48 protein-coding genes and 4 pseudogenes (1 of these 52 cut by a window edge) are annotated in these 57,526 nt (G+C 56.6%); 36 read left to right on the forward strand and 16 right to left on the reverse strand.

The features are described 5' to 3' along the window. Nucleotides 1-102 precede the first annotated feature (102 nt). A complete protein-coding gene (locus tag AC1D2P_RS07030) occupies nucleotides 103-417 on the reverse strand; it encodes an NIPSNAP family protein (protein ID WP_123408765.1) in 315 nt (104 codons plus the stop codon). Nucleotides 418-428: 11 nt separating this feature from the next. Then, on the reverse strand, nucleotides 429-1,595 hold the full coding sequence (locus AC1D2P_RS07035) for an iron-containing alcohol dehydrogenase (RefSeq protein WP_477757343.1): 1,167 nt from the start codon (nucleotides 1,593-1,595) through the stop codon (nucleotides 429-431). Nucleotides 1,596-1,750: 155 nt separating this feature from the next. Here AC1D2P_RS07035 and AC1D2P_RS07040 point away from each other — a divergent pair. From AC1D2P_RS07040 to AC1D2P_RS07050, 3 genes and pseudogenes are all read left to right on the forward strand, one after another. After that, nucleotides 1,751-2,532: pseudogene (locus AC1D2P_RS07040) on the forward strand (SDR family oxidoreductase). 185 nt (nucleotides 2,533-2,717) lie between these two features. Continuing rightward, the gene (locus AC1D2P_RS07045) at nucleotides 2,718-4,022 is read left to right on the forward strand and encodes an MFS transporter (RefSeq protein WP_477811360.1); all 1,305 of its coding nucleotides are present in this window, start codon (nucleotides 2,718-2,720) and stop codon (nucleotides 4,020-4,022) included. 9 nt (nucleotides 4,023-4,031) lie between these two features. Then, a pseudogene (locus AC1D2P_RS07050) lies at nucleotides 4,032-4,305 on the forward strand (FAD-dependent oxidoreductase); the annotation flags it as partial. On the opposite strand, the pseudogene AC1D2P_RS07055 reads toward AC1D2P_RS07050, so the two are convergent. Then, nucleotides 4,277-4,614: pseudogene (locus tag AC1D2P_RS07055) on the reverse strand (LysR family transcriptional regulator); the annotation flags it as partial. The pseudogenes AC1D2P_RS07050 and AC1D2P_RS07055 overlap by 29 nt on opposite strands. A gap of 225 nt (nucleotides 4,615-4,839) precedes the next feature. Here AC1D2P_RS07055 and AC1D2P_RS07060 point away from each other — a divergent pair. Next, nucleotides 4,840-6,255, forward strand: a complete 1,416-nt coding sequence (locus tag AC1D2P_RS07060; RefSeq protein ID WP_477757345.1) for a serine hydrolase domain-containing protein — start codon at nucleotides 4,840-4,842, stop codon at nucleotides 6,253-6,255. Nucleotides 6,256-6,401: 146 nt separating this feature from the next. On the opposite strand, the gene AC1D2P_RS07065 is transcribed toward AC1D2P_RS07060, so the two are convergent. Beyond that, nucleotides 6,402-7,223 (reverse strand): methyl-accepting chemotaxis protein, encoded by an 822-nt coding sequence (locus tag AC1D2P_RS07065; RefSeq protein WP_477757400.1) that lies wholly within the window; start codon nucleotides 7,221-7,223, stop codon nucleotides 6,402-6,404. A 36-nt stretch (nucleotides 7,224-7,259) separates the two neighbouring features. After that, nucleotides 7,260-8,015: pseudogene (locus tag AC1D2P_RS07070) on the reverse strand (cache domain-containing protein); the annotation flags it as partial. Nucleotides 8,016-8,561: 546 nt separating this feature from the next. On the opposite strand from AC1D2P_RS07070, the gene AC1D2P_RS07075 reads away from it, so the two are divergent. The 9 genes from AC1D2P_RS07075 to AC1D2P_RS07115 all read left to right on the forward strand — a co-directional run bounded on the left by AC1D2P_RS07075 (nucleotide 8,562) and on the right by AC1D2P_RS07115 (nucleotide 17,800). After that, on the forward strand, nucleotides 8,562-9,779 hold the full coding sequence (locus AC1D2P_RS07075; RefSeq protein WP_477757346.1) for an MFS transporter: 1,218 nt from the start codon (nucleotides 8,562-8,564) through the stop codon (nucleotides 9,777-9,779). A 28-nt stretch (nucleotides 9,780-9,807) separates the two neighbouring features. Beyond that, nucleotides 9,808-10,725, forward strand: a complete 918-nt coding sequence (locus tag AC1D2P_RS07080) for a LysR family transcriptional regulator (RefSeq protein WP_477757347.1) — start codon at nucleotides 9,808-9,810, stop codon at nucleotides 10,723-10,725. Between the two features lie 86 nt (nucleotides 10,726-10,811). After that, nucleotides 10,812-11,456 (forward strand): DsbA family protein, encoded by a 645-nt coding sequence (locus AC1D2P_RS07085; protein ID WP_477757348.1) that lies wholly within the window; start codon nucleotides 10,812-10,814, stop codon nucleotides 11,454-11,456. A 67-nt stretch (nucleotides 11,457-11,523) separates the two neighbouring features. Further along, complete coding sequence (locus AC1D2P_RS07090; RefSeq protein WP_477757349.1) at nucleotides 11,524-12,243, forward strand: TetR/AcrR family transcriptional regulator; 720 nt, start codon at nucleotides 11,524-11,526, stop codon at nucleotides 12,241-12,243. A gap of 291 nt (nucleotides 12,244-12,534) precedes the next feature. Continuing rightward, nucleotides 12,535-13,017 carry a VOC family protein gene (locus AC1D2P_RS07095; RefSeq protein ID WP_477757350.1) on the forward strand — a complete coding sequence of 161 codons (483 nt, stop codon included), beginning with the start codon at nucleotides 12,535-12,537 and terminating at the stop codon, nucleotides 13,015-13,017. Next, nucleotides 13,014-14,234 carry an FAD binding domain-containing protein gene (locus AC1D2P_RS07100; RefSeq protein ID WP_477811361.1) on the forward strand — a complete coding sequence of 407 codons (1,221 nt, stop codon included), beginning with the start codon at nucleotides 13,014-13,016 and terminating at the stop codon, nucleotides 14,232-14,234. The genes AC1D2P_RS07095 and AC1D2P_RS07100 overlap by 4 nt, the downstream gene beginning before the upstream one ends. A gap of 31 nt (nucleotides 14,235-14,265) precedes the next feature. Further along, nucleotides 14,266-14,628 carry a DUF485 domain-containing protein gene (locus AC1D2P_RS07105; RefSeq protein ID WP_477757352.1) on the forward strand — a complete coding sequence of 121 codons (363 nt, stop codon included), beginning with the start codon at nucleotides 14,266-14,268 and terminating at the stop codon, nucleotides 14,626-14,628. After that, on the forward strand, nucleotides 14,625-16,280 hold the full coding sequence (locus AC1D2P_RS07110) for a cation acetate symporter (protein ID WP_477757353.1): 1,656 nt from the start codon (nucleotides 14,625-14,627) through the stop codon (nucleotides 16,278-16,280). The genes AC1D2P_RS07105 and AC1D2P_RS07110 overlap by 4 nt, the downstream gene beginning before the upstream one ends. Nucleotides 16,281-16,459: 179 nt before the next feature. Continuing rightward, complete coding sequence (locus tag AC1D2P_RS07115; RefSeq protein WP_477811367.1) at nucleotides 16,460-17,800, forward strand: OprD family porin; 1,341 nt, start codon at nucleotides 16,460-16,462, stop codon at nucleotides 17,798-17,800. 221 nt (nucleotides 17,801-18,021) lie between these two features. On the opposite strand, the gene AC1D2P_RS07120 is transcribed toward AC1D2P_RS07115, so the two are convergent. After that, nucleotides 18,022-18,495, reverse strand: coding sequence for a MarR family winged helix-turn-helix transcriptional regulator (locus AC1D2P_RS07120; RefSeq protein ID WP_477811362.1), 474 nt, complete (start codon nucleotides 18,493-18,495; stop codon nucleotides 18,022-18,024). 123 nt (nucleotides 18,496-18,618) lie between these two features. Between AC1D2P_RS07120 and AC1D2P_RS07125 the strand changes: the two genes are divergently transcribed. Then, nucleotides 18,619-19,491 (forward strand): SDR family NAD(P)-dependent oxidoreductase, encoded by an 873-nt coding sequence (locus AC1D2P_RS07125; protein WP_477757355.1) that lies wholly within the window; start codon nucleotides 18,619-18,621, stop codon nucleotides 19,489-19,491. A 21-nt stretch (nucleotides 19,492-19,512) separates the two neighbouring features. On the opposite strand, the gene AC1D2P_RS07130 is transcribed toward AC1D2P_RS07125, so the two are convergent. From AC1D2P_RS07130 to AC1D2P_RS07140, 3 genes are read right to left on the reverse strand one after another with little or no spacing between them, the layout of a single operon-like run. After that, entirely contained in the window at nucleotides 19,513-21,768 is a 2,256-nt protein-coding gene (locus AC1D2P_RS07130) for a xanthine dehydrogenase family protein molybdopterin-binding subunit (protein WP_477811363.1), read from the reverse strand. Next, a complete protein-coding gene (locus AC1D2P_RS07135; RefSeq protein ID WP_477757357.1) occupies nucleotides 21,765-22,229 on the reverse strand; it encodes a (2Fe-2S)-binding protein in 465 nt (154 codons plus the stop codon). Before AC1D2P_RS07135 ends, AC1D2P_RS07130 begins: the two co-directional genes overlap by 4 nt. Beyond that, the gene (locus AC1D2P_RS07140) at nucleotides 22,226-23,500 is read right to left on the reverse strand and encodes a c-type cytochrome (protein ID WP_477757358.1); all 1,275 of its coding nucleotides are present in this window, start codon (nucleotides 23,498-23,500) and stop codon (nucleotides 22,226-22,228) included. The genes AC1D2P_RS07135 and AC1D2P_RS07140 overlap by 4 nt, the downstream gene beginning before the upstream one ends. Before the next feature lie 238 nt (nucleotides 23,501-23,738). On the opposite strand from AC1D2P_RS07140, the gene AC1D2P_RS07145 reads away from it, so the two are divergent. The 4 genes from AC1D2P_RS07145 to AC1D2P_RS07160 all read left to right on the forward strand — a co-directional run bounded on the left by AC1D2P_RS07145 (nucleotide 23,739) and on the right by AC1D2P_RS07160 (nucleotide 27,759). Next, nucleotides 23,739-24,635 (forward strand): LysR family transcriptional regulator, encoded by an 897-nt coding sequence (locus tag AC1D2P_RS07145; RefSeq protein ID WP_477757359.1) that lies wholly within the window; start codon nucleotides 23,739-23,741, stop codon nucleotides 24,633-24,635. A gap of 132 nt (nucleotides 24,636-24,767) precedes the next feature. Next, nucleotides 24,768-25,412 carry a DsbA family oxidoreductase gene (locus AC1D2P_RS07150; protein ID WP_477757360.1) on the forward strand — a complete coding sequence of 215 codons (645 nt, stop codon included), beginning with the start codon at nucleotides 24,768-24,770 and terminating at the stop codon, nucleotides 25,410-25,412. A gap of 38 nt (nucleotides 25,413-25,450) precedes the next feature. Beyond that, a complete protein-coding gene (locus AC1D2P_RS07155) occupies nucleotides 25,451-26,563 on the forward strand; it encodes an alkene reductase (RefSeq protein ID WP_477757361.1) in 1,113 nt (370 codons plus the stop codon). Nucleotides 26,564-26,616: 53 nt separating this feature from the next. Further along, the gene (locus tag AC1D2P_RS07160; RefSeq protein ID WP_477757362.1) at nucleotides 26,617-27,759 is read left to right on the forward strand and encodes an FAD binding domain-containing protein; all 1,143 of its coding nucleotides are present in this window, start codon (nucleotides 26,617-26,619) and stop codon (nucleotides 27,757-27,759) included. Between the two features lie 147 nt (nucleotides 27,760-27,906). Here the strand turns inward: AC1D2P_RS07160 and AC1D2P_RS07165 are convergent, their stop codons facing one another. Further along, nucleotides 27,907-28,164: a DUF2790 domain-containing protein gene (locus tag AC1D2P_RS07165; protein ID WP_429512851.1), complete on the reverse strand. Its 258-nt coding sequence runs from the start codon at nucleotides 28,162-28,164 to the stop codon at nucleotides 27,907-27,909. 232 nt (nucleotides 28,165-28,396) lie between these two features. Beyond that, on the reverse strand, nucleotides 28,397-29,317 hold the full coding sequence (locus AC1D2P_RS07170) for a LysR substrate-binding domain-containing protein (RefSeq protein ID WP_477757363.1): 921 nt from the start codon (nucleotides 29,315-29,317) through the stop codon (nucleotides 28,397-28,399). Nucleotides 29,318-29,431: 114 nt separating this feature from the next. On the opposite strand from AC1D2P_RS07170, the gene metC reads away from it, so the two are divergent. The 5 genes from metC to AC1D2P_RS07195 all read left to right on the forward strand — a co-directional run bounded on the left by metC (nucleotide 29,432) and on the right by AC1D2P_RS07195 (nucleotide 34,111). Beyond that, on the forward strand, nucleotides 29,432-30,586 hold the full coding sequence (gene metC, locus AC1D2P_RS07175; protein WP_477757364.1) for a cystathionine beta-lyase: 1,155 nt from the start codon (nucleotides 29,432-29,434) through the stop codon (nucleotides 30,584-30,586). A 221-nt stretch (nucleotides 30,587-30,807) separates the two neighbouring features. Then, nucleotides 30,808-31,458 (forward strand): amino acid ABC transporter permease, encoded by a 651-nt coding sequence (locus tag AC1D2P_RS07180; RefSeq protein WP_477811364.1) that lies wholly within the window; start codon nucleotides 30,808-30,810, stop codon nucleotides 31,456-31,458. Further along, the gene (locus AC1D2P_RS07185) at nucleotides 31,455-32,240 is read left to right on the forward strand and encodes an amino acid ABC transporter ATP-binding protein (RefSeq protein ID WP_477757366.1); all 786 of its coding nucleotides are present in this window, start codon (nucleotides 31,455-31,457) and stop codon (nucleotides 32,238-32,240) included. The genes AC1D2P_RS07180 and AC1D2P_RS07185 overlap by 4 nt, the downstream gene beginning before the upstream one ends. Beyond that, the gene (locus AC1D2P_RS07190; RefSeq protein WP_477757367.1) at nucleotides 32,212-33,051 is read left to right on the forward strand and encodes a transporter substrate-binding domain-containing protein; all 840 of its coding nucleotides are present in this window, start codon (nucleotides 32,212-32,214) and stop codon (nucleotides 33,049-33,051) included. Before AC1D2P_RS07185 ends, AC1D2P_RS07190 begins: the two co-directional genes overlap by 29 nt. Before the next feature lie 43 nt (nucleotides 33,052-33,094). Then, nucleotides 33,095-34,111, forward strand: a complete 1,017-nt coding sequence (locus AC1D2P_RS07195; protein ID WP_477757368.1) for a succinylglutamate desuccinylase/aspartoacylase family protein — start codon at nucleotides 33,095-33,097, stop codon at nucleotides 34,109-34,111. Nucleotides 34,112-34,295: 184 nt separating this feature from the next. On the opposite strand, the gene AC1D2P_RS07200 is transcribed toward AC1D2P_RS07195, so the two are convergent. Continuing rightward, complete coding sequence (locus tag AC1D2P_RS07200) at nucleotides 34,296-35,417, reverse strand: amidohydrolase family protein (RefSeq protein WP_477811365.1); 1,122 nt, start codon at nucleotides 35,415-35,417, stop codon at nucleotides 34,296-34,298. 275 nt (nucleotides 35,418-35,692) lie between these two features. Between AC1D2P_RS07200 and AC1D2P_RS07205 the strand changes: the two genes are divergently transcribed. The 5 genes from AC1D2P_RS07205 (at nucleotide 35,693) to AC1D2P_RS07225 (ending at nucleotide 43,197) form a co-directional block, all read left to right on the forward strand. Next, nucleotides 35,693-36,592 carry a LysR family transcriptional regulator gene (locus AC1D2P_RS07205; RefSeq protein ID WP_477757370.1) on the forward strand — a complete coding sequence of 300 codons (900 nt, stop codon included), beginning with the start codon at nucleotides 35,693-35,695 and terminating at the stop codon, nucleotides 36,590-36,592. Nucleotides 36,593-36,904: 312 nt separating this feature from the next. After that, the gene (locus AC1D2P_RS07210) at nucleotides 36,905-38,056 is read left to right on the forward strand and encodes an efflux RND transporter periplasmic adaptor subunit (RefSeq protein WP_477757371.1); all 1,152 of its coding nucleotides are present in this window, start codon (nucleotides 36,905-36,907) and stop codon (nucleotides 38,054-38,056) included. 2 nt (nucleotides 38,057-38,058) lie between these two features. Beyond that, nucleotides 38,059-41,217, forward strand: a complete 3,159-nt coding sequence (locus AC1D2P_RS07215) for an efflux RND transporter permease subunit (RefSeq protein ID WP_477757372.1) — start codon at nucleotides 38,059-38,061, stop codon at nucleotides 41,215-41,217. Next, complete coding sequence (locus AC1D2P_RS07220) at nucleotides 41,214-42,599, forward strand: efflux transporter outer membrane subunit (protein ID WP_477757373.1); 1,386 nt, start codon at nucleotides 41,214-41,216, stop codon at nucleotides 42,597-42,599. The genes AC1D2P_RS07215 and AC1D2P_RS07220 overlap by 4 nt, the downstream gene beginning before the upstream one ends. 187 nt (nucleotides 42,600-42,786) lie before the next feature. After that, the gene (locus AC1D2P_RS07225) at nucleotides 42,787-43,197 is read left to right on the forward strand and encodes an SRPBCC family protein (protein ID WP_477757374.1); all 411 of its coding nucleotides are present in this window, start codon (nucleotides 42,787-42,789) and stop codon (nucleotides 43,195-43,197) included. 429 nt (nucleotides 43,198-43,626) lie between these two features. On the opposite strand, the gene AC1D2P_RS07230 is transcribed toward AC1D2P_RS07225, so the two are convergent. Then, entirely contained in the window at nucleotides 43,627-43,851 is a 225-nt protein-coding gene (locus tag AC1D2P_RS07230; protein ID WP_477757375.1) for a hypothetical protein, read from the reverse strand. Nucleotides 43,852-44,325: 474 nt separating this feature from the next. Then, nucleotides 44,326-45,306 (reverse strand): site-specific integrase, encoded by a 981-nt coding sequence (locus AC1D2P_RS07235; RefSeq protein WP_477757376.1) that lies wholly within the window; start codon nucleotides 45,304-45,306, stop codon nucleotides 44,326-44,328. 179 nt (nucleotides 45,307-45,485) lie between these two features. Between AC1D2P_RS07235 and AC1D2P_RS07240 the strand changes: the two genes are divergently transcribed. From AC1D2P_RS07240 to AC1D2P_RS07250, 3 genes are all read left to right on the forward strand, one after another. After that, a complete protein-coding gene (locus AC1D2P_RS07240; protein ID WP_477757377.1) occupies nucleotides 45,486-46,493 on the forward strand; it encodes a DNA-binding protein in 1,008 nt (335 codons plus the stop codon). A gap of 1,202 nt (nucleotides 46,494-47,695) precedes the next feature. Then, complete coding sequence (locus AC1D2P_RS07245; protein WP_477757378.1) at nucleotides 47,696-48,955, forward strand: IS110 family RNA-guided transposase; 1,260 nt, start codon at nucleotides 47,696-47,698, stop codon at nucleotides 48,953-48,955. Between the two features lie 601 nt (nucleotides 48,956-49,556). Further along, a complete protein-coding gene (locus AC1D2P_RS07250) occupies nucleotides 49,557-49,961 on the forward strand; it encodes a nuclear transport factor 2 family protein (RefSeq protein WP_477757379.1) in 405 nt (134 codons plus the stop codon). Nucleotides 49,962-50,099: 138 nt separating this feature from the next. Here AC1D2P_RS07250 and AC1D2P_RS07255 read toward each other — a convergent pair whose 3' ends face one another. Further along, a complete protein-coding gene (locus tag AC1D2P_RS07255) occupies nucleotides 50,100-51,203 on the reverse strand; it encodes a Gfo/Idh/MocA family protein (RefSeq protein ID WP_477757380.1) in 1,104 nt (367 codons plus the stop codon). 223 nt (nucleotides 51,204-51,426) lie between these two features. Here AC1D2P_RS07255 and AC1D2P_RS07260 point away from each other — a divergent pair, with 223 nt between their 5' ends. Beyond that, nucleotides 51,427-52,647 carry an MFS transporter gene (locus tag AC1D2P_RS07260; RefSeq protein WP_477757381.1) on the forward strand — a complete coding sequence of 407 codons (1,221 nt, stop codon included), beginning with the start codon at nucleotides 51,427-51,429 and terminating at the stop codon, nucleotides 52,645-52,647. Here the strand turns inward: AC1D2P_RS07260 and AC1D2P_RS07265 are convergent. Further along, nucleotides 52,644-53,531 (reverse strand): LysR family transcriptional regulator, encoded by an 888-nt coding sequence (locus AC1D2P_RS07265; protein ID WP_477811368.1) that lies wholly within the window; start codon nucleotides 53,529-53,531, stop codon nucleotides 52,644-52,646. The two genes, AC1D2P_RS07260 and AC1D2P_RS07265, sit on opposite strands and share 4 nt — an antisense overlap. Before the next feature lie 228 nt (nucleotides 53,532-53,759). Between AC1D2P_RS07265 and AC1D2P_RS07270 the strand changes: the two genes are divergently transcribed. The 4 genes from AC1D2P_RS07270 to AC1D2P_RS07285 all read left to right on the forward strand — a co-directional run. Continuing rightward, nucleotides 53,760-54,740, forward strand: coding sequence for an MBL fold metallo-hydrolase (locus AC1D2P_RS07270; RefSeq protein WP_477757382.1), 981 nt, complete (start codon nucleotides 53,760-53,762; stop codon nucleotides 54,738-54,740). A 240-nt stretch (nucleotides 54,741-54,980) separates the two neighbouring features. After that, a complete protein-coding gene (locus tag AC1D2P_RS07275) occupies nucleotides 54,981-55,661 on the forward strand; it encodes an alpha/beta hydrolase (RefSeq protein ID WP_477757383.1) in 681 nt (226 codons plus the stop codon). Nucleotides 55,662-55,720: 59 nt separating this feature from the next. Continuing rightward, nucleotides 55,721-56,476 (forward strand): SDR family oxidoreductase, encoded by a 756-nt coding sequence (locus AC1D2P_RS07280; protein WP_477757384.1) that lies wholly within the window; start codon nucleotides 55,721-55,723, stop codon nucleotides 56,474-56,476. Nucleotides 56,477-56,713: 237 nt separating this feature from the next. Further along, on the forward strand, nucleotides 56,714-57,526 hold the 5' portion of the coding sequence (locus AC1D2P_RS07285) for an alkene reductase (RefSeq protein WP_477757385.1). The gene runs 294 nt beyond the window's last position; the window shows 813 of its 1,107 coding nt (coding positions 1-813); it begins with the start codon at nucleotides 56,714-56,716; its stop codon lies off the right edge, out of view.

Below are 57,526 nucleotides of genomic sequence, written 5' to 3' on the forward strand. Positions count from 1 at the left end.
TTGTTGCTGACACGCCGCCTTCGCGGGCAAGCCTCGCTTGTTGCTGACACGCCGCCTTCGCGGGCAAGCCTCGCTCCTGCAGGGGAACGGTGGCGTCTGGGGTTATTTGATCGGTGAGAAATCCGCGGCGATCAGCAGTTTCGATTCCATTTTTTCCAGCATCGGGAAGGCGATGGGCACAAAGCCTTCCAGCCAATCCGCATCCTGATACAGCGCCGCACGTTTCTTGATCCGCTCATCAAGGCTCGGGTAGGCCCAGATATGGATCACCTGGTTCAACTCGCCGATTTCCGTGTACCACCAGCCCACCAGCGTGGCGTAGCGGGAGATCACCGGCAGGCCGTTCTCTTCGAAGTGCTTGAGGTAGGTCTGCATTTTTCCGATCTGAATCGTGTAGGTGCGCATTTCGTAAAACATGGGTTTGTCTCTCAGCAATGAGTGCCGTGGAAGGCGTGGGTGATGATCCGTTCGATGTCGGCGGCGGTGGTCAGGCGTGGGTTGACCAGCACGTTGCCGCTGCGCATCGAGTCGCTGACCATTTGCGGCATGTAGTCCAGGTCCACGCCCAGGTCCTTGATGTTGGCCGGAATGCCGATGGCTTTGTTCAGCGCCATCACGTGCTCCACCACTTTGCGCCCGGCATTGGCGGGGCTCAGGCCATCGACGTCTTGGCCCATGGCGATGGCGATCTCGCGAAACAGCTCCGGGCAGGCCGCCAGGTTGTATTCGATGACGTAGGGCAGCAGCGTCGCGTTGGCGATGCCGTGGGGGATGTTGAACACGCCGCCGAAGGTGTGGGAGATCGCATGCACGTTGCCGAGTTTCGACTGGGCGAACGCCACGCCGGCCAGGAACGAGGCGAGCAGCATCTGTTCCCGCGCATGCAAATCCGAACCGGTGAAAAACGCCTTGGGCAGGTGCGTGCAAATCATCTTGATCGCTTGCAGAGCCAGGGCCTGGCTCACCGGGTTGGCCTGTTTCGACACGTAGGATTCGATGGCGTGGGTCAAGGCGTCCATGCCCGTGGCGGCGGTGATGGACGGCGGCAACTTGAGGGTCAGTTCGGCATCGAGAATCGCCAGTTTCGGAAACAGCGCCGGGCTGATGATCACCGTTTTGAACAGTGTCTTGGTGTTGGTGAACACCGTGGACGCCGTGCATTCGCTGCCAGTGCCGGAGGTAGTGGGGATGGCGAAAATCGGCAGCGGTGGGTGCAGCAGTTTGTCGTAGCCTTCGTAGTCGAGGATGTTGCCGGGGTTGGTGGCCATGGCCGCCACGCCTTTGGCGGTGTCGATGCTGCTGCCACCACCGACGCCGATCACCGAATCGCAGTCGTGGCTTTTCAGGAAGGTGACGGCGCGCTGCAGCACGTCGGTGGTGGGGTTGGGTTCGACGCCCGTGAACACTTCGTAGCTGATCTCACTCGCGGCCAGCGAGGCGAAGAAGCCTTCCATCACGCCCGACGCCATCAACCCTTCATCGGTGACCACCAGCAGTTTTTTTCGAACGTGCGGCTTGAGCAATGCACCGGCCTGACGCACCAGGCCGTTGCCGCTCTTCAAGGTCGTGGGGAAATAAAACTGGAACGGGTTCATGGGTGTCTCCGGTTTCTTATTGGTCGGGAGACAGTAATTAGCGAGGCGGGCGGCTGATAATGAAAAGGTCTGATCCGGGGATCACTCTTTGTCATCCCCTGACACTTCGGGTGGCAGTGGTAACGTAGGATTTTTCAACGGTCAGGAGCATCGTCATGGATTTAGGAATATCAGGCCGCTGGGCCATCGTCTGCGCCGCCAGCAAAGGCTTGGGTTTGGCCTGTGCGCGAGCCTTGGCGAAGGAGGGCGTGAACCTGGTGATCAACGCTCGCGGCGAAGAGGCCTTGGCGGTCGCCGCCACGGAACTGCGCACCTTGGGTGTCGAAGTGCGCACGGTGATTGGCGACATCAGTGAAGCGAGCCGCGTGAACTGGTGCTGGCGGCGTGTCCGCAGGTCGACATTCTGGTCAACAATGCCGGCGGCCCGCCACCGGGTGATTTCCGCGACTGGCAGCGCGAAGACTGGCTGAAAGCGCTGGACGCCAACATGCTCACGCCCATCGAGCTGATCAAGGCCTGTGTCGATGGCATGGCCGAGCGCGGCTTCGGGCGTGTCGTCAACATTACGTCCGGTGCGGTGAAGGCACCCATCGACGTGCTGGGCCTGTCCAACGGCGCGCGCAGTGGCCTCACCGGTTTTATCGCCGGGCTCGCGCGCCAGTCGCGGCTGGCGGGCAACAACGTGACGATCAACAACTTGCTGCCGGGGCCATTCGAAACCGAGCGCTTGAAGAAAACCCTGAGCGCTGCCGCCGACGCCAACGGCACCAGCGTTGAAGCCGTCAGCGAACAACGGCGCAAACACGTGCCGGCCCAGCGCTTCGGCCAGCCCGATGAATTCGGCGCCTATTGCGCCTTCATTTGCAGCGCCCAGGCCGGGTTCCTCACCGGGCAAAACCTGCTGCTGGACGGCGGCAGCTACCCCGGAACGTTCTGATCTGCCGGGGGATGACGTTCAGTGATCCCCCAATCAGATCCCCTCATTATTCAGCCGTCGGGTGCGTGATTAGAGTGGGACGGCTTGCCCAATGCCACACGTCGCTTCCGTAGGGAACTGCAGGATTCAGACCATGGCTACTGGCATTGGGCCGCGTGCATCCACAACAAGAAAGAGCGCCCCTCATGAATAATCCGAGTGCCGAAACACTTCCCCTGGCCGCCATCGAGCGTCCCACCAGCGTGCGCTGGCGAATCTTCCTGATCATGTTGCTGCTGACCGCGATCAACTACATCGACCGCGCTTCGCTGTCCGTGGCGTTGCCGCTGATTTCCAGCGAATTCCAGATCCCGCCGGCGCTGGAAGGCTTGATGCTCAGCGCGTTTTTCTGGTCCTACGCCTTGATGCAGATTCCCGGTGGCATGCTGCTGGATCGCTTCCAGACCCGCCGCGTGATCGTGATCGCCACCGTCGCCTGGGGCGCGTTCCAGGCCCTGGCCGCCGGCGCGCACAACTGGATTGTGCTGCTGATCACGCGCATGGGCCTGGGCATCGCCGAATCGCCGATCATGCCCGCCGGGGCCAAACTCAACGGCGCCTGGTTGACCCCCAACGAACGGGGACGCGGCGCGGTGCTGGTGGACGGCGGCGCGCCGCTGGGCAGTGCGTTTGGCGCAATCATCATTGCCGGCCTGATCGGCTGGTTCGACTCCTGGCGCATCGCCTTCGTTATCGCCGGCATCGGCACCATGCTCGCCGGCGTGCTGGCCTGGAAGTACATCCGCAACCACCCCAGCGAACACCCCGGCGTCAACGCGGCCGAACTGGCGCACATCACCGAGGGCAATCGCCCGACCAGCCAACCCGGCGCGGTGACCAGCATTGCCCTGAAAGAACTGCTCAAGGACCGCTCGGTGCTGGCGATGTTCGCCGGTTACTGTTGCATCCTCAGCGTGTTCTACGGCTTGCTGACCTGGATGCCGAGCTACCTGCACCAGACCCACGGTTTGAACATTTCGAGCATGGGCGGCGCGACGTTTCTGATCTTCATGTGCGGTTTCGTCGGCGAACTGGTGGGCGGTTATCTGGGCGATAAATGGAAATCCAGCGGCGCCTCGCCCAACCTGGTGATGCGCAGCATGTTCAGCGGCTCGGCGCTGGTCGCGGCCCTGTGCATGTTGGCGGTGGCCTACACGACCGAGGCGAGCCGAGCGATTGGCTTGCTCTGCGTGGCGATGTTTTTCATTCGCTGGTGCGGCATGTACTGGTGCATCCCGTCGATCCTCGGCGGCACGTCAAAAACCGGCATTCTGGCCGGCACCATGAATTTCTGCGGCAACATGGCCGGGGTGATCGTGCCGATCCTGATCGGCCTGATCGTGCAGTTCACCGRTTCGTACTTCCTGGTGCTGATCTTCTTCGTGGTCATGGCCGCGTTGCTGGCGATTTTTTCCAGCCTGATCGATTATCGGGRACGGGGTCTGGCGTGAATGAGCGGAGGGCAGGTGAGTGTCGTCACCGATGACACTCTGTGCGTGGCCTTGCGGGCATTGCTGGAACAGAATCGGCGCAATGGCGTCGATGACTTGCAATGGCTGGACGCCGGACAGGTGCGGCAACTTGAACCGGCAGTGTCCTGTGTCGCTGCGCTCTGGTCGCCGTCCACCGGAATTTTCGATGCCCATGCCCTGATGATGGCGCTTCAGCCGGATGCCGAGGCCAGCGGCACATCGCCGATTTTTCATACGCCGCTGGCGTCGGCCCGTTGCGCCCGCAGGGCATTAGACAGAACGCCTGCGTGCATGGCTTTTTGGATGTGCCTGATGCACAAGCCGACTTCTTCACCACGACCCAGGCGTTTGCCCAGGGATTCCAGGCGATTGGCGTGGGTCAGCAGGGCGCGGGTTTCGGCGAGGAAGGTCTGGCCGTCGCGGGTCAGGCAGATGCGTTGCTGGCTGCGTTCGAACAGGGTCAGGCCCAGGCGTTCTTCGAGCTGGGCGATCTGCCGGCTCAGGGCGACGGAGAAATGTGCACGCTTTCGGCGACGGCCACGAAGGAGCGCAATCGTCGGAGGTCGAGCATGTCAGACCCATTGGGACTCAAATACTGCCTCGGAAAATACGCCTCGAAGGCTTGATGGGTTGGACATTTTTGTCCATAATAGACTTATTGGTGCGTTTTGTGAAAAGTCATCCAGGACCCACGTAGTTTTCTTGCTTAAAGGAGAATCTCAAAACTCATACCGAACAATTAGCATCGACCGACCACAGAAATGATTAGCCGTTAGAAATTTTCTGGAGATTTACAATGGATAAGAATTCTAAAAATCGTACATCTGTACTCTCAAAAGGTTTGTTACTTACAAGTTTAGTATGGGTAACTGTATGCAATGCCGCGCCGTTCTCGAACGCCCATGATGTGGATGCAGTTATGAGCGCGCTTATGAAGGAGCAGGGCATTCCGGGGGCAGCCATAACAATTCTTAAAGACGGGAAACCGCTTTATACCTCTGCTTACGGGTTCAGTAATCTGGAGACCAAAACGCCTGCAACGACGGCGACTGTCTTCCAGTCCGGCTCAGTCGGGAAAATGTTTACCTCTTCCGTCATTATGCTCTTGGTACAAGACGGCAAGCTTCAGCTTGATGACCCTATTGCTCCCTATTTTCCTGAAGCCAAAGGCATATGGGATGGTATTACCATTCGCCAGGTTATGCAGCAACGTTCTGGCATACCCGACTATGAACAGTTCAACAGTATTGATATAAAGCAAGACTACACCGACGAACAACTTATCGGTCTTCTTGCGTCCAAGAAATTGGATTTCACACCGGGAACTCAGTACCGCTACAGCAACTCAGGCTATGTCGCGCTGGGAATGCTGATCAAGCGTGCGAGCGGAAGATTCTACGGAGATTTGCTTCGGGAAAGGCTGTTCAGCCAGTGCGATATGCAAACGGCGCAAGTCAATATGCTGAAAACTATCATCCCCAACCGGGCGTCAGGCTACGTTTCCAGTGATGGACAGCTGGAAAACCCGGGGCCGGTCTCGCAGAGCCTGGCTCAGACCGCCGACGGGAGCCTGTTGCTGACGATCAATGACTTGGCTGCGTGGGACGCTTGTCTTTCAAAAGGCAAACCATTGTCCAAAGAATCGATTGATACCGAGTGGGAAGTGCCGTTGATGGCCGACGGCAGTCAACCCATCACTGGTTATGGATTTGGATGGCGCAACAATATCGTGAATGGACGTCGGCTGATTGATCATGGGGGATCGTTCCAAGGGTTTCATGCGCACTATGCAAGGTTCGACAATGGTCTTTCCATAGGTTTTCTGGCGAATCTAGAGTCAGCTCGTAGCAATTACATAGTTAAACGCATTGCCGGGATTATTGATCCAAGTCTGTTGCCGCCTGAAAAAGAAATCGAAGGGTCTGTGGCTGCGACTCTAAAGACAAAAACGGCAATTATTGCCTTGATGAATGGTAAAGGCGATCCATTGTTAAGCCCGGAAATACGCAAGGCTTTTAACGATAAACACGTATCAGAGATAGAAGCGTCTTTCAACAAAGTTACCAATGATACTCAGCTGGTACAAGTTAGTGAGTCAAAGGAAAACGCTGTTATTCATCGGACCTATAAAGCCTCTGCCGGGAAGGTAAATTATCTGGACGTTACGTTCCTGGATAAAAGAATTGTGGACGTAAAGTTTTTGTCTGAATAATTGTTGTACCTGTCTTGGTCGTCTTCCATTGACAGTATTTAGCAAAATAAAAGACTCCGTAGCGAAACGTTACGGAGTCTTTTTTTGCCTGTTAGGCCTGCTTAGAGAGTCGCCTCCGATCCGCAGATATCTACAAAGGCTCACACCTAAATCCGAAACTGCCCAACCAAAAGGCCCAGTCGATTGCCCAGATCAGTAAGACTTCTAGAGGTTTGCGCGCCATTTTTTGCATCCCCGGCGACCACGTCGGCGGCCTGGGAGATGTGAGTCATGCTACGGTTTACTTCCTCGGCGACGGCAGTCTGTTCTTCGGAGGCGCTGGCGATCTGCGCGTTCATTTCGTTAATTGTATAAATGAGTTGGCTGATGGCATCCAGCGACAACCCTGCCTGGTTTGCCAGTTGCCCCGTTGTTTTTCCTGAATCGCTCGATCGGGCCATCGTGATCATGGCGTCTTGAGTGCCTTTTTGAAGCAGGCTGATCATCCCATGGATTTCCTGCGTGCTCTTTTGCGTTCGGCTGGCCAGGGCTCGAACTTCGTCAGCAACCACTGCAAATCCACGTCCTGCCTCTCCAGCACGCGCTGCTTCTATTGCAGCGTTCAAAGCCAATAGATTGGTTTGTTCTGCGATAGAACGAATGACGTCAACTACACCGGCAATCAACTGCACATCGTTGTTCAGATTGTCCAAAGACGAGCTACTTTTGCCGATTTCTTCAATCAACGAATGAATGCTTTCGATGCTCTTGTTGACGACATCTCTTGCCTGGCCACCTACATCGCTGGTTTCTCGCGCTGCGTGTGAAGCACATTGGGCACTGAGAGAAACCTGGTGCGCAGCCGTGGACATTTCATGAATGGCTGTCGCTACCTGATCTGTCTCCTGGCGTTGACGATCCATGGCCTGTTCTGACCTTTGTGCCTGGGCCGACATATCTTCGACCATTTCGGTCAATTGTTCGGTCATCTCAGCAATCTGTCGCACGAGGCTATGAATTTTTTCCACAAATACGTTGAAGGAGTGAGCCAAATCGCCCAGCTCATCATGGCTCGAAACGGGCAAACGGTGTGTGAGGTCGCCCTCTCCAGCGGCAATGTCGTCCAGGTTCTTTTTGATGGCGAGTACAGGTTTCACTAGGCTGTTGCCAAGCCAGACTCCTACTAAGGCGACCAGTACCAGCAAGAAACCGGCAAGGGCAAGTACGTACGCTGTGTACTGGCCGATTCGCTCGTAACGCTCACTGGCAATGGCCTGCACCTGAACTTCCAGATCGTCCAGGTTCACTTGGGTACCCACGGTCAGGTCCCACTTGTCCAGGTACACGGTGTAACCAAGTTTGGGCGTAGGTTTAGGGCTGGTGGGCGTCTGCCAGTCGTAGCGAAAAAAATGAGTGCCGGTCTTGGCTGCTTCAACCAGCCCGCGAATGACATACACGCCGTTGGCATCTTTGCTATCGACAAAACTCTTGCCGATATCGGTGTTCAAGTTTGCGGAGAACACTCGCACAAACGAGGAGTCATAGCCGTAAAAGTAGTTTTGTTTATCGAAAGTCAGCGTTCGCAGGATGGTGACGGCCTGATCGCGAGCCTCCAGATCTCCATGGTGGGAAGCCTCATATATCGACTGAATCGACGCTTGGGCAATTTCCATATAGTGCTTTAGTGAAGTTTTTCGCTCCTTGATCAGGAGCTCACGCGTCTGTGCGACTTCCTCGGATGCCAGTTTTTGCAAAACCCAAAAGGTCGTGCCGCTGATCATTGCCGCCAGTAAAAGGCTGGGGATGATCGCCAGGAGGATGACTTTGCTACGAAGATTTAGCGTCACGATGAGTTTCGCCTCACTCAAGAGATTTTATTGTGACCCACCCATTTTTACCTCGGGCTAATTGGCTCAGCGCCGCATAGAAGTAGGGGGTGTTTTTGGTTGAAACGGCTGAATTTGGAGAGGTTACGGTCTCCGTTTTATCAAAAAAGTCTTTAATGATCGTCTGATCAATAGTAGTCTACGCCCAGCGGAAACCGCTTGTCGATGCCCGGCCATAGATGGAGGTTTCACCCCACGCGGGCAGGTATCGATTTCAAAAGTAGGAGGGGCCAACAATGAGTGACTCGATCAACTCCTCTTCATTGAATCAAGTGGGGTCGTTCACTGAGCGCGGGTATCTTGCGCACGACGCAACGCGACGTTGCGTCCTGTCCATATTCTCTCGAGGTGCAGTGCCGCCTATGTTGTTGGCCTGGCAAACATGAATGCGAGTGATCTTCAACGGAGAGTCACCGCTGTCGAACCTCAGGAGTCTATGGCATGGGCGTTTCTACAAGTGATACAGCAGCGACGCTACAAAAAGCATCGATGACAAAGGGGCTGGTGCTTCTGTTTGCTTTTTGTTGTGGTGCCATCGTGGCCAACATCTATTACGCACAGCCGATTATTAGCTTGATCGCCCCGGATATTGGCATGTCGAATGGGAGCGCGAGCTTCATTGTTTCGCTGACCCAGATTGGTTATGCGCTCGGATTGTTTTTCCTGGTGCCCTTGGCGGACTTGGTAGAAAACCGCCGGCTGATGATCACGACGATCGTGATTACGATCTTCAGCCTGATCGCCGCCGGTTTATCCAAGCAGCCGAGTGTATTTCTAGTGCTATCGGCGCTCATCGGTTTCAGCTCAGTCTCCGTGCAAATGCTTATCCCATTGGCTGCACATCTGGCACCAGAGGAGTCTCGCGGCCGGGTGGTTGGCGGGATTATGGGGGGCTTGCTGCTGGGGATTCTGCTTGCGCGTCCGCTGTCGAGTCTGGTTGCCGATCATTTGGGCTGGCGGGCCGTATTTATTGGGGCCGCTGCCTTGATGCTCGTTATCTCCATCGTGATTGGCATGATCATGCCCAAATGGCAGCCGACCCATCGCGCGTCTTACGGTCAATTGCTGAAGTCCCTCGGCGAACTGTTTTGCCGCGAGCCCGTACTGCGTCAGCGCGCACTTTATCAAGGGCTGATGTTTGCGGCGTTCAGTTTGTTCTGGACCGCCGTGCCGCTGATATTGAGTCGTGAGTTCGGCCTCACGCAAAGTCAGATTGCGATTTTCTCTCTGGTTGGCGCCATCGGTGCCATTGCCGCGCCTATCAGTGGCCGACTTGCTGATGCAGGGCATACCCGACGAGCGTCCCAGCTGGCCATGGTGCTGGGAGTATTGAGTTTCCTTCCGGCCTTCATCAATCCCTTTTACGGTGTGATTGGGTTAGCGGTCACCGGTGTAGCGCTGGATTTTGCTGTGCAAATGAACATGGTGCTGGGCCAGCGAGCCGTCTGTGCCCTGGGCACTGCCAACAGAGGTCGCCTGAATGCGTTGTACATGATCAGTATCTTTATTGGCGGCGCAATGGGTTCTTCGGTGGCCAGTTCGTTATATGAACACGCCGGGTGGCTGGCGATTGCTGCGGCGGGAAGCGCATTGTCATTGATCGCTCTAGTCGTCTTCTCGGTGGTTTCTCGTCGGACCCGAATTGGCGCAATGCGCTAAATGAACAACGGCTGAGGCAAGGAGTGTCATGGACAAGCTGCTCGCATTGAAGATGTTCGTCCAGGCTGTGGATTCGAAGGGCTTTTCTGCTGCCGCTCGACAATTAGGCCTGGCGACGTCTTCTGTGACTCGGATGATCGATGGGCTTGAGGCGGAACTGGGCGCTGTCCTGCTTAATCGATCCACGCGTCAAATCTCATTATCAGATGCCGGGGCCGCCTACTACCTCAAAACGCAGGAGGTGCTGAATGCTGTCGCCGAAGCGGATGCCTCGGTCACTGACCGCGGGGAGCTCCCTGCGGGGCATCTTCGTATTTCCGTGCCCGTAGCGTTTGGGCGTCGTCTGATTGCGCCTCATATTGCCTCGCTGTTGAAGCGTTACCCTCAACTTGTGTTGGACATGACGCTCTCCGACGACATCGTTGAATTACTGGGGGAACGCGTCGATCTGGCGATCCGATTGGGATCGGCAGCCGCCATGGATGGTGTCGTCAGTCGTCCCGTCGGTCATTTCAAACGCCGGGTGGTGGCGAGCGCCGAGTACCTGAATGCACATGGTTTTCCTGAGCATCCCATGGACCTCATGCGGCACGAGTGCCTGCGTTTCAGTTATGGCCCAAAACAACAGGTGTGGACTTTCTTAAAGGAAGGTGAGGAGACTCGAGTTCCGATTGAGGGCCGCTTCAAAAGTAACAATGCGGAAGTTTTGCGTGAAGTTGCGCTGGCGGGCGGCGGGATGGCTCTGTTACCTGATTGGCTCGTCAACGACGATGTTGATTGCGGTGATTTGACTTCATTGTTTGAGCCCTTTGTTATCAATCCGAACGATGCCAGCTCGGCGATTTCTGCGCTGTATCTTCCCAATCATCGTGGCTCCAAGCGCGTCAATGCGTTTATCGATTTCATCAGCGAATTGCTTGGGCCTGAAGGCTTAGCCGAGAGCTGATCTCCTCATTGCTGTTTTCGAACGTTTGATCCACTACGTAACGAACACCTTTCGCCGTGTGAGCACGGCAGACCCTGGAGAACTGAATGAGCACTGCGACATTGCACTACGTCTACGATCCGTTCTGTGGCTGGTGCTATGGCGCGGCGCCGATGATCATGGCAGCCACCGCTATTCCAGGCCTGGAAATTCAGGCCCATGGGGTGGGCATGCTCTCGGGTGACAAAAGCAAGTTGATGTCGGGCGAGTGGCGCGATTTTGTTCGTCCTCACGAAGCTCGGATTAGCGCATTCAGCAACCAAATTTTCGCAGACGCCTATGTTCAAGGCGTGCTGGAACATGAAAACGTCCAGCTGGACTCTTCACCACCGATTGCAGCGATGTTGACTGCTCAACAGCTGTCAGGACGCGGCATCGAAATGCTCAAACGCCTGCAAATTGCTTACTACCAAGAAGGACAAGCTATAGCTGATCGAGGGGTAATCGCAAGCATTGCCGCTGAGCTTGGGTTTGAGTCCGATGCGTTTATGGCAACTTTTGAGGCGATCACTGCAGACTCATTGCGGGACCACATCGACCGCAGCAACGGGATGCTTGAAGCTCTGAATGCGCGCGGCTTTCCTGCATTTGCGCTGGAGATCGATGGCCAAATGGAAGTGTTGGCCATGGGGCATTATTTAAGCCGACCTGCGTTGTTCAAGAAGGATATTGAAAGCCGTCTGGCCAAATAGGTGTGGTTCATAGCCAGTGCATTCTTTTGTTTTGTATGATGCCTTAATGAAGCTCCAGCGAGGCGTTATGCAAGACTCAAAAGATAGAGACGAGAACGAGACGGGGAAATCAGCGAAATCAGCAGACCTCGTCAAAGCGACGACTCGACGCCTTTCGCCTGAGGTCAGGGAAAAGCTAATCGTGCAGAAAGCTATTGAGCATTTTGCGACGTGCGGGTTCTCGGGCAGTACCCGTGAACTGGCGCGACAACTGGACATTACCCAACCTTTACTCTATCGATATTTCCCTAGCAAAGAGGCACTGATAGACCGCGTGTACGACGAGGTGTATCAGTGGGATTCCTCGTGGGAGGCGATGATCAAGGATCGCTCCGAGCCCCTTCAGTCGCGCCTGGTGCATTTCTACACCTCATACGCTCGTGTGATTTTGCGCCGAGAGTGGATTCGTATCTTCGTATTCGCCGGGCTAACACGTGAAGGTATCAATGATCGGTATCTGGCTAAGTTGCGTGAACGGGTCTTCATTCCTGTTATTGCAGAAATTCGTCACACTCACGGATTGGCAGTGTCTTCAGGTGAAACGATCAATGAAAAAGAGCTCGAATTAATCTGGAGTCTGCACGCCAGCATTTTCTATATTGGCGTTCGTAAATGGATTTACGATCTTCCCGTGACTGAGGACATTGATGCGCTGATCGAGCAAATGGTCGATGCGTTCCTTAACGGCAGTCCCCACGTGCTTCAGCAAGTCGATAACGACCTCGGTGCAAAGCCTCGCTTGAGTTGATCGGTTTCGATTCCCTGTTTCTCGCCTCTTGATCTCCTGTTTGCCCTTCTTTTTTGTCGACCACTCATCACCTGTTTCAGCCTTCAACTGAGCAGGTAATGAGAGGGGACACGTACCATCCTGCTCTGAAAAGCCCTTTCCCAACGCCTGAAACCTCTTGTCTGTTGGCGGCGCCACGACGTGGCTCAAGCCTGTCCTCAAAAATTTGATCCGCCACCTATTTACTTCAATTTCGTGAGGTCGTATTGTTTATCAACTGATAAATAAATACAAAAAACTGTTGGAGGCACCATGCAAGTCGTGAAGCTCGCTCATTACTCGATCCGGTCGTTCGACCTGGAAAAGTCCAGTCGATTTTATGAAAGGGTGCTCGGTCTTACTCCTGGCTACCGGCCGCCATTCGATTTTCCTGGCGTTTGGTTGTACATGGGAGGGGATGAGAAGGACTTCGGTACGGTTCACATTATCGGGATTGATCCTTCCAACCCTGAAGGCTTGAAAAAATACCTGGGCGATAAGGAAATTCCGCTGACAGGCACTGGGACCGTCGATCACATTGCTTTTTTGGTCACCGGCCTGGTGGAGTTCTGGAACGTCTTCAAGGCCGAAGGCATTGTGTGGCGCGACCGCACCGTGCCGAGTCTGGGCCTGCATCAGGTCTTCATCGAAGATCCGTCAGGAGTCACCATCGAGCTCAATTTCCCGGCCTCCGAGATTCAAGCGGTGGTTTCTTACGCCTCCCATGTCGCTGCAACGGCGGGAGAGCAGCCATGATCAATACCTTGAACAAGCCCCGCGCCATTGTCGTGGGTGGCTCGCTGGGCGGCCTGTTTGCAGCAAATATGCTGTTGCGCAAAGGTTGGGACGTTGAGGTCTTCGAACGTGTTCCGGATGAACTCGCTGGACGAGGTGCTGGGATCGTTACTCACCCTGAATTGTTCGAAGCGATGGCGGCAGCTGGAATCCCTCTCGACGCCTCTGTAGGTATCGATGTGCTGTCGCGCGTCACTTTGGCTCAGGACGGCGATGTCGTGCTTGAGAACGCACTCCCACAAACGTTGACCGCGTGGGGGAAGATGTACCCAGTGCTTCGCTCTGCATTCCCGGATTCACTGTATCGCTGCGGTGGCAGTGTGGTGTCGGTCGAAAGTACCGAAACCCATGCAAGCGTCACATTGGCCGATGGTACGACTCATCAAGCAGACGTCATTATTGCAGCTGATGGATTTCGGTCGACGATTCGTCAGCATTTCTTGCCTGACGTGCACCTGCAATATGCCGGTTATATCGCCTGGCGCGGGTTAGTCGATGAAAGTGCTCTGTCTGACGTTGCCCACACCGCACTCTTCGATAAATTTGCGTTTTGTTTGCCCCCGCATGAACAGATCTTGGGGTATCCCGTTGCCGGGCATTCCAACAGTACCCTTGTCGGCGAGCGCCGTTACAACTTTGTGTGGTACCGCACCAGCGGTGACGAAGACTTGAAGGATTTGCTGAGGGATGAAAGCGGTAAACAATTTGAAGGCGGAATTCCTCCGGCGCTGATACGCCGTGATGTGCTCGACAATATGTACAAGTCCGCAGAGACATTACTGGCCCCGCAGTTTGCTGAAGTGGTCAAGAAAGCGACTCAGCCGTTATTCCAGCCGATTTACGATCTGGAAGTACCGAAGATGAATTTCGGGCGTGTTGCATTGCTCGGCGATGCGGCATTTGTGGCGCGTCCTCATTGCGGGATGGGCGTTACCAAGGCCGCCGGTGACGCTTTGGCAATCGTGGAGGCACTAGAGCGACATGCATCCGTTGAAGAGGCATTAGCGGACTATAGCGAGCAACGCTGTCGTTTCGGGGCATCGATTGTTCAGCATGCCAGGCATCTTGGCGCGTATATGCAGGCGCAACTGAAAAGCGAGGAAGAGCGCGAAATGGCGGAGTTTTACCGGACTCCGGAAGCAGTAATGCGAGAGACCGCCGTGCCCGTGAAGTTTTAATTCAGCCACAAGCCATTTGCAGGAGATCACCATGGAACATGCATATCCGCAGGACGGTGGCCCGACCATGCCCGCTGAGCAGGTTGATGTCGCTATTCAAAACCCGATTCTCGAAAATCCGGAGTTTCGTGCTTTGGTAAAACAACGACGGATATTTTCGTGGAGCATGACGGCGCTAATGCTCGTCGTCTATTTTGGTTTTATTCTTTCTCTGGCCTTTATACCTGCCCGTTTGGGTACGCCTATTACAGAAGGGCAGCCGATGACGTGGGGCGTGCCAATCGGTTTTGGAATGCTCGCCTTCACGATTCTCCTCGTCGCAGTCTATGTCTGGCGCACTAATACCTGCTACGACCCTAAAATAAAAACAATTATCAGGAGCTTCAACAAATGAAGCGTCTACTCATTGCAATTTCCGCCATGCTTGCTTCGGTAATGGTATACGCGGCCGACGTCCCTGGCGCCGTACAAAAATATAATCCCATTGCCATCGGTATGTTTCTGGCGTTCGTTATTTTTACTCTGTTTGTCACACGGTGGGCGGCACGCAAAAACAATAGTGTCGCGGATCACTATGCCGCAGGGGGAAAAATTACCGGCTTTCAGAATGGGTGGGCCATCGCGGGCGACTATATGTCCGCAGCGTCTTTGCTAGGTATCTCCGCGTTGGTTTTTACCAGTGGTTTTGATGGGCTGATTTACTCGATCGGCTTCCTTGCCAGTTGGCCGATCATTCTGTTTCTGATTGCGGAGCCCTTGCGAAATCTGGGGCGCTACACCCTGGCAGACGTACTGTCCTATCGACTGAAACAACGTCCCATACGAGCATTTTCGGCCTCCAGTTCCATTGTGATCGTGTTGCTTTACCTGGTTTCTCAACTGGTAGGTGCCGGAAAACTGGTGGAGTTGCTGTTTGGTTTCGATTACACCGCGGCGGTGCTTCTAGTGGGCACACTCATGGTGATTTATGTGTTCTTTGGTGGGATGTTAGCCACCACCTGGATTCAGATCATCAAGGCCGTATTACTGCTGACTGGCTGTGTGTTCATGGCTTTCATGGTGCTGTCCCAATTCGGATTCAGCCTGAACCAGCTGTTTACTCAAGCGACCCAGGTGCATCCTTCCCATGTCGCAATCATGAGCCCAGGTGGTTTGATCACCGACCCGGTGTCTGCGATTTCACTAGGCTTGGCATTAGTCTTCGGCACGGCAGGCCTTCCACATATTCTCATGCGGTTTTTCACTGTCGGAAACGTCAAGGCCGCGCGTCAAAGTATTCTTTATGCTACAGGCCTGGTTGGCATCGGGTATGCCCTGATCGTTATTATCGGCTTCGGCACCATCGCCCTGGTTGCCAGCAATCCCGATTATCACGATGCATCAGGTGGCATATTAGGCGGCGTTAATATGGTTGCGATTCACCTCGCACACAACGTTGGCGGTAACGTTTTCCTGGGGTTCATGTGTGCGGTGTCGTTCTCGACGATATTGGCGGTAGTGGCGGGCCTCACCCTTGCAGGCTCGTCTGCTGTTTCACATGACCTCTATGCACATGCGTTGCGCCGGGGCACCGCCAGCGACAGTGACGAGATGCGCGTCTCTCGCGTGACAACCATCGTGTTGGGTGTGTTGTCGATTCTATTGGCCATTGCTTTTGAAAAACAGAACATTGCCTTCATTGTGAGCTTAACGTTCTCCATCGCCGCGAGTTCCAATTTCCCTGTGCTGTTATTGTCGATTTACTGGAAGGGCCTGACGACACGCGGCGCGGTAATTGGTGGTTCGCTGGGGCTGGTATCAGCCATTACGCTTTGCATTCTCAGCCCGACCGTTTGGGTCAAAATTCTCCATAATCCGCAAGCCTGGTTCCCATATGAATATCCGGCCTTGTTTTCCATGGCCGTAGCATTTGTCGGTATCTTTTGGTTCTCGATTACCGATCGCTCGGTCAGCGCCATAAATGAGCGCAATCGATTCGAAAATCAGTTGGTCGATTCTGAACTGGGTACGCCGGCCACATGGAAAGCGCAGTTAAAGGCTGATTGATTCAGGTGGCTGGGCCTTGCGTTAGAGCGTAGTCGGTCTGCTGCATGAAAGTGCAGCGCTATTAGTTAATTTTAAGTTTGTGAATATCGCTCAATTGTGCTCTCGCGCGTTGGTGTGCCTGCGCCTGGAAAGTCGCTGAAAAGTGTAGACAAAAATAATAATTTCTACTTGGATGCAAAATAATGAAATGTACTTTGACTGTTGCAGCCGCCATGTATGTATTGGCGCAGCAAGCCCACGCGGCGGGTTTCATCGATGACAGTAAAGCGGCGCTTAAACTGCGTAACTTCTATATCAATAGCGATTACCGAGATTCAGCGACACCCGCTCAGAAAGCCGCCAACCAGAGTTATCAAGCGGAGTGGGGGCAAGCCTTTCAGCTCGAGTTCATATCGGGTTACACGCCAGGTCCCGTAGGTTTCGGTGTTGATGCGTTAGGTATGTTGGGTGTCAGGCTGGATTCAAGTGCTGGCAAGCATGGCAACCCAACGGGAACAAACTACGGCGGCATAGTATTTCCCAGCGACGGCGACCACGCGGTTGATGACGTGTCCAACCTGGGGTTGACCGGTAAGGTAAAAATATCCAAAACCGAGCTGAAGCTCGGAACCTTGGTCCCGAAACTGCCGGTGATCTTCAGCAATGACGGACGATTGTTGCCGCAAACTTGGCAAGGAACCCAGGTTACATCAGCAGATATCAAAGATCTGACCTTGGTGGGGGGACAAATTGATGAGGTGAAAGGGCGTAACTCCAGCAACAATGAAAACATGTCCATAGCGGGTGCGAACAATGCGGTCACGGGTCGCTTCAGTAATAAATTCATCTACGCCGGTGGCGATTATAAGCTGACTAAAGATCTAACCTTGCAGTACTATTACGGCAATCTGAAAGATTTTTATAAGCAGAACTTCCTTGGCCTCATTCATAACTGGGCAATCGGTCCTGGGGTGCTGACCAGTGATGTTCGATACTTCAACAGCAAAAATGATGGTGCGAATGGTCATGATCCTGCGTATTTCACGACGGGTTACTACGGTGGTAGTACATTAAAAGGGGAGGTCGACAATAACCTGTTGAGTGGGTTATTTACCTATGCCGTTGCAGGTCACACTTTCGGTGCAGGTTATGAGGTCAGCAATGGTAAAAGTGACTTCCCGTATTTAAATCAGGGTGATGGCCCAACTACCTACACCATTACGGAGATGCAGGTTCAGAAATTCGTTCGTGCTGGCGAAAAATCATGGCAAGCTCGTTACTCTTTTGACTTCGCAAAAGTGGGCTTGCCAGGTGCGACGGCGGGTGTTGTATATGTCAAAGGTGATGATATCAATACTATTGCTTCCAGCAATTCCAGCGAATGGGAACGAGATATTACGCTGGCCTATGTCGTTCAGTCGGGCCCGTTAAAAGGCTTTGGCGTGATGTGGAAAAATGCAATGGTGCGGAACAATATCCCTAATGCCCGTCAACAAGACGAGAATCGCGTGATTATAAATTACCAATTGGCGTTGTTTTAGTTTTTTAATCGAGACCGAGTCAGAGCATATAGCCAAGTATCAAAAAATGTATCCGGTGGTCCGGTCGTGTGTGACGGGCCGCTGTAACTGACAGGTAACACTTTTACGAGTGTTGCGTGTACATGTCGTTCTCTTCCAACGGCATGTTTTGTAGAAGAGTAACATTTCCCTTAGTTGGGGTAGGGCGGTGCGAGTGATCCTTCACCGCCTTTTTTATTCCTTCACGCTGATAGCCCGTTGAATCGACGCAGCAATTGCGTCAGTTGTCCCAGATCCTCATCGTTCCAGCCGTGGATACGCTGCCGAAAGACGTCGCCCTWGTGAACAATGGCCTGGCGGATTCTGGTCCGGCCTTGATGGCTCAAATTCAAAAGGGTGCCTCGACCATCCGAAGGATCTGGATGCGCCTCCACCAGTCCCAGATGGATGAGCCTTGCCGTCAACCTGCTCGTCGCGCTGCGATCCATCGCTACAGCTTCGGCGACACCACTGACCTTCGCCGGCCCGAACGCGTGTAGCCAGTGCGCGATATGGAACGCTGCCGGTGGCAACTCTGGGTGAAATTCGGCTGATGTCGCGACCGTCAGGGCACGCGAGGCACTCAGCAGCGCACTGAACTGTTCACCCAGCGCGAGAACCAGAAGCTCTCGATCGTGAGCGGGCTGAGTGAGCGATTTGTTTTCTGGTGGTTCCATTCCCTTCTGTTCCCGTTTCTGCCTGCGAAAGCCTGTCGGCGGTTTGTTCATGGACAAATATGCATTCGAGATTATAGTGGACTTTAATCCATTAAATGCCTTCGCGAACAGTGAAAAACCACAATGAATACCAATGTCACCATTGTCCTTACAGGCGCCACCAGCGGAATTGGTCAGCTTGCTGCCATCGAGTTGGCCAAGCGAGGTGCCCATCTCGTTCTGACTGCGCGTGACAAGACAAAGGCTGCTGCAACCTGCGAGCGCATTCATGCGGCTGTACCTGATGCGCGTATCGACGTTCATTACGCGGATTTCAGCAGCCTCGATTCCGTTGCGGCGCTCGGCTTTGAACTCGCTTCGCAATACGAGCGTATTGATGTGTTGATCAACAACGCTGGCATTCACGCATTTGAGCAGCGTGTCACCGTTGATGGTCACGCCGAGATGCTCGCGGTGAACTACCTCGCCCCCTGGCTGCTGACAAACGGCTTGCGAGATACGCTGGTTCGGTCGGCTCCTTCGCGAATTATCACTGTCGCTTCAGAGGCGTCGAGACGCAGCGGCGGGCTGGATCTGGAACGAGATATCTTCGACACCGCTCCATTCACGCGCCTTGGCTCTTCGAAGAGCTATTCGAAAACCAAGCTGATGGACATCATGTTTTCGCAGGAACTGGCGCGTCAGCTTCAAGACACCGGCGTTGCGGTGAACTGTCTGGACCCAGGCTTCAACGTCACGGGGCTTGGCCGCGAGCTGGGATTCTCTACGTTGCTGGCCAGGGCTCTAAATGGGTTGCGCATCGGTGATCCGCAGCGCGGTGCGGACATCATCGTCCGCTTGGCTACCGATTCAGATCTCTCTCCAGCATCGGGTGGCTACTTTTCGGTGAAGGACGCGAAACCTATACAGCCTACGCCTCCAGCGGATAACGTCACCGCCTGCCAGGAACTGTGGGAGGCGACGTCAGCCCTGCTCGCCAGACATTACAGGGCTTAACGTCAATACCGCCCGGATCGATCATGATCCCAATGCATCCTGCCAGCCACGTCGTGCCAGGGGCAGGTCGAGCAAGCGCTTGCCGGTGGCATCGTTGATGGCATTGCCCAATGCTGCGGCCATGGGCCCCTGGACGATTTCTGCGGCACCAAGGAATGGTTGATCCGGCTGATCAATCATGTGGACCTCGACCTGGTGCGGCATATCCGTAAAACGCATGATCGGATAGCCGCTCCAGTCGAAGCTATGCATGCCGCCTGCGTCATAGAGGATTCGTTCATAGAGCGTCCAACTCGCGGACTGCACGATGCCACCCTGGATCTGATTGAGCAGCCCGTCGGGGCTGACAATTTGCCCCACATCCACCGCGGCGACAACGCGATCAATCGTCACTTGCCCAGTCTGGCGCTGCACATGCAACTGCACGGCGATCGCGCAGTAACCCATGATGTTTTTGTAGCGGGCAAAGGCGAAGCCGATCCCGCTGCCGGGGCCCGTGGCTTTTTGCGGCCAGCGGAACTCAGCGGCCACGCGCTCCACCACCGCCCGTGCTCGCGGATCGCTCAAGTGATTCAGGCGAAATTGCACCGGGTCGATGGTGGCCGTGGCCGCCAGTTCATCGAGGGTGCTCTCGATGGCGAACACGTTGATATGGGCACCGAGCGAACGCATGGCAGAGGTCCTGAATGGCATGGTCAGCACAAAGTTCAGATCGACCTTCAGGTTGGGTATCTCATACAACGGAACGGCATTGCGGTCGCCGTCACCTTCGGGCTGAGCAATCGGGACTGAGGGTGCGGGGGTGAAGGGGTTGGCCAACAGCCACGCCGGCAACAAGCGCCCGGCATTGACGATACGTTCGTTGTGCGGGGTACTCCAGAGTTCGTATTTCCAGTCGCGAAGACGCCCACTGTCGTCCAGTCCCGCTTCCACCTCGGCAAGCATGGCCGAGCTGTAAGGTTCCCAGAGGGCTTCCTGTTCGCGCATCCATTGCACCCGTATCGGCTTGCCGGGAATGGCCATGGCAATCAATGCGGCATCGGCGGCGGCGTCATCGGCGCCGTTATGGCCATAGCAACCGGAACCTTCAGCGTGGATGCAACGTACTTGGGCCACCGGCAGACCGACCATCTCGGCGATACCCGAGCGCAGAGGGTAGACACCTTGGGTATGGGTCCAGACGGTCAATGTTCCATCCTTGAACCAGGCCACTGCGCAGGAAGGCCCGATGGAGCCGTGCATCAAGTATTGCTTGGTCACTCGGGCTTTGTAAGCTCGCGGTAGCGGTTGCGGGAGGTCACCCTTGGCACTCACCGGGTAGCGCCGCGCCGGTAATTCGGTGAGGAGTTGATGGATGTGTGTCGAGTCAGGTAGCGGGTTCCCTTCTGTCCAGCGGGCCTTGGCGTAGCCCTCGCGCATCGCTTTGACCGCCAGCCATTCATCGGTGGCGACCACTGCGAGGTAGCTGCCATTGCGGACCAGTTTCACCACTCCGGGAAGTTTCCTGAGGGCGGCCTCATCAATTTCAAGAAGCTGACTGCCACGCCGGGGCGGACGTATCACACGGGCGTGCAGCATATCGGGCAGGCGCATGTCCTGCACATAGGCCGCGCCGCCGCTGACTTTGGCCGGGATGTCCAGCCGAGGCAACGATTTGCCGATCAGGGTGAAGCTGCTGGCTGGCTTGAAGGGCGAGTTGGCCGATRCAAAGCGATGCAGCTGAACCCCCACCACTGCCTGTGCGTAGGTCATGCTGCGGCCTTGTGCATCGTAGATCACCGCATCCCGCGTAGTCAGGCTGTCGATGCTGCGCTGCCATTGCCGCGCTGCGGACTCGAGTAACAACTGACGCACTTGGGCCGCGGCGTTGAAAAGCGCAGTGCCGCTGTCGACGATGGTATGGCTGCCGGCGGTGTAACCCTCATTGGGTGTCAGCGCGGTGTCGGCGGTGAGAAAGCGGATGAGCTCAGGTGGCACTTCAAGGCGTTCAGCGGCGATCTGCAGGAGCGCAGTTTTGACACCGGTGCCCAGCTCCACTTTGCCGGTGTAGACGGTGATGCCATCTTTCGCATCGATGCGGATCCAGGCGTCCAGATAGGGCGTGGCCCGCAGGCTGCCGGGCAGATCAGGAGCCAGGATTGCCGTTCCCAAGGTGTCCACTTCGGTGTCGGCGAAAGCGCGGGGAATGCCCGGAAGCATCGCGAACCCCATCACCAAAGCCCCGTTTATCACGAAGGCGCGGCGGCTCAGATTGACGGCTTGCGTGGGGCTTTTCATACCTTGCCTCCCTGCGTGACGACCGACTTGATCGCGGCCAGGATGCGCACATGGGTGCCGCAGCGGCACAAGTTGGGCGCCATGTGGCGGCGGATCGTTTCATCGTCTGGCTTCGGGTTGGCCTCCAACAGCGCCTGTGCCCGTACGATCATTCCCGCGATGCAATAACCACACTGGGCGGCCTGTTCGTCGATAAAGGCTTTCTGCAACGGCCCCGGTTGGTCGGCGCTGCCCAGGCTCTCCACGGTGCGCACCGATTTGCCCGCCAGCGCGCCGCACGGCGTCAGGCAGGAAAACACCGGTTTGTCGTTCACTAACACAGTGCAGGCGCCGCATTGACCCAGGCCGCAGCCGTATTTGGCGCCATTGAGCCCTACCTGGTTGCGCAAGGCATACAGCAGGGGCATGTCGTCCGCGATGTCCAGTTCGTGAGTCTTGCCGTTGATGTCAAGTGTGATCACGGTTGCTGCTCCTGAGCCCGAATACTTTGGATTGTCTTGTCGAGATCCGTCCAGGGTCGGTTCGCACAGCTTTCGTTGCGCAGGTACTCGGCAAGTGCAGCCACATGGGTGTCGTCCAGGTTGTGGGCGAAGGCGGGCATGTAGTGGCTGGAAGCGGCGCTGGACATCGGGATGCCCTGCAGGATGGTCTGGATCAAATTGCGTGGCGAGTCCGCCATCACCGCCGAGGTGTTCGCCAATGCCGGCCGCGATTCAATGACGCGCATCGGCGCCGCGCTGCCATGGCAACTCGCGCAGGCGCCGTCGAACAACGCGGCGCCCAGTAGCGCCCTGGCGCTGGGCTTGACCCCAGAGATGCAGGACGGCGATGGGGCATCCGATGAAGTTTTCTTGAGGTCAAGAATGTACTGCGCGATGGCCTGCGCATCTTCCGCCGGCAATTGCGCAATGCTCAGGCTGACCGGCAACATCGGGCCCGCCGCTGCGCCATGTCCTTCGGCGACCTCGCCCGTCAGATAGGCGACCAACTGGGCTTCATTCCAAGGGTGTTGCGCCTCGCTCATTCCGGGCAGGGCAGGAGCTGTCCAGCCGTCGACGACGCCACCGTTGAACAGTTCGCTGCCTTTCTCCCCGCCAATAAGATTCAGAGGCGAATGGCACGATGAACAGTGTCCCGCGCCCTCTACCAGATAACGTCCGCGGTTCCATTGTGCTGATCGGTCGGGAAGTGGTTCCAGTGGATCGCCATGCAGGAACAGTAAGTTCCAGAAAGACACCAGCGGACGGAAGTTCATGGGGAAGACCATATGATTTTCCGGTGCGGTGTAGTTGATCGGGTCCACGCTCATCAAGAAGGCATAGGCGTCGGCAATATCGGCATCGCTCATCTTCCGGTAATGCACGTAGGGGAAGGCCGGATAGAGAAAGTGGCCGTCACGCGCGATGCCTTCACGCATGGCCCGTTTAAAGGCGTCCAGCGACCACTGACCGATACCGGACTCCGGGTCCGGGGTGATGTTGGTGGTGAATAGGGTTCCGAAGGGCGTTACCAGCGGCAAACCGCCGGCCATGTAGGCGCCCCCTGGCCGTGTGTGACAGACCGCACAGTCGCCTGCTTCGACGACGCGGCGGCCTCTGTCCAGCGTCTCGCGATCAGCATTCAGGTGTTGGCTGACAGTGGCAATTTCCGGCCTCCACATCATCCAGAACGCAAACCCTAACCCCACGACGCCGATTGCCAGAACGGCACCGATGATCGTCTTGCGCTTCATCGCCTTACCTCTCGAGCTGAATTAACGACAGATTTTTCAATCCACCGCGTGCGATTGGCGTACGGCGATTTTCCATGTCGTGAGCTTAGAGAGGGCGCTTGTGATGGAGTACCCCATCAAGGCGCAACGCTACATTGCGCCAGGCGCAACGGCGGCAGAATTAACAACCGTTAACTCGCGCAGGGTGCGCCCATGTCCAAAGATACGCACTCAAGGAACGTAATGACGGAAGGGTTTCATGGACAAGCTGCTCGCACTGAAAATATTCATCCAGTCAGTAGACTCCAAAGGCTTTTCGTCTGCCGCCAGGCAACTTAACCTGGCGACCTCTTCAGTGACCAGAATGATCGACAGGCTTGAGGATGACCTGGGGGCCGTACTGCTGAATCGCTCGACCCGGCAAGTCACGTTGACCGATGCCGGTGGTGTGTACTACCTGAAAAGCCGGGATATTCTGAGCGCCATGGCTGACGCCGACGAGTCAGTCTCGGACCGGGGTGAAGTGCCTGCGGGACAGTTGCGTATCTCAGTGCCCGTGGCGTTTGGGCAGCGTCTTATTGCCCCTCATATCGGCGCGCTTTTATCGCGCTATCCCCTGCTCGTACTGGATATGACGCTATCGGACGACATCGTCGACTTACTCGGCGAGCGCATAGATCTCTCGATCCGGATGGGGTCTCCAGCGGCTATGGAAACGGTGGTCAGCCGCTGCATCGGCAGCTTTCGCCGTCGCGTAGTCGCCAGCGCCGAGTACCTGAAAGCCCGTGGATTTCCCGACCGGCCCATGGACCTCATGCAACACGAGTGCATGTGCTTCAACTATGGCGCGCCACAGCAGTTCTGGACATTTACAGAGCAGGGCCAAGAGCTGCGCGTGCCCGTCGAAGGGCAATTCAAGAGCAACAATACCGAGGTCTTGCGCGAAGTGGTGCTGGCCGGGTGCGGGGTGGCGCTGTTACCCGATTGGTTGGTCAATGATGACATCGACAGTGGTCGATTCACGTCCTTGTTCGACGCTTTTGTCGTCAATCCGAACAGCGCCAGTTCAGCGATCTCGGCCTTGTACCTGCCCAATCATCGCGGCTCGAAACGTATCAATGCGTTCATTGATTTCCTCACCGAATTACTCAAGTAGCAAAGCCAGTCAAAGGCGTGATGGGCTCATCGTTGCGTTTTGCGAAAAGCAACGTTGTGCAGCGGGTGGATTCTCTGACGGCGCTCCGGCACCTACCTTGAGGGGGTGAAACATTCAACCACGGAGACCGTCATGAGTTTGCACGCATCCAAAATTCAGGTGACTTACGACTTCATTTGCCCATGGTGCTGGATCGGTGAGGAAAATCTTGAGCGCGCGCTGGCCGCTTCGGGTTTTTCAACGGACCGCCCAATCAGTTTCCTGCCTTATCAGTTGAACCCGGACATGCCTGTTCGAGGCATGGATCGCAAAGCCTATCGCTCTGGCAAGTTCGGCAGCTGGGCGCGTAGCCAGGCCATGGACGCACAGGTCACTCACGCCGGTAAGGCCGTCGGCCTTGAGTTCGATTATGAGCGAATCGAAAAAACGCCCAACACCCTGGCCGCGCATCGGTTGGTATGGCGCGAGCAACAGGTGGGTCGAGACGCTTCCTTGCTAGTCAAGGCCATTTTCAAGGCGTACTTCGGCGAGGGGCGGGATATCGGCAACCTCTCTGTGCTGGCCGACATCGCTGCCGAAACCGGGCTGGACCGCGAGGCCATCGTCGACTTTCTCAACACCGATGCCGGCACGGCTGAAGTCTTGAAGCTCGAAGCCCAAACCAAGGCGTCCGGTGTGCGCTCGGTGCCGAGTATCCAGATCGCAGATGACGTGATCAGTGGCGCCCAGCCCATCGAAATAATGATCCAGATACTGAAACGAAGCCAAGCCGCCTAAGGCGTTTTTTTCAATCCCTATCCATTCAGGAAATCATCATGACTCATCACTTGTTCAGCCCTATCAAGCTCGGTCAATTAACCCTCGATCACCGCGTCGCCATGGCGCCTCTGACGCGCTCGCGGGCGGGGCAACCTGGCAACGTACCGACATCGATGAACGTCGAGTACTACCGTCAGCGTGCCAGTGCCGCCTTGATCATTACCGAGGCTACACAGATTTCGCAGCAGGGCCAGGGTTACGCCTGGACGCCCGGCATCCATAGCGACGAGCAGATTCAGGGCTGGAAGGCTGTCAGCGAGGCCGTGCACGCAGAAGGCGGGCGCATTTTCCTGCAGCTCTGGCATGTGGGGCGAGTGTCGCACCCGGTGTTCCAGCCCGGCGGCGGCTTGCCGGTGGCACCGACCGCGCAGCCAGTGCCCGGCAAGACCTTCATCCTGAATGAAGAGGGCGAGGGCGTATGGGGTGATGTACCTGTTCCTCAGGAGCTGGACATTCCAGGGATCGAAGCGATCGTAGCCGACTTCCGCAAGGCCGCTCGCAACGCGATTCTGGCCGGTATGGATGGTGTGGAAATTCACGCGGGCAATGGCTACCTGCTCGACCAATTCATCAACAGCGCCAGCAATCAGCGAAGTGATCGCTACGGGGGAAGTATCGAAAACCGTGCGCGGTTGTTGCTTGAAGTCGTGGAAGCCGTGACCGCTGAAGTAGGTGCCGAACGCGTAGCTGTCCGCTTGACACCGATGGGACGTTTCATGGGAATGGGCGATGACACCCCGGAACAAACCTTTGGCTACATCGCATCGCGGCTCAATCACTGGAATCTCGCTTACCTGCACCTGGTAGAGCCGATGATGGTCGGCACAGTGCTCGATGAAAGTAACGATCCACGCTGGGACGCGATCATCAAGCAACTGCGTACTGACTTCCACGGCGTTCTGATGTTGGCGGGTGGCTACTCCGGCGAAACGGCCGAACAGGCCATTGCGCAGGGCCGTGCAGACCTCATTGCGTTTGGTCGCCCGTTCATTGCCAACCCCGACTTGCCGGCTCGCTTGCGCGGTCGCAATGAACTCAACGTGGCGGACGGCAATAGCTTTTTTGGCGGCGACGCCAAGGGGTACATCGACTATCCGGTGTTGGCATAACGCAACGCTAAACCCCGCGCTTGGGGAATCACCCTGCAACGAGGAGAAAGGTCATGAAGAGTTCAGGCGTTCCGACGGCCTTGGTCATCGGTGGTTCCCTGGGAGGGCTGTTCGCCGCCACGGCGTTACGCGCGATTGGTTGGCACGTCGATATTTTCGAGCGGTCGCCGGCAGCGATGGATAGCCGTGGCGGTGGCATTGTTCTGCAAGCGGACGTCCTGCAACATTTCCGCTATGCGGGCATTCATCATGCAGGCGCGCTCGGTGTCCGGTCCCATGATCGTCTTTACCTGGATCGAGCTGGTAGCGTGGTGCATAAAGAGCCGATGCCGCAAACCCAGACGTCCTGGAACACACTGTACAGCTCATTGTTTTCTGCATTTCCCGCCGAACATTATCACCGTGGCAAGACGCTGGTGGATCTGGCTCAGAACGAGCACCGAGTGACTGCGATTTTCGCCGATGGCAGCAGTGCCGAGGCAGACCTGCTGATTGGCGCTGATGGCGCGGGTTCAACCGTGCGAAGCGTGGTGTTGCCTGGAACAGTACCCAGCTATTCGGGGTATGTGGTGTGGCGCGGGCTGGTCGATGAAGAGCAACTTCCAGACTTCGCCAAAATGCAGCTTTACGAGGATTTTGTTTTTCAACAAGACCCTGAATCGCTGATGTTGGAATACATGGTGCCGAGCGTGAGTGGCTCTGTGAATCCTGGCGAGCGTCGGTTCAATTGGCTGTGGTATTTGAAAGCGGCACAAGGGGCGGAACTGGACGCGCTGCTCACAGACAGCCATGGACAGCGGCGCAGTCACTCCATTCCACCCGGGGCCTTGGCCGCTGGGCAGGATGCTTACATACGGGACATGGCACAGCGGCAGGCGAACCCGGCTTTTCGTGAATTGATTCGCCAGACACAGGATATTTTTGTGCAAGCGATCCTTGACCTGAAAGTCCCTCAAATGGTGTTTGGCCGTGTGCTGTTGACTGGCGATGCCGCCTTCGTGCCGCGTCCTCACACCGCCGGAAGCACGGCCAAGGCTGCCCGCAATGCATTTTCCCTGGCTCAAGCCATCAACGACACTGACGACCTCGACAATGCCCTGCAGACCTGGCAGCAACAGCAACTTGCAGAAGGCAAGCGCATGGGGGATTGGGGCGTGAGTATGGGCAATCGGATTATGGGTATTGCTCAAGCCTGATTCGATGGCTCACACCGGATTTATTGGCGGGATGAAAGCGGGGTGTAACTGTGGAATGAGTGCAGTTTTCCAGACTGAATAAAAAAGAGGAGATTAGCTTCAGATCGAAGCTATCTCCTCTTTTTTGCATCTGTATCCTTTGACGCATTAACCATTCTGGCAGTCGCCACCCAGTATCTTGTATTGCAGGTTGTGCGTCGTGCCCTTGTGATCCACATACACCATGTGCGCGTCCACCGGGCCGCAAGCGTTCTGAGTGTCCTCGACCGAAGTGATGTCGATGACCTTGGCGATATCCAGGTGTTCGGAATAGTTGTACTGCTCAGGTTCAGGGATCGAGGCGGTGTTGTTGGCGCCGTCATGGGCTGAAGCGTAAACGCTAAACATCATGAGTGAGGCGAGCATTGCATATTTCATCAGGGTGTCTTCCAGTAAGAGTCAGAGAGGAAGCAAGATCTCTTGGTTGCTTCTGGCGCTGATTGTGAGACTGAAAAGTGTTTTAAAAAAATCTTCAGTTTGGATACTCGGCATCATCGGAATTGATGTGGCGCGGGTTGACTCATGAGTGCGCAATCCTGATGGATTGAATAATCCTTAATAGTGAAAGAGTTTTCTCTGTCAGATTTTTGCAGGCGTTCTATTGGATGGCTGACACTTTGCTTCGAGCTCTTTTCAGATCTTTGTTCAACTGGATACGCATGCCACTAATGAACTGTCTGGCGTTATCGGGCAAGGGTTTACCGGGGCGAAGGATAAGAATGCTGGAAAAGCGCACGTCGATGCTGAAAGGCTTTACAACCAATCCCCGGTCAAGAAAATCACACACCGTAATCGGCGCTACCACGCCTACGCCCTGTCCGAGCAGGGCCAGTTCGCAGATGGTGTGTGCGTAAGGGGTCTCGATGCGTACTTTTAACTTTACCCCTGCCGCCGCCATTGAGTCCTCGAGCCGGTGTCTGCTGCTGTCTTCGGGGTTGAGGGCTATAAAGTCGACATCGGCCAGATCGGCGGGATGGATGATTTTTCGCTTGGCCAGCGGGTGGGAGGCATGCATCACTACGTAGCCCATGGTGTCGACAAAAGGCGAATGCTCTAGCCCCGCGACAGGCATCTCATCGGCCATCAGGCCAAAGTCACATTGGCCGGCGGCCACTTCCTGATGCACTTCACGGGAGCTGAGGATTTTCAGCGAAACCTGGATATCTCTTTTGCCGGGCTCGAAAGCCGCCAATGCACGGGGTACGAATGAATTGCCCAGGGCTGGGTGGGCGGCCACTACCAGGCGCCCGATACCATATTGGCGCAGGCTTTTGATGCGGTGCTCGATCGCCTCGAAGCCCATGTAGAACTTGTCGACATCCACCATCAGTGCCGTGGCTTCCTGGGTTGGCACCAGGCGCCCACGGGCACGAACGAACAGTTGCAGGCCCGAACTGTCCTCCAGTTTACGGATGGCCTGACTGACCGCCGGCTGGGAAATACCCAGCATGTTGGCAGCCTTGATGGTGCTGCCGGCGTTCACCACCGCGCGAAAAATCTCGATCTCACGAAAGCCCATGCCAGTTCCATCACCCTATAAGTTCAGCTTATAGGGTAAATAGTTTCCAGTGTTGTTGCCAGTTGCTTTCAAGAACAGACTCGGTTCACACAACAACACGGGGTTTTTTCCATCATGAGCTTTAAAGATCACGCCGATAATCCGTTTGCCAGCTTGTCACCTGCCGTGTGGCGGGCGTCCACCGTGGTATTTGATTCGTTCGAAGATTTCGCTGCACGCAAAAAGCGTCAACCCGACGGCTACAGCTACGGCGTGACGGGAACACCGACGGCTCGCGGCCTGGAGCGGCGAATTGCCGACCTCGAACATGCGAGACATTGCGTGCTGACACCCTCTGGCCAAGCGGCCTTGATGGCCGTAGTGATGGGGTTTGTGCGGGCCGGCGATCACCTTCTGGTGTCGGATTCCGCCTATGGGGGCTTGAAGGCATTTGCCAGCTACTGGCTAGCCGAACTGGGCATCGACGTCGAGTATTACCCGCCCACGGTGGATGGCGAAATCGAGGCGCTGATCAAGTCCAATACCAAGATGATCTGCATCGAGGCCCCGGGCACCATCACCATGGAGATGCAGGACGTCGATGCCATCGTGGCCATTGCCAAGCGACATGGCGTGCTGACCATGATGGATAACACCTGGGCCAGTCCTTTGTATTTCCGTGCCTTGGAGCATGGTGTGGACTTTGCCGTGGAAGCGGCGACCAAACTGTTTGGCGGGCATTCCGACCTGTTGATGGGCAGCATCAGCATGAATGACTTCAGCCACTATGAAATCCTGCGGGAAACCCAGAGTGTGTTGGGCCTGGCGGTCAGTCCGGAAGACTGCTTCCTGGTGATGCGCGGTCTGGATACTTTCCCGCTACGGATGCATGAGCAGAGCCGCAACACGCTGAAAATCGCGCGCTGGCTGGAGAGTCATCCGCTGGTCACCGATGTCCTGTTCCCGGCCCTGGAAAGTCACCCCGGCCATCGAGTCTGGAAGGAGCAGTTCGAAGGAAGCGGATGCTTGTTTTCCTTCATCCTTAAACCAGCGCCAGAAGAAGCCTTCAGCAAGTTTTTCAACGCCCTTGAGCACTTTCCCATCGGCGCCAGTTGGGGGGGCACCCATAGCCTTGTTGCCTATTACCCCGCCAACCAGCAGAAGGCTCGCAAGTTTGCCCTGACCGATCAGCCGATCATTCGTATTTCCATTGGCCTGGAAGATCCCGATGTGCTCATCGCGGACCTGGAAAAAGCACTGCGTCAATATCAATCGTTCACCGAGGCCTGACCACCGATCCGGGTCGGCGAAACACCAGAATTCGCCACTCGTTGCACAATTGAACAGCTGCCACCTTAAGGTCCTCACATCGAGCCGACCTGAAGAAAGGATGGAAAAAATGACAATAAAGAACAGCGTTCTGAACACGTGTTGCAAAAATACCGAAGTCAACGCAGAGCTTATCAAGGCCAAGGAAAGGCACGGGTTTGTTGCAGCAGAGGAGCCGTGACATGTTCGAACTATTGATTCGTTCGTGGCCGCTGCTCAAGACCGCCATATGGGTCACTGTGTGGCTGGGGCTGGGAGCCTTTGTCTTTGGTTCGATCCTCGGCATGTTGATCGCACTGATGAGAAACTCTACTTACCGACTGCTGCGATTTATGGCGTTCATGTATGTGTCGGTTTTCCGTGGTACTCCGTTATTAGTGCAGCTCCTTCTGATTTACTTCGGATTGCCTAATTACGGTATCGACTTGGGGCCGATAACGTCATCGTTGATTGCTCTAAGTCTGTTTTCCGCTGCTTATCTGAGCGAGAACTTTCGCTCGGGTATCAATGCGGTTGACGTGGGGCAATGGGAAGCGTCGTTTGCGATGGGCATGGGGTATTGGAAGTGCCTGCAAAGAGTCATCCTGCCCCAGGCCATGCGTGTCGCGTTACCGTCCGTAGGCGGGCAACTGGTGGCGTTGATCAAGGACACTTCCCTGGCGTCGATTATTACCGTGGTGGAAATGACCAGTGTTGCTCAACAAATGGGGGCCGCGACTTTCCGTTACATGGAGATGTTCCTGATAGTCGGGTTTATCTATTGGTTGATCAACCAATGCCTGACGCTGGTTCAAACCTATATCGAAGGTCGGTTGTCGAGGCGTATGTCATGAGTGAATTGAAAATCAATGTTCAGGGCTTGTCCAAGTCGTTCGGAAACTTGCTCATCCTGAATAACATCGATCTGCAAATACGCTGCGGTGAAGTGGTGGTCATCCTTGGCCCTTCGGGTTCCGGGAAAACAACGTTGCTGCGCTCGCTCAACTTCCTCGCACAGGCGGACAGTGGTGCGTTGGAGGTCTGCGGGCATCGGGTCACCCTCAGGCCAGGCCACGCGCTAAGTCATGACGATCAGGCGCAAATCGCGGCTCTGCGGCGCAAAACCGCCATGGTCTTCCAGTCATTCAACCTGTTCCCGCACATGACCGCTTTGGAGAACGTGATCGAAGGTCTGGTCAGCGTCAAGCATGTGCCCAGGCGTGTGGCGATGATTCGGGGGCGAGAGTTGCTGGCGCAGGTGGGCCTGGCCGACAAGGCCATGTTCTATCCCGCGCGGTTGTCGGGCGGGCAGAAACAGCGGGTGGCCATCGCCCGGGGATTATCGATGACACCGGAAGTGATTCTGTTCGATGAACCGACTTCGGCGCTGGACCCTGAGTTACGCGATGAAGTGCTCACCGTCATGCGGGAACTGGCGGATGCCGGCATGACCATGGTGATCGTCACCCACGAAATGAGCTTCGCCCGGCAGGCGGCTGATCGGGTGATTTTTATGGAGGGCGGGCTGATTTTGCACGACACCTCTCCCGCGGAGTTCTTTGGTTCCAAGAGCAATGAACGTATCCAGCAATTTATTCGAATGGGGCATGCAGATCATGAATACACCAATGTTTAAACGTTACTTTCAGGGGCTGGTTTGTGGGTTGGCGCTGATTTCTTGTTCATGGGTACACGCCACCGAAGATGACTCGTTATCTCGTCTGGTTAAAACCGGGACCGTTCGCGTTGCTAATACCCAGACCAGTCCGCCCCTGAGTTTTATTAACGCTGAGAATAAACCGGATGGCTATGACATCGCTGTGGCCCGGGAAATTTTCAAACGCCTCGGCGTGCCGAACGTCGAATTTGTCGCGGATAAGTTTTCAAGTTTTGTCCAAAGCATTCAGACCCGAAAGTATGACGTGGTGATCAACGGCATGACCAAAACCCCGGATCGGGCGGCCGTGGTGGACTTCACATCGCCCTACGGTGTTGAAGAGTTTCGTATCTGGGTGAATGTAAAGAATGTCGACATACAGGATGTCGCCAGTTTAAAGGGCAAAAAAGTGGGGGCAAGTCTGGGCACCAGTAATGAGTTGTGGGAACGGCAGAATCTGAAGGAGTCGGAAATACTGACGTATGACGCCGGCGGCCTGCTTTACAACGATCTGGCGCTCGGGCGACTGGATGCGATTATCGAGTCCTATTTCGCCGGCAAGAAAATGCAGGAAGTGAATCACTTGCCGATCAAGCTGGCGGGTGAGCCGGTGGCTTATTCATTAGGCGCTGCCGTTGTACCGAAAGGCGCGGATGCACTCCGGCTGGCAATGAACGAGGCCATCGCCGGCATGATCGCGGACGGAACGATCACGCGTCTGGCGAAGCAGTATTTGGGTGACGATTATGACGTGGTGGGGGATCTGGCGAGGTCGGAATACAAATGGTGAGCCCAAGTTATCTCGTGAGTCTTCATTTATCCTGGAGTAAGCAATGAGTACCGCCAACCCGATCAAAAGCGATATCGACTTCGATGCCCCGGGCAAACAGGTTGGATACCTGCGTCTTCCTCATTCGGTGAACCGCTCTGCCTATGGCTGGATTCCAATCCCAGTGGCATCCATCCGCAATGGCACGGGGCCGACGTTCCTGATTACGGCCGGCAGTCATGGCGATGAATATGAAGGTCAGATCATCGTCGCCCGTCTGATTCGAGAACTGCAGCCGTCGATGATTCAAGGCCAGGTCATCTTGTTGCCGATGACCAACTTCCCGGCAGCGGAGGCGGGGACCCGTACGTCGCCGCTGGACGACGGCAATCTCAATCGTCTGTATCCGGGCAACCCCGCCGGTACGCCGACACAGGTCATCGCCCACTACATCGAGTCGGTGTTGCTGGCCCGGGCCGAGTACATGGTCGATTTGCATTCTGGCGGCACCTCGTTGATCTATGAAGGGGCCAATATGATGGGGCTGGAACCGCGAGATGCCGAGGAGGAGGTGCGGGTCAGTGGGTTGCTCAGGGCGTTCGGTTTGCCCAAGGCATTTCTGTACCAGCCCAACCCTGTCAATGTGACCGCTGCCGCTCGCCGCCAAGGCGCCATCTGCTTTCTCACCGAGTTGGGAGGTGGCGGCCAGGTGAGCTCCGGGTTGGTGGACTTGGCTCGCCAGGGCCTACTGAACCTGCTGGCCCATGTCGGGATACTGAGCGGCGAACTGGTTCCGGCATCGGCGCCGGCTGTTCCTCGGATGATGCGGATCGAGAAGGGTATTCATTACGTCTACGCCCTCAACGCCGGGCTGTGGGAGCCGCTGGTGGAACTGGGTGATCAGGTTGAAGCCGGGCAGCCTGCGGCGTTGATTCATTTCCCTGACGACCCTTTGCGTGAGCCCGTGACGGTGTACTTTGCCGGAAGTGGCGAGGTAATTTGCAAGCGCGCCCTGGCCCAGGTCCGTGTTGGCGACTGTCTGCTGGAACTGGCGGGAGCCCGGTCGGGGAATATGGGCTGAGCTCACCTGAAACAAATCTTATGACGTACCCGGTTGCGCTGATCATTGAGCGATTGATGATGAGTGCAACTTTGCGTTTGCGTTGGCCTCATCCTGTGTTGTTGGTCGACCGCTACTGCTGGAACGACACGCAAAAAAAAGGCCGGTCAGACCGGCCAAAGGGAAATCGGGCGTTTCGCCAATGCTATGCGGGAAGTCTCAGGATTCTGGCCGCGTTGGTGCCGAGCACTGCCGCTTTCTCGCGCGGACCCAAGCCTACACTTTCGACAAAACGCACCGGCTGTTCATAGCCCATGTCGAAGCAGTAGTCGCTGCCCAGTACCAGATGGTCGATACCGACGTTCGCGATCAAATAGTCCAGCACTGGACCGGAATGCGACACGGTGTCGTAGCTGAATCGCGTCAAGTAGCTGCTCGGCTTTTGGGCCAGGCGCCGTGTCTCAGGACGTGAGGTCCACCCGGCATCGAGACGTCCCACGAGAATTGGCAAAGCACCACCGGCGTGAGGCAATGACACATGCAGTTGTGGGTATTGATCCAATACTCCGCCGAGGATCAGGTGTGACGCGGCGATAGCGGTATCGAACGGGTTGCCCAGCAAATTGCTCAAGTAGTAGTTGCTCAGGCGGGTGCCGCCGACCGTTTGTTGCGGGTGCAGGAATACCGGGAGTCCCAGCTGTTCTATGCGGGCAAAGATTGGCGCGAAACGCGGATTGTCCAGGTCCAGGCCGTTGATGTTGGTGCCCATGTACACCCCCCGAACCCCAGGCAATTCGGCTGCGCGTTCCAACTCGGCAATGGCATCGTCAGCCTCTAGCATCGGCAACGYGGCCAACACCACAAAACGTTGCGGGTGTTGGCGATGCACTGTCGATGCGGCATCGTTCCAGGCACGTGCCAGGCGGGCATTGAGTTGTCGATCTGCCCAGTACACCATCGGCACGCTAAGGGACAACGCCTGAACATCGACGCCGGAGTGGTCCATGTCGAGCAAGCGCGCCTGCACATCAATAAATTTCAAGGGCAGGGGGCCTAATCCACCGGCCGGGGTGGCGAAGCTGAACGTCGTTTCCTGGCGGTTATAGCTTCCACCGAACGCTTTGCCTTCACTTCCCAAGAGGTGTAAGAACTCTTCAGGGTAGTAATGCGCGTGGATGTCCACCGATCGCACCGGGACGTCGGTGCCTTTCTTGATCGGTGCCGCTGAGGAGGGTGATAGACGAGTAACCAGCAGGCCACCCGCGGTAGCTGCCATGATGCCCAGGAGTTGGCGGCGGGTCTTTGTAAGACAGCAGGGGCATTGCATCGTTGATCTCCTTTTTATTGTTGTCGTAGCGAGTTCAGGTGCGTGCCTGGTTACTTGCGCGGCCACTGAGCGACTGGCTTCCGCCGTGGGCATGTACCTGCTCCGAAATGCTCTATTAATCAATCGATCATTTGATGATTTTTGATTATCATCTGATCAATTGGAAGATCGCAAGCCTCTTTTATCAATCTGGCCACTGAGCACAGTCATGCAAGACTCTCATTGCCTGGTCATGCACAGTCGCTACCTTTACCTTTCGATCTCGGAATCCATTCATGGACAAGTTGCTGGCGCTGAAAATGTTTGTCGAAACGGTGCGCTGTGGGGGCTACTCATCTGCGGCGCGCAAGCTCGGCATCTCCACATCGTCTGTGACGCGGCAGGTCGCAGGGCTGGAAAGTGAGTTGGGCGCCAGCTTGCTCAACCGCACCACGCGCAATACGAGCGTCACGGTGGCGGGGCAGCACTATTTCGATAAAGCCGTGGCGATCCTTGAGGCCATCGATGAAGCGGATGCGGTCGTTGCCGACCGTGGCAGCGAAGCTCAGGGGCGTTTACGGGTCAGCGTCCCGGTGGAATTCGGCCGGCGAATCATCGCCCCGCACTTGGGGCGTTTGCTTGAACGCCATCCCGGTCTGGAAATCAGCCTCTCGCTGAGCGACGAGGTCAGTGACCTGCTCAGCGAACAAATCGACGTGTCAGTGCGCCTCGGTTCATCGGTCGTCAGTGATGACATCGTCAGCAAGCGGCTGGGTGATTTCCAGCGTTGGGTGGTGGCGAGTCCCGAATACCTGACGCGAACCGGCTTGCCCCGACACCCTCGCGACCTGCTGGAACATCAGTGCTTGCGTTTCGATTACCGCACGGGCCACCACAACTGGACATTCCAGGGCAATGAGGACGTCATCCGCTTGAATGTGCAGGGACGGCTGCAAAGCAACAATGCCGATATTCTGCGCGAGGCTGCCTTGGCCGGTGGCGGGGTGACGCTATTGGCCGATTGGCTGGTACGTGAGGATGTCAGTGCAGGTCGGCTGACTCGCGTGCTGGAGCAATATGAAGTCAACCCAGGCAGTGCAAGCACCTGCATCAATGCGCTGTATCTGCCCAACCATCGTGGTTCCAGTCGTATCAACGTATTCATAGAGTTTCTTCAGGAAATACTCGCGCCCTAAGCACGTCCTGTGCATCAGGCAAGACCGCGTTGCGCGTCGCTTTCGATCGAATCGAATGCCGGCCGATACCACCGCGGCGCACGGCTGGCAGCCCTTTTCACGCGTTCGGGCAAAAGCAGCGTTGCCGAATGCGCAATGAAGCCTTGCACAGGGCAGCGATTCTCCCCGCGTGCTCGGCTTCGTACAGTGGCACCCATCAACTGACCCCGGTCGTCAAAGCAGCATCCCGCGGCCACTGACAATAAATTTCGTTTAGAACTCGCCCCGATTCGGCCGGCTACGGCTTGCTATCGCCTGGCGAAAGTATGAGGAATGCCCATGAAACCTACACAGACGGTTCCCTTGATCGTCTCCGCGCTGGCGCTGTCGGTCGTGCTGTCGGTCGTGCTGTCGGGCTGCAAGCAAGAGGCGCCCGTGCAAGACGTCAAACCGCCCCAGGTTGGAGTGGTCACCCTTCAAGCAGAGACTTACACCGTGCAAAGCGAACTGCCGGGGCGTACCGCACCTTTTCGCGTCGCGGAAGTTCGTCCACAAGTGGACGGAATCATTCAGCAACGCTTGTTCGACGAAGGAAGCGAGGTCAAACCCGGCCAAGCGCTGTACCGCATTGATCCATCGCCGTACGAGGCAGACGTAGCTCGTGCCCGCGCCTCATTTCAACAAGCCCGTTCCCTCGCAGATCGTTATCGGCAGCTGATCGGAGAAAGGGCTGTGAGCCGCCAGGAGTTCGAGGATGCGCAGGCGCGCCAATTGACGGCGGAGGCTGATCTCAAGCGTGCCGAAATCAACTTGCGCTACACCCGTGTGCTCGCGCCGATTGCCGGCCGCATCGGCCGCTCTAGCGTGACCGAAGGGGCGCTGGTGAACAACGGCCAGACGGGAGCTATGGCGTCCATTCAGCAGCTTGACCCGATTTACGTCGACATCACCGAGTCCTCTGCGAACCTGCTCAGGTTGCGTGAGGACCTCAAGCAAGGTCGCCTGGAGAACGCGGGGGCGGACGCCGCCGTGGTGACCCTCGCGCTGGAAAACGGCAGCGCGTACGGACTGCCTGGGCGCCTGAAATTTTCTGAGGTGTCAGTCGATCCCTCCACGGGTTCGGTGACCCTGCGCGCGGTGTTTCCCAACCCCGAACATCTGCTTCTACCGGGCATGTTTGTGCGGGCAAAACTCCAGAGCGGTGTGCGGCAGGCCGCCATTCTCGCTCCGCAACAAGGGGTGACTCGCGACCTGAAGGGCAATCCCAGCGCACTGGTGGTCAGCGCTGACGGAACCGTGGAACAGCGTCCCCTGACGGCCAATCGCACAGTGGGTAACCATTGGCTGGTAGAGAGTGGCCTTGAAGCGGGGGATCGCTTGATCACTGAGGGGCTGCAGTTCGTCAAGCCGGGCATGAAGGTCACCGTGATCGCCGCTCAAAACGTGGCGCCGGCGTTGGCCGGTGCCGTGGCTGGGGGGAAATGAGCATGTCCAAGTTCTTTATCGATCGGCCCATTTTTGCCTGGGTACTCGCATTGATTGTCATGCTGGCCGGCGGGCTGGCAATCCTCAAGCTGCCTGTCAACCAATACCCTGATATCGCTCCACCAGCGATCTCGATTCAGGTGACCTACCCAGGGGCATCGGCCCAGACTGTGCAAGACACCGTGGTCCAGGTCATCGAGCAACAGCTCAACGGCATCGACAACCTTCGCTACGTCAGCTCGGAAAGCAACTCCGACGGCACCATGGCGATCACGGTTACGTTCAACCAGGGGACGAACCCCGACATCGCCCAGGTTCAGGTTCAGAACAAGCTGAACCTGGCCACGCCACTGTTGCCGCAGGAAGTGCAGCAGCAGGGCATCAGGGTGACCAAAGCGGTCAAGAATTTCCTGATCGTCATTGGCGTTGTCTCCGAAGACGGCAGCATGTCCCGCGAAGACTTGGCCAACTACGTGGTTTCGAACATGCAGGATCCGCTGTCGCGCACTTCTGGCGTCGGCGACTTCCAGGTGTTTGGCGCGCAGTACTCCATGCGGATCTGGCTTGATCCTTCGAAGCTGGTCAGTTTCGGTCTGACGCCCGTCGATGTGAAAAGTGCGATACAAGCCCAAAACGTGCAAGTGTCGTCCGGTCAGATCGGCGGCCTGCCAGCACTGCCAGGCCAACAGCTCAATGCCACCATCATTGGCAAAACCCGCTTGCAGTCGGCGGATGAGTTCAAGGACATCCAACTCAAGGTCAACCCCGACGGCTCCGAAGTACGCCTGGACGATGTGGCCGAGGTCGCGCTGGGTGGCGAAACCTACAGCGTCAACGCCCAGTTCAACGGGATGCCGGCGTCCGGCATCGCCATCAAGCTCGCCCCCGGGGCTAACGCGCTGGATACCACCAAGGCGATCCACGACACCCTCAATCAACTGCAACCGTTTTTCCCTCGCGGCATGAAAGTGGTCTACCCCTACGACACCACGCCCGTCGTGCGCGACTCGATCCATGGCGTGTTCCATACCTTGGGCGAGGCGATCGTGTTGGTGTTCCTCGTTATGCTGCTGTTCCTGCAGAACATCCGCGCGACTATCATCACCACGCTGACCGTGCCCGTGGTACTGCTGGGTACGTTCGGCATCCTCGCGGTCGCCGGTTTCACCATCAACACGCTGTCGATGTTCGGCATGGTGTTGGCCATCGGCCTGCTGGTGGATGACGCCATCGTCGTGGTCGAGAACGTGGAGCGCGTTATGCGAGAGGAGCATTTGTCGGCGAAAGAAGCCACGATTCGCTCCATGAAACAAATCCAGGGCGCGCTCGTCGGCATCGCCATGGTGTTATCGGCGGTGCTGTTGCCGATGGCGTTCTTCGACGGTTCAACCGGCGTCATCTATCGCCAGTTTTCCCTCACCATCGTCTCGGCAATGGCCCTGTCGGTGCTTACCGCGCTGGTGTTCACGCCTGCCTTGTGCGCCACGATGCTCAAGCCGCATGACCCTTCACACGGGCTCGCACGGCTTGGCTTCTTCCGTGCATTCAATCGTGGATTTGATCGCGGCGTGCAACGCTACGAGCGTGGCGTCGCCGGGATGCTGCGGCACAAGGCGCCGGCATTTCTGGCTTACCTGCTGATCGTCGCGGGCATGGTCCTGCTGTTCAACCGCATCCCCACCGCGTTTCTGCCTGATGAAGACCAGGGCGTGATTTTCACTCAGGTGCAGACCCCGGCGGGGTCCAGTGCCGAGCGCACGCAGAAAGTACTCGACAGTGTGCGTCAGTACTTGCTCGCCACGCATGAGCAGGGCGGTGAGGCCAACGCGGTAGACGCCGTGTTTACCGTGAATGGATTCAACTTCGCGGGCCGTGGGCAAAGCTCGGGCATGGCTTTTGTGCTGCTCAAACCCTGGGGACAGCGCGGTCCTGAGGAGGCGGCGCTCGCGTTGGCCGCGCGCGCTCAAGCGAAATACAAAGGCATGCGCGATGCACTGGTATTCGCCGTGGTGCCGCCGGCTGTGCGCGAGCTGGGCAATGCATCAGGCTTCGATTTATTCCTGCAAGACCAGGCCGGTGTCGGCCACGAGGTGCTGGTGCAGGCGCGCAATCAGTTCTTGCGTCTGGCCTACGAAAGCAAAGTACTGGCAGCGGTGCGGCTCAACGGCCTGAGCGATGAGCCGCAGTATCGGTTGAAGATTGATGACCGGCGGGCGAGGGCGCAGGGGGTTTCACAGACAGACATCAACACCACCCTGTCCGTGGCCTTCGGAGGCAACTACGTCAATGATTTCATCGACCGTGGCCGAGTCAAAAAAGTGTTTGTGCAGGGCCAGGCCAGCGCACGCATGTCCCCAGAAGATCTGGACAAATGGTACGTGCGCAACGCCGCCGGAAAAATGGTGCCGTTCTCCGCTTTCGCCTCTGGCGAGTGGGTCTTCGGTTCTCCCAAGCTGGCGCGGTACAACGGCGTACCGGCGGAGGAAATACTGGGTAGCCCCGCACCGGGTTACAGCACGGGTGATGCCATGGCTGAAGCACAAGCCATCGCGGCTCAGTTGCCGCCCGGGGTCGCGCTGGCGTGGACGGGTTTGTCGTATGAAGAAAAGCTATCCGGTTCTCAAGCGCCGATCATGTACGCACTTTCGCTGCTGGTAGTGTTCCTCTGTCTCGCGGCCCTTTACGAAAGCTGGTCTATCCCGTTAGCCGTGATGCTGGTGGTGCCGTTGGGTGTTGTCGGTGCATTGCTCGCCACCGTATTGCGCGGTCTGTCCAATGACGTGTTCTTCCAGGTGGGCCTGCTGACAACGGTAGGGCTGGCGGCGAAGAACGCCATCCTTATTGTGGAGTTCGCCAAGGAATTGCATGAGCAGGGTATGAGCTATACGCAAGCGGCGATTGAAGCGGCACGCCTGCGTTTGCGCCCGATTGTCATGACATCCCTAGCGTTTATCCTCGGGGTTGTGCCGTTGGCCATCTCTACCGGTGCAGGCTCTGGCAGTCAGCACGCCATCGGCACAGGCGTGATCGGCGGCATGCTGACCGCCACCGTCCTGGCCGTCTTCTGGGTGCCGCTCTTTTATGTGTCGGTGTCCTCACTCTTCGCACGTCGATCGTCCGCCGCTCCGGTCGTGCCTGCTCGTAAGGAGGTCATTTCATGATCAAGCCTTTCAGCTTTCTAATACTTGGTTCGCTGCTGTTCAGTGGTTGCTCCCTGATTCCAGCGTATGAGCAGCCACAGGCACCCGTGCCGGACAGTTACCCCTTGGCACCATTATCTAGTGATAAGAGTGCGGCAGTGCTTGATTGGCGTAAGTTCTTTCACGATCCGGTGCTGCATCGCTTGATCGAGACCGCATTGGCCAATAACCGGGATATCAGGGTGGCCACATTGAATGTCGAGTCCTATCAGGCGCGTTATCGCATTCGCCGCGCGGACCTGTTGCCTGAGGTCTCGGCAGCAGGAAGCGGTAGTCGTCAGCGTGTCCCGGCAGATCTGGCACCTGATGATAAAGCCACGATCGAGAGTCAGTACTCTGTCGGGCTGAACGTAAGCTATGAACTGGACCTGTTCGGCCGTGTGCGTAGTCTCGATCAAGAAGCATTGCAGCGTTATCTTGCCAGCGAACAGGCTCAGCGCTCAGCCCACATCGGGCTGGTTGCGAGCGTTGCGAGCGCCTGGCTCACCTTGCAAGCTGACCAGGCACTGGAGCGATTGACCAGCGACACTCTCGATACCTATGAAAACAGCTACCAGATGACACGTCGCAGCGCTGAAGTGGGTACTGTTTCAGATTTGGCGTTAAGCCAGTCACAAACCCTCGTACAAAGCGCTCGCGGCTCGATAGCCCGTTATCGCCGGCAGGTCGCCGAAGACCGCAACCTATTGGCGTTATTAATCGGGGGTGAAATCCCGGCAGATTTGGTTGCCGGTGACTGGGAGCGGCAATCCTTGCGTGAGGTTCCCGTCGGGTTACCGTCAGATTTGCTCAATCGTCGACCCGACATACTGGAAGCCGAATTTCTGCTGAAAGCTGCCAATGCGAATATCGGCGCAGCCCGGGCTGCGTTCTTCCCCCGAATCAGCCTGACGGCGGGCGCCGGCTCCTCCAGCGAGGCATTGTCAGGGCTATTCAACGGAGGGTCGGGAGCCTGGAGCTTTTTTCCACAGATCAACCTACCGATCTTTAATGCCGGCAGCTTGCAGGCTAGTCTGGATGTCTCTCAAATCGAGAAAGATATTCAAGTGACGCGTTATGAAAAGGCCATCCAGTCAGCCTTTAGAGAAGTCAGTGATGGACTGGCCGCAACCGAGACCTTTGGGCAGCAGATTGAGGCGCAACAAGGGCTGGTCAGCGCGAGCGCCAAATACTATCGGCTGGCGCAAAGTCGCTACCTGACAGGCATCGACAGCTCTTTGACTCTTTTAGACGCGCAACGGACGCTGTTCGCTGCACAGCAAGCGTTGATCAGTGATCAGTTGGCTGAGCGAGTAGCGACCATCGATTTGTTCAAGGCGTTGGGAGGCGGATGGGAAGGCTGATCTCCTTCGGATAATCCACTCTCACTATTATGGACAAAGCGCTGACGCTCAGTCAGCGCTGAGTTAAACCTCGAAGTTCAGGTTAATTGGATGCCTTGGATGGATGCACCAAGTTGTAACAATACAGCCGCTGCATAGGCAGCGGCTTGAATGAATGTTGGCAATCCAGCTTTGATGAGGAACAGTCATGGCCAATGCAGCAGCATCAATTCGTGTACCCGCTTCAGCGGAAAACGTCTGGGATTTGGTAGGAGGATTCAATTCGTTGCCTGACTGGATGTCAGGCGTGACAACCAGCGAACTTAGCGAGGGCGGGCGCTTGCGCAGCATCTGTCTAGAAAGTGGTGAAGTCAGCGTTGAGCGACTCGAATACTTCGACAACCTAGGGTGCACTTATAGCTATTCCATTACCAGAGGGGCGTTCCCGGTTACCGATTATTTTTCGATTTTTACCGTGCTACCTGATGGTGAAAATGCGTCGATTGTTGAGTGGTCCGCAGAGTTCACCGCCAATGGTGTTAGTACCCAAGAAGCCGAGGCGATTTTCCTGGGTTTCTATGAAGACTCTCTCGGATCACTCAAAGCCAAATTTGTATGAGCAGTAGCAAGTGCGCACTCACGTTTCGTGCATCCAAGTTGGCACTCACGATCAGCTAACTGCATTTGTCGCAGCAGCTCTCGGAGGGTCTAAATGGAAGAGACTCACTTCGAAGACTACGGGACGCCCAAGCTGCTCTGAGTCAATACACGCTGATAGCAGATGATTAGTGCGATCTCACCGCAGGAGTAACACCTTGCTCCTGATAGGGGTATCTGTATAAGGGAAGCAGGTGCAGCAGATCTAAAAGTAGTTTTAAAGGCGGCATGATGGAAATTTGAGGACATTTTTTGCAAATACGGCAACTCATGGGCGTTGACATCTAAAACAATTGCTTTCAAGACATATGGCGGCGAAGCGGTTTATGTAAATGGGTGGGTCATTGTGTGAAGTGCAGAGCGGCAGTGTGGCGGCTTGATGGGGGATCGATCATTTCAGCGCACTGGCCATTAACCGACTTGAAAGGCATCCCGCGTAGCCGTAGGCGCATTCATTCCAGGTAGCCTGACCGAAGTGCTCAGCCTTTTTGAGCGGGCAGCGGGTGCGCCCACCAATGGTGAGAAAATCACCCATCCAGAGTGGAGAATCCTCGCTGAATCCCGAATAGATGGCAGGCCGCTGCTTGCAGTAATCGTCGGGCGTAGAGGCTTGCATGTTGTATACATGCATGCCGATGGACGGCGAATCTTACTGACCCATTTTCTGGAAGCTTGTCACTCAGTTGCTCTGACCGAGTGAGTGAGTGAAACCGATTGAGAGCGTGCAGATCGCACTGGTGGATCAGATCGAGCAACCGATTTACACCGCGACTCAAGTGCTAGGCATGCACGAGGCTTTCGCTCAAGTTATACATCGTACCAGGTGCTGGTTACGCGATTCTTGCCCAGCAACACGACATTGCCTGCTAGCGGGATCGGTCGTGAAATTGCGGAAATCACGAATGCTCAGCTTGGATAGGCGCACGTGATTTCCTCTTTCATACGAATTGGCCGCCCGCTTTGCGGGGCTCGGCCTCATGGCGAGACGCCATGGCCGGAAATCTTAATAGAGGGCGCAAAACCACGCGAACCGAGTCCAACCGTTCCATCAACGGTGAAACATATTTACTCGCGACACCTCATCCGGCCCTTAGGGATTTTCAGCCACTGTCAACACTTGCGCTTGGGGAATAGCTGATGAGGTGAACGGCCGGCCTGTCGCCAACTCCCCAAAGGAATCTGCCGTGTCGATGTAGCGCATGGCTGACTTCATGTCCTTCCAGCCGACGTACGTCATCAGCGCTTTGATATCCCAGCCATTGGCCGCGGCCCAGGTGGCGAAGCCGCGACGCAGTGAGTGACTGGTGTACAGATCGCCAGACATCCCTGCGCGATTAAAAATTCGCCGCAGCAGTGGAATCAGGCTGTTGGCGTTAAAGCCGTCTTCCGCCAGATGCCCCCAACGATCAAGCTTCCTGAAGACTGGGCCCTGCGCAATGCCGGCGACCGTAATCCAGTTCACATAAGCCTGAACGGGGCAGAGCTTTTTCAGCGCGGGCGTGCGAAACGTCGTGCCAAGGTGCTGACGATCGCTTTTGCTGTGCGGCAGGTAGAAGGTAATGCCCACCCCGGCTTGCGCCTGGGTGTGTTCGACCTGCAAGCGCGACAGTTCGTCGCCGCGAAAGCCCCGCCAGAAGCCAATCAGCACCAAGGCAATGTCCCGCCGGCTGCGCAGCAGGGCGGCCAGGTCCTGGCGGGCGGACGCTAGCTCCGCCTCACGTTCCAGCCACTGAACGGCTTGTTCCAGGTGCTGCAGGAGCAGGGGCGTCGCCTGCTTTTCCTGGGTCGGATGCAAGGTGCGGATGCCCTTGATCATCTGGCGCACGGCGGGTGTCTTGGTGGGGTCAGGGAAGCCCTGTGTGATGTGCCATTGGGCGAGGGCCGCCAAACGTTGCTTCAGCGTGCTGATGGCGTGCTGGTCGGCGTACTCGGCGAGGTAACGCACGACGCCATCGCCAGTCGCCGGCAGAAACCCGCCCCAGGTCACTTCGAAATGCTCCACCGCCGCACGGTAGCTGCGCCGGGTATTTCCCCGGATACCGGCCTGTAGGTAGCGATCCGCCTTGCTCATCTCGACCCCTATACGCCGAACGTACCTTTTCCGGCACTGGAAAAAGCAACAAACAGCTCTATGATGCGATAACGCTCGATTATTTGATCATAAAAACTCAATTTTTGTGATTGATTTTTTATCTTAATGTAATATGTAAATACACATTACGTTTACACTACGAAATCGTAGGAGATGACATGGCACGGGGCGGTATTAACAGGGCAATCGTCCAGATAGCACGGGATGCGCTGATCGCTCGAGGTGTAAATCCCAGCATCAACGCTGTGCGGGTCGAGCTTGGAAATACTGGCTCTATGACGACCATTGCCCGATATCTAGGTGAACTCGGTAAAGGAGATGCTCTTCCGATGGGGCGCCGAGAACGCTTGAGTGATGAACTCAGCGGTCTGATTGGTCAGGTGTTGGATCGCCTGCTTGAAGAGGGCGCCGAAGAAGTGGCCGAAGCCCGAGCTGAGCTCGATCAGTACCGAGCGTCAGTCAATGAGCAACTTGTGCAAACGCAAGCCGCTTTGGCGGAATTGCAACGCCAGCACGATAACCTTCAGGAAGCGCTCGACATCCAGGCCGGAGAGCTGAGTACGTGCCAAAGCAGTTTGCAGTCCGAGCTCACTCGCAACGCTCGCCTGAGCCAAAGCTGCGCTGACCTAGAAGTACGGGTACATGAGAAAGACGAGCAGGTTCGTTCCCTGGAAGAAAAGCACCTTCACTCCCGCGAGGCGCTGGAACATTACCGCAACGCGGTCAAGGAGCAGCGTGACCAGGAGCAGCAGCGACACGAAGGGCAGGTGCAGCAAGTTCAGGTTGAACTGCGACAGCTGCAGCAAACGTTGATGCTCAAGCAAGATGAACTGACTCGACTCAACAGAGATAACGAGCGCTTATTAAGTGAGGCTCGACAGCAGGCCAAGGCGGCGGCGACGCATGAAGACGCGGCGCTTCGTTTGAGCGGTGAGATTGGCGCCATGAAGACAGCAGTTGCCAAGGCAGACGGGGCGAAAGAAGCGCTTCAGGAGCAGCTAGGCATATCGCGTGCCGAATCCAAGCGGCTAGAGGAGGGTTTGGCGCAGGCGAGCTCGCAACTGGCGGAAGTCACGAGGTTGTCGGAGCAATATTCTGTAGAGCTCACTCAGCTTCGACACACCACGAATCATCCTGAAACCGACAACGAAAGCATCGCAAAATAAGACCAAGGGAGAGTTCGATTGAGCAAGTTTGACGTGGCGTGCAGCGGTTCCGTTGGAAACACTCTTGACCTCAAGTATGCGCATGAGCGCCTAAGTCGGATGGTTTTTTCGAACGATTGTTCGGGCCTACTGAAGCGTATTGGTCGAGTCGCGTCACGCGTGAAGAAAGTGACGCTCGAAATGAGCAGAGAGGGCCTTGGTGCGTAGCGGGGCTATATTTTAGTGGACGTTTTGACCTGCGGCCTTTGAGAGGGGTGGCCGCCTAGATAACGGGTCGCTTTAATCCCTACTAAGGAGTTTTTACGCAGTGAAAGAAGGTTGCATGCTCGTTCCCGCCCTTATCGGCTCGTCATCAGTATGATGTTCCGGGTCGTGCAAAGCGGAATGTTCAATCTGATTGGGTGGAATTACAACTTCTGGCATGCGCTGTACCGCTTTACCTTTCCATTCGTGATCAGATATCTCTCATTCGCACTCAGCAAAGTACAGAGGGTGCCCCAGCCTCAGATCTGAAGCAGATCCAGAGCATCCGTTGGTACACCTGGCCGTCGGAATTTGTGCGTGTGCTGTGGCGATCATTTGCGCGCGACTTTAAAGAAGGGTCTGCTGCCCCCGTTTTGTTGGCGTTGCCTATATTCTTCTGGGCTCGATTGGAAAAGAAAAGTCAGTCGACGCAGCCACCAATGGAATCCCGATCACCTTACTACTGCGCAATTGCATGGCCGTTTTGTGCCTGTCGCGACCGGCTGAAAACGACCGATTCTGTTGAAAAAGTCGTTCTGCCCAAACTGGCTGGTCATTGACTGATGAAAAGCCTCTTTTGCACGCTGCTATGTGAAATCCGAGTCCGGAGGCCACTGCCAAAAGTAAGATTTCACTCTGGGACGCGTACTTTTCTGCTGGGGAGACCATGGCCGAGTTTTTCAACAGAATCGACCCATTATAGATAGTCCGTCTCACCTTCATCGATAATGGTAACGGTTGGCAGGTAGCTGTCAGCGAGGGTGGAACATGCACCTGTAGACTACGAATAAAACGACCCAAACGCATGACGTTTGCAGCTTTAGTTCCGAGTCTACAGGTGCGCTTGCGCTCGATAACGAATACTCAGGGTTCGCCGTCGCACCGGCTCACTATATTGCCTTCGCTGAACGCAAGCATGCATGTCCCTAGCAGCTATTTTATCGCTTGCGGAGGTTCACGTGACAGCGTCCTTGAGTCAGCAATTCACAGCCTATGTCGGCATTGATTGGGCAGATACCAAACATGATATTTGCCTACAGGCTGGGGATGACAATCATCGTCAGTTCGACTGTATTCCGCACCAGGTTGATCGCATTGACGAGTGGGCCAAGGCATTGCACCTGCGCTTCGGTGGCCCTATCGCTGTAGCTCTGGAGTTGGCCAAAGGGCCTATTGTGTCGGCTCTCCTTAAGTATGACTTTTTCGTGCTGTTCCCGATCAATCCCTCGACGCTTGCCAAATATCGCGTGGCGTTCAAGCCGAGTCGCGCCAAGGATGATCCCACCGATGCGGAGTTAGCACTCGATCTACTGCTTCGCCATCCTGAACGGTTCACCGCGCTCAGGCCGCAGAGTGTGGCAATGCGTTCGCTGCTTAGCCTGATCGAACAGCGTCGGGATCTGGTCAACGACAAGACGCGTTTTACCAACCGTTTATGCAACACCCTCAAGCAGTATTACCCGCAGGCACTGGACTGGTTTGAGCAGCGAGACACTCAGTTGTTTTGCGATTTTCTCACTAGCTGGCCGACACTCTTGTCAGCCAAACGGGCGCGTAAAACCACGCTTGAGGCGTTCTTTTATGCCCATAACGGGCGTCGCGCCACATTGATCGAGGCGCGTTTGGCATCGATCCGTGCGGCATCTGCGCTCACCGAAGATGCCGGCATTATCGAGCCTTGCCGCTTGCACGTCCTCGCGTTGGTGGAGCAGCTGCGCACCGTCCTCACGGTGATCGATCGCTTCGATAAGGAAATCGAGCGGGTCGCTTCTGCACTACCGGATTACACATTGTTTAGGAATTTGCCGGGCGCATGCCAGCATCTGGCGCCACGCTTACTCGCAGCCTTCGGAGAGCAACGTGAGCGTTTCCATGGCGCGGACGAGCTGCAAAAGTACTCCGGCATTGCCCCGGTGACGGAACGGAGTGGTAAGAAGAGCTGGGTGCATTGGCGCTGGCAATGTCCAACGTTCCTTCGTCAGACCTTCGTGGAATGGGCGGGTCAGACCATCAATAAATCCTTTTGGGCTGGAGCTTTCTACCGGCAGCAACGCGCCAAAGGGAGCACCTACCAGGCTGCTGTACGCGCACTCGCGTTTAAGTGGATTCGGATTCTGTATCGGTGCTGGCAGACCAGGACGCTCTACGATGAAACCACCTATTTGAATGCCTTGAGGAAGCGTGGTTCACCGCTGCTGAAGAACCTCGATTTAGGTTGACTGACTTCCTCAGGGCGTGAAGCTGCCCTTCGGGAATGGCTGCTTATGGTTGATTTCCTGCTTGTCGCGAAGTCCTGAAAAATCGACCTTTGGCTGGCAGCAAAGGTCGTCCGATAGCGGGCTATGAACGCGGAAATGTCGCAGTATGATCTCCCCCGTTTTTGTTTCTGCAAATCATCGAGATTTCAGGCGTTTTTGAAAAACGCCTTTGTCGTTTCGTACACGCGCACGATCACGAGGAAGCCTTTAACCAATACTCGTAAGCTATGAAAGGCGGCTAAGCGCCTGCCGTGGACTCAGATCTCCGGTTGCTCCTCATGCTTAGCAACGACGACATACGTACAGAAGGTCCTCGGTCAGGGTGGACGGTTTGGCATGAAATGTCGGTTTTTCGGCTTATACGGTTAAATCCTCAGGACTAGGATGTATTGCCTACAGCGTGCGGAACTCTGATGCGTTGTCCTTTGTTCGCTCTTTCACAACCGGACTTGACGGAATTTGAAAGCGCTCTAGAGGCCAACCCTGTCGTTGTAACTGTCCATTAGGACTCGCATGGCCTGAGTTCTATTTCCCCAAGCTCAACATACAATCAGGAGCAACTATGAATATTGAAGTAAAAAACAAATCTATCGTACTTAAAGCTTTCGATGCTTTATTTAATCAACGTGACTACGATGCAGCCGAGGAGTATTGGTCTGCGGACTATATTCAGCACAGTGCGCTTATCCCTCCAGGACGGCAGGGTTTATTTGACTTGATCAAAAGTCTGCCCAATACACTGATGTATGAACCCAGCGTCATAATGGCAGAGGAAGACAAAGTGATGGTTCATGGCCGTTTCTCTGGAAACGGTAGTCCGACTGCGCTCATCGCAGTAGACATCGTGCGTCTCGAAAATGGCATTCTGGTCGAACACTGGGACGTGCTCCAGGACGAGGCGACCACAGTCAGTTCTGCCAGCGGCCTACCGATGTTCGGCGCACGTTTCCCGGATTCAATTGAGTAAAAGGGCGGGCTGCGACGATCCAATTATGGCCTCTGAGATTAAATGGCGCTTCGGGGCGGGCATATGTCCGCCCCGGCTGCGCCAACGAGGTTTCATACTCGATAGTTCAATATCGAGGTATTTCACAAGCATGAGTCGTCACACGATCCGTTTCAGGGGAGTTTGAGTCCCGCTCTTTGCCACATCCAGCAACTGATGCAGGCGCAATGCATCGTCGAACGTCGCCGCCGCATGGGTGCCTTCGGCAACATCCTGCGCATACACGTGATAAAGCTCTGCCAGTTCAAGCACGGCTGACGGCAATGAGGAGGCCGGCAGGCGCTGATAATTCTCAGGCACGGGCAACACTTCCAGCGTCAGGTTATCGCCATGCGCGCCCTCGACGACATAGTCGTCGCCGACATCGCCAAACGCCGAGCGGTTGCTGATTTTCAGGTCGCCCTGGTCGCCGGTGATGTCGATCTGTACGCCCGAGCCGTTGCGTTTGCCGCCTTCGATGTGGATCGAAATGACGCCGCCGTCTTCGAGCATGCCGCTGAGGACGAGTTGGTCGGGGGCGGTGCTGTCGAGCACTTCGCCGGTTTCCTTGATCGTCACTTTCGGGAACTGGTTGACCATCAGCCCCGAGACGCTCACTGGCCAGCCGGTGGCGGTGAAGAGCATGTCGAGGAAGTGTCCAGCGTAGATGGCAATGACGCTGGAGAAGTTTTCCTCGGGGGCGGTCCAGCGCAGGGCGTTGGGGCGCAGGGCCTGGAAGTAATTCATGCTGACGTGCATCCGCACGGAGCGCACCTTGCCGACGTAGCCTTGTTGCAGCAGGTCTTGCAGGTAGCGGTTGTGCGGCGCGTGGCGGCGTTGCAGGCCGACGATGTGGCGCACGCCGGCGTCCTTGGCCAGGTGCAGCAATTGTTCGGAGTCTGCGGTGGTGGTGGTCAGCGGCCATTCGCAGTAGACGTCTTTGCCGGCGGCGATGGCGGCGCGCACGGTTTTTTCGTGTTGCGGGGCGGTGTTGAGCACCACGACCAGGTCGACTTCGGGGTTATTGACCAACGCGTCGACCGAGTCGGCGACCTGGCTGATGGCGTATTCGCTGGCCGCGGCCTCGGCGCGTTCACGGCGTTCGCTGTACACCGCTTGCAGGTGATATTGCGGCAGCAGGTTCAGCACGCGCAGATGGCCGTGGCGAGCCCAGTTGCCAACGCCGATGATGCCGACGCGAATAGGGGAGTGTGCAGTTGTCATGGGAATGTCCTCGTAGGGTTTGGCTGACGAGGTGAAGTCTAGGGAGCGCAGCCCCGCGGAAAAACCGGCCAAAGGGCCGAACACTGCGGACAGGAAAGGCACTAATGGCTGCCCGTCGGTTCGATTGCGGAACGATTGATCCGCAGTGATCGGAGCCGCGCACCATTTTTCCGCAGGGCTCGGATACCTAGCATGGCGCCACTCATTACTGTGGAGCTTTGCCATGAACGATCTGTCTGCATCACCGGCCACCGCGGCGCTCGCGCCAGCGCAGCCGTCCTCCTGGCGCGACTGGCTGTCGGTGTACGCGGTGGCCCTGGGCGCTTTTGCCTTTGTCACCACCGAATACCTGCCGGTCGGTGTCCTGCCGCAAATTGCCAATAGCCTGAGCATCACCGATGGGGTGGCCGGGTTGATGGTCACCGTGCCGGGCATGGTGGCGGCGGTGTCGGCGCCGGCGATCATGCTTGGCGCGGGGCGAATGAACCGGCGACATTTGTTGCTGCTGCTAACCCTGTTGCTGGTGGCTTCCAACGTCGTCTCGGCGTTGGCGCCGTCATTGCCGGTCATGTTGTTGGGGCGCGGGCTTCTCGGTGTTGCTTTAGGGGGCTTTTGGGCTGTGGCCATTGCGGCGGCGGGGCGGTTGGTCAGCCAGTCGAAGGCAGCGAAGGCCACTGCTTTGATCTTCGCCGGGATCACCCTGGCAACGGTATTCGGAGTGCCGTTCGGGACGTTTGTCAGCACGTTGTTTTCATGGCGGATGTCGTTTGCCGTGACCGCAGGGCTCGCGTTGCTGGCGCTAATTGCGCAAGCGTTGACCTTGCCGTCAYTGCCTTCCAGTGAAGGCTTGAAGTGGCGCGCGCTCGTGGCATTTTTGTCACGCAGCAATGCCCGCCGCAGCATGTTGCTACTGGGCACAGTGGTCGCCGCGCATTTCACGGCGTACACCTACATTGCGCCGTTCCTTGGGCATGACGCTGGTTTCTCGCCGAGTGTGATCACTGCGATTCTGTTGGGCTTCGGTCTGGTCGGCATGTTGGCGATCTTCGCCATGGCCGGGAGCATCACCACGCACCTGCGTGCGTCGCTGGGCGCCGTGGTGTTGCTGATGGTGATTGCGCAACTGGCCTTGCCCGGATTACAGGGTTGGGGCGTGACGTTGGCGGTGCTGGTGTGGGGTGTTGCCTACGGCGCGATTCCGCTGGGCGTGAGCAGTTGGATGCAACTGACGTCGCCGCAATTGCCGGAAGCCAGTTCCGCCATGTTGGTGACCACGTTTCAGGTGGCGATTGCTTCGGGTTCGTTGTTTGGCGGCTTGATGGTTGATCACGCCGGCGTGTCTTCGGCGTTGTGGCTGGGCGCGGCGATTGGTGTGCTCGGCTTGGCGGTGATGCTCAGTTTCGGCATCAGCAAGGCCCCAATTGCCGAGGCCCTGCAACGCTAGACCTTGAGAATGTTGTCTTTGAAAAAGTCGATCAACACTCGCAACCTCGGTGCCGTCTGCTTCGACGCAGGCCAGAGCATCCACAGGTTGCCGGTGTGGTCGGTGTAGTCCTCCAGCACCACCTTCAGCCTGCCGTCGGCCAATGGCTGACGGATTGAAAAATCCGGCAGGCAGGCAATCCCCACTCCATCGATCGCCAGGTACGTCAGCGGGTCCATCGTGGTGCAGGTCAACGCCCGCGTCAGGTTCGGCTCGATGTGCGTATCGTCGACGCGCAGCGGCCAACGCTCGATCATCCCGGTGGCCGGAAACTTGTGCAGCAGGCACACGTGGTGGATCAAATCGTCCGGGTGCGCCGGGTCGCCATGGCGCTCCAGATACGCCGGCGACGCCACCAACTGCAATTGATACCCCCCCAGCTTGCGCGCCATCAGCCGCGAATCCTGCGGCGCGCCCGTGCGGATCACCGCGTCGAAACCTTCCTCGATCACGTCCACCATGCGGTCGGACATGTCCACGTCCAGCTCGATGTCCGGGTAGGCCCGCATGAACCCGGCCAGTACCGGCATGATCAACACGTTCTGGATCGGCACGCTGATGCGCACCTTGCCGCGCGGGGTGGCGGACAATTCCAGCAGTTCCATTTCTGCCGCTTCCACTTCACTGAGAATGCGCTTGCAGCGGTCCAGGAACAGTTCGCCTTCGGTGGTCAGGGTGACGCTGCGGGTGCTGGGATGAAACAGCCGCACACCCAGGCGCTCCTCCATGCGCGCCACGCTCTTGCCGACGGCGGAGGAGGAGATCTCCAACAGGCGACCGGCTTCGGTAAAGCTGCGGGTTTCGGCCACATGAATGAAGGCCGTGATGCCGCTGAGGCTGTCCATCATTTGAGGTGAGCTCGGTGCTGGGAGAGGGTTAAGGCAGAGTAGAGGCGGGCGGGGGAATTGGGAAGGGAAGTAGTAGGGAGCGAGGCGTTGACGTTGGCCGCGTTTTTAATACGACCTCTCGAATGCTGAACTAAGATCAACAGCCAGTACCGTAGGTCGCTAGTGGGAGTTGCCGGTTGGCTTCGTCCCTTTGCAGTGCTCCTCTACCATCGAAAAGGAATGGGAATGAAACTCACCACGCTAGCTTCTCGCGCCGTCTTTGCAGTAACGCTGGCTATCGGCGGAGGACTTTTCGCAGTCGAGCCGGTTCAGGCCGCAGCGCCTATGCAACACAAGCAAGTCCCGGGCTTCTATCGCATGATGATGGGCGATTTCGAGGTCACCGCACTCTTCGATGGCGGCATCAGTATTGATTCATCGCTACTCAGCGGCGACCCGGCCCTCATTCAGTCGCTGCTGCTGCGAACGTTTTTCGATGATCCGCAAAAGGTGTCCGGTTCGGTAACGGGCTATCTCATCAATACAGGTTCAAAACTCATCCTCATCGACACGGGCACCGGAGGCCATTGGGGAGGGCCGTCACTTGGCAAGCTCACTGACAACCTAAAGGCTGCTGGCTACAAACCCGCACAAATCGACCTGGTGTTGCTGACCCATATGCACGCCGACCACATTGGCGGAATCTACGACGCCAAAGGCCAACGCGTGTTCTCGAAGGCACAGCTTTCCATGATGAAGACCGAGAGTGACTTCTGGCTGTCGAAAGACATTGCGGAAAAAGCGCCAGAGGGCGCAAAAATATTTTTCCAGATTGCCCAGGCTGCCGCTGCGCCTTATCTGGCGGCTGGCAAATGGAAGCCATTGCAGGGCATGGATGAAATCGTGTCGGGCATTACTCCCGTTGCCATCCCGGGGCATACGCCAGGGCACGTGGGTTACAGGGTTTCGTCGAAGGGCCAATCGCTGCTGATCTGGGGCGACGTTGCCCACGTCGTCTCTGTGCAAATGCCACATCCCGAAGTGGGTATCGCGTTCGACGCTGACGGACCGACCGCAATCAAGACCCGCGAAGACCTTTTCGTGAAGTTGGCAGAGGACAAAACCCTGGTTGGTGGTGCTCATATGCCCTTCCCTGGCTTTGGGCGCCTGCGCAAGGAAGACACAGGCTATTCATGGGTGCCGGTAACCTTCATGAACCTGAACTGATGGCCCAATCGACAAGGGATAAAGCCACCTGCAGATGATCATTCAAACCAAGGGTGATCACTGTGCAGAAAGTTGCCTTAATGCTGGCTGCACTCTCTGCAGAGTATGCCAATCCTGCAGCCAGTGAGATGTCCCGAAACGTCGGTATTTCGACCCATCTGCTTCTTAGCTCGCGCCTAGCATAGATCCTGAATTCACAGCACGGGCAACCCGCCCGTCTACCCGAAATCAGGAGAAGGCATGAGCACTATCGAACACGTCATTCTTGTACACGGTGCCTGGGCCGACAGCACCAGCTGGAACAAATCGCGCGCCTTGATCGAAGCCGCCGGCCTGAGTACGACCACGGTCAACCTGCCGCTGACGTCACTGGCAGCAGATGCCGACGTCGTGTCCCAGGCCATCGCCGCCGCTCCAGGACCGGTGTTGCTGGTAGGCCATTCCTATGGCGGTGCGGTCATCAGCGAGGCAGGTGTTCACGCCAAGGTGGCGGGCCTCGTCTATATCAACGCCTTTACCCCTGACATTGGCGAATCAGCTTTGGGGCTGACCGCATTGGCCGAGCCGTCGCTGATGAGTGCCGAGATCCGCATAGATCAGGCGGGTTCGTCGAGCCTCACTTACGAGGGTGTCCATGAAGGCTTTGCTCAGGATGTGAGTGCGCAGGAGAAGCGTCAGCTGTTTGAAAACCAGCGTCCGACCGCTGTAGCGGCACTCACCGCACCACTCACTCAAGCCGCCTGGCAGGACAAGCCCAGCTGGTATCTGGTGGCGACCCTTGATAACGCCATAGCACCGGCACTTCAAGAGCTGATGGTGAAGAAGATTGGCGCCGTCAGCGACCATGTCGATGCGGGCCATTGCTCAATGATTTCCAAACCTGCAGCTGTCGCCGACCTGGTCATTCGCGCCGCCAAGTAACCGATATTTTCCCTCCATTGTTCACGCTTTGCATTTCTGTAATCTCAGAGGACTCACCCATGAAACTCACTCAAAACACCATCTTCATTACCGGCGGCGGCTCTGGCATCGGCCGTGGGCTGGCCGAAGCACTGCACAAACTGGGAAACCAGGTAATTATCTCAGGTCGGCGCAAGGGCCATCTGGAAGCCGTCGTTGCAGCCAACCCGGGCATGCACGCGGTCGAACTGGATATCACCGATCCAGCCAGTATTACCGCGGTCGCGAAACAGTTGATCAACGAATTCCCGCAGCTCAATGTGCTGATCAATAACGCCGGGATCATGTTGCCGGACACTGCCGCCGGCCAAGTGGATGACGAATTGCTGGCGTCGACCATTACCACCAATCTGATGGGCCCCATCCGCATGACTTCGGCGCTGATCGAGCACCTCAAGAAGGCCGATGACGCCTATGTGGCGTACACCTCTTCAGTACTCGGTTTCGTGCCCATGGCGCTGACGGCGGTGTACAGCGCCACCAAGGCCGCGCTGCATTCTTATGCACTGTCTCAGCGCTTCATGCTGCGCGATACCTCGGTCAAGGTGCTGGAAATCGCGCCGCCATGGGTACGTACTGAGCTGATGGATAGCTCCGAAGCGGAACTTGCGATGCCATTGGATGAGTTTATTGCCGAGACGATAGCGGTGCTGGGCACGGACGCGGTGGAAATTCTGGTCGAGCGGGCCAAGCCATTGCGCGCTAATGCGGGGGCGGATGAACACGCCTTGGTCACTGAGTTCAATGCTCAGCTATTGGCACTCTACGCCCAGTGAGCACCCTACGGCGCTTGCATGAGTGCGGGCGCCGTTATCCGGACATCGACAGTTCGATCATCCATGATCGCCAGCATTACAGCCAAAAAGTCCGAAGTGATGGGAAACGCGGCCCATTTATTCACTCCGGAAAATCACCTTTACTGATGCCAAGCGCCCCAACCCCGAAAGCCCACATGGCTATCGACCCGGGCGGATATCCAATGGCTCTACACATACACTTCAATCGAGGCAACCATGTCCAAACTTCATTCCCCAGTTAAAGTCGGGCGGTTCACCTTCGCCCACCGCATTGTATTGGCACCGCTGACCCGCATGCGTGCCGAAGATGGCGCTCGTCCTGGCGCCCTGATGGCCGAGTACTACGCCCAGCGCACCTCCGAAGGCGGTTTCCTGATCGGTGAAGCCACCATCGCCGCGCCAAACGGCAACGGCTATCTCGGCGCACCAGGCCTATTCGACGACAGCCAGATCGTGGGCTGGAAACACGTCACTGACGCCGTGCACGCCAAAGGCGGCAAGATTTTCCTGCAGCTTTATCATGCGGGTCGCCAATCCAATGTCGACGTGCAGCCTGCAAACAGCATCCCCGTCGGCCCATCGGAAATCCTGCACGGCGGCGTGGCTTACACCACCGAAGGTTGGGTACCCAATACCCCGAACCGCGCCCTGAGCATCGAAGAGATCGCAGGCCTGGTAGAAAACTTCCGCAGCGCTGCCGAGCGCGGCGTGAAAGCCGGTTTTGACGGCGTGGAACTGCATGGCGCCAACGGCTATTTGATCGACCAGTTCCTGCAGGACAACAGCAACAAGCGCACCGACATTTACGGCGGCTCGTTCGAGAACCGCGCACGCTTCCTGCTGGAAGTGACCAATGCGCTGATTTCGGTGTGGGGCAGTGATCGCGTGGCGGTACGTGTCGGCCCGAGCGGCACCTGGGGTGACATGGGCGACAGCGATCCGGAAGGCCTGTTTACCTACGTAGCGCAGCAACTGGCGCCGCTGAACCTGGCTTACCTGCACCTGATCGAGCCGCGCATCCTGGGCAAC

Source organism: Pseudomonas sp. P1_F1_2 (assembly GCF_056405815.1).

Excerpts from the sequence above, each read along its gene's own strand:
- AC1D2P_RS07095 (WP_477757350.1), top strand. The coding sequence starts at position 12,535 with ATGCAAGTCGTGAAGCTCGCTCATTACTCGATCCGGTCGTTCGACCTG.
- AC1D2P_RS07165 (WP_429512851.1), bottom strand. The coding sequence starts at position 28,164 with ATGCTCGCCTCACTCATGATGTTTAGCGTTTACGCTTCAGCCCATGAC.
- AC1D2P_RS07255 (WP_477757380.1), bottom strand. The coding sequence starts at position 51,203 with ATGACAACTGCACACTCCCCTATTCGCGTCGGCATCATCGGCGTTGGC.
- AC1D2P_RS07105 (WP_477757352.1), top strand. The coding sequence starts at position 14,266 with ATGGAACATGCATATCCGCAGGACGGTGGCCCGACCATGCCCGCTGAG.
- AC1D2P_RS07185 (WP_477757366.1), top strand. The coding sequence starts at position 31,455 with ATGAGTGAATTGAAAATCAATGTTCAGGGCTTGTCCAAGTCGTTCGGA.
- AC1D2P_RS07030 (WP_123408765.1), bottom strand. The coding sequence starts at position 417 with ATGTTTTACGAAATGCGCACCTACACGATTCAGATCGGAAAAATGCAG.
- AC1D2P_RS07100 (WP_477811361.1), top strand. The coding sequence starts at position 13,014 with ATGATCAATACCTTGAACAAGCCCCGCGCCATTGTCGTGGGTGGCTCG.
- AC1D2P_RS07065 (WP_477757400.1), bottom strand. The coding sequence starts at position 7,223 with ATGACCGAACAATTGACCGAAATGGTCGAAGATATGTCGGCCCAGGCA.
- AC1D2P_RS07275 (WP_477757383.1), top strand. The coding sequence starts at position 54,981 with ATGAGCACTATCGAACACGTCATTCTTGTACACGGTGCCTGGGCCGAC.
- AC1D2P_RS07160 (WP_477757362.1), top strand. The coding sequence starts at position 26,617 with ATGAAGAGTTCAGGCGTTCCGACGGCCTTGGTCATCGGTGGTTCCCTG.
- AC1D2P_RS07145 (WP_477757359.1), top strand. The coding sequence starts at position 23,739 with ATGGACAAGCTGCTCGCACTGAAAATATTCATCCAGTCAGTAGACTCC.
- AC1D2P_RS07230 (WP_477757375.1), bottom strand. The coding sequence starts at position 43,851 with ATGCAAGCCTCTACGCCCGACGATTACTGCAAGCAGCGGCCTGCCATC.
- AC1D2P_RS07250 (WP_477757379.1), top strand. The coding sequence starts at position 49,557 with ATGAATATTGAAGTAAAAAACAAATCTATCGTACTTAAAGCTTTCGAT.
- AC1D2P_RS07080 (WP_477757347.1), top strand. The coding sequence starts at position 9,808 with ATGGACAAGCTGCTCGCATTGAAGATGTTCGTCCAGGCTGTGGATTCG.
- AC1D2P_RS07220 (WP_477757373.1), top strand. The coding sequence starts at position 41,214 with ATGATCAAGCCTTTCAGCTTTCTAATACTTGGTTCGCTGCTGTTCAGT.
- AC1D2P_RS07215 (WP_477757372.1), top strand. The coding sequence starts at position 38,059 with ATGTCCAAGTTCTTTATCGATCGGCCCATTTTTGCCTGGGTACTCGCA.
- AC1D2P_RS07235 (WP_477757376.1), bottom strand. The coding sequence starts at position 45,306 with ATGAGCAAGGCGGATCGCTACCTACAGGCCGGTATCCGGGGAAATACC.
- AC1D2P_RS07155 (WP_477757361.1), top strand. The coding sequence starts at position 25,451 with ATGACTCATCACTTGTTCAGCCCTATCAAGCTCGGTCAATTAACCCTC.
- AC1D2P_RS07205 (WP_477757370.1), top strand. The coding sequence starts at position 35,693 with ATGGACAAGTTGCTGGCGCTGAAAATGTTTGTCGAAACGGTGCGCTGT.
- AC1D2P_RS07140 (WP_477757358.1), bottom strand. The coding sequence starts at position 23,500 with ATGAAGCGCAAGACGATCATCGGTGCCGTTCTGGCAATCGGCGTCGTG.
- AC1D2P_RS07265 (WP_477811368.1), bottom strand. The coding sequence starts at position 53,531 with ATGGACAGCCTCAGCGGCATCACGGCCTTCATTCATGTGGCCGAAACC.
- AC1D2P_RS07075 (WP_477757346.1), top strand. The coding sequence starts at position 8,562 with ATGGGCGTTTCTACAAGTGATACAGCAGCGACGCTACAAAAAGCATCG.
- AC1D2P_RS07210 (WP_477757371.1), top strand. The coding sequence starts at position 36,905 with ATGCCCATGAAACCTACACAGACGGTTCCCTTGATCGTCTCCGCGCTG.
- AC1D2P_RS07060 (WP_477757345.1), top strand. The coding sequence starts at position 4,840 with ATGGATAAGAATTCTAAAAATCGTACATCTGTACTCTCAAAAGGTTTG.
- AC1D2P_RS07085 (WP_477757348.1), top strand. The coding sequence starts at position 10,812 with ATGAGCACTGCGACATTGCACTACGTCTACGATCCGTTCTGTGGCTGG.
- AC1D2P_RS07125 (WP_477757355.1), top strand. The coding sequence starts at position 18,619 with ATGAATACCAATGTCACCATTGTCCTTACAGGCGCCACCAGCGGAATT.
- AC1D2P_RS07195 (WP_477757368.1), top strand. The coding sequence starts at position 33,095 with ATGAGTACCGCCAACCCGATCAAAAGCGATATCGACTTCGATGCCCCG.
- AC1D2P_RS07035 (WP_477757343.1), bottom strand. The coding sequence starts at position 1,595 with ATGAACCCGTTCCAGTTTTATTTCCCCACGACCTTGAAGAGCGGCAAC.
- AC1D2P_RS07240 (WP_477757377.1), top strand. The coding sequence starts at position 45,486 with ATGGCACGGGGCGGTATTAACAGGGCAATCGTCCAGATAGCACGGGAT.
- metC (WP_477757364.1), top strand. The coding sequence starts at position 29,432 with ATGAGCTTTAAAGATCACGCCGATAATCCGTTTGCCAGCTTGTCACCT.
- AC1D2P_RS07150 (WP_477757360.1), top strand. The coding sequence starts at position 24,768 with ATGAGTTTGCACGCATCCAAAATTCAGGTGACTTACGACTTCATTTGC.
- AC1D2P_RS07270 (WP_477757382.1), top strand. The coding sequence starts at position 53,760 with ATGAAACTCACCACGCTAGCTTCTCGCGCCGTCTTTGCAGTAACGCTG.
- AC1D2P_RS07190 (WP_477757367.1), top strand. The coding sequence starts at position 32,212 with ATGCAGATCATGAATACACCAATGTTTAAACGTTACTTTCAGGGGCTG.
- AC1D2P_RS07110 (WP_477757353.1), top strand. The coding sequence starts at position 14,625 with ATGAAGCGTCTACTCATTGCAATTTCCGCCATGCTTGCTTCGGTAATG.
- AC1D2P_RS07090 (WP_477757349.1), top strand. The coding sequence starts at position 11,524 with ATGCAAGACTCAAAAGATAGAGACGAGAACGAGACGGGGAAATCAGCG.
- AC1D2P_RS07180 (WP_477811364.1), top strand. The coding sequence starts at position 30,808 with ATGTTCGAACTATTGATTCGTTCGTGGCCGCTGCTCAAGACCGCCATA.
- AC1D2P_RS07280 (WP_477757384.1), top strand. The coding sequence starts at position 55,721 with ATGAAACTCACTCAAAACACCATCTTCATTACCGGCGGCGGCTCTGGC.
- AC1D2P_RS07225 (WP_477757374.1), top strand. The coding sequence starts at position 42,787 with ATGGCCAATGCAGCAGCATCAATTCGTGTACCCGCTTCAGCGGAAAAC.
- AC1D2P_RS07170 (WP_477757363.1), bottom strand. The coding sequence starts at position 29,317 with ATGGGCTTTCGTGAGATCGAGATTTTTCGCGCGGTGGTGAACGCCGGC.